Origin of the sequence: Caballeronia sp. GAWG1-5s-s, from assembly GCF_023631445.1 — a bacterium.
In the GTDB taxonomy this organism is placed as follows: Bacteria; Pseudomonadota; Gammaproteobacteria; order Burkholderiales; family Burkholderiaceae; genus Caballeronia.
The window spans coordinates 1-57,671 of sequence record NZ_JALQDC010000020.1 but is presented as its reverse complement, the minus strand read 5'-3'; the positions used below and the strand labels follow the sequence as shown (position 1 = coordinate 57,671).

The window sequence follows — 57,671 nt, the reverse complement described above, 5'->3', positions numbered from 1 at the left end:
GGCTCATCTGCGGACTCGCCGCGGCGTGTCTGCTCGCGGGTTACGGCATCTTTCACATGGCGCAGCTGGAGGCGGGCGAACTGTTCGACTACGAACTCCGCACCGTCGCGGTCTCGCTACCGGGCAACATCGCTGCGTCGGACGTCGCGGAGGGACGCAGCCACGACCTCGTAGGCATCGCCGACGACCGGCTCGTCATCGACATCTGGGACAAAACCGGGCGGCTCATCTATCACTCGCCGCATGAACCCCCGCTGCCGCGTTTCGGCGACGGCTTCCGGTCCGCCGAGCGCGAAGGCTACCGCTGGCGCGCGTTCGGCATGACCTTGCCGGATCGCTTCGTGCAGGTGGCGCAGCCGTATTTCGTGCGCGAGGACATGGCCATTTCGCTCGCGCTGCGGACCATCTGGCCGCTCGCGCTGTTGATACCGGTCATCGTGGTGATCGTGCTCGTGGTCGTGGCGCGCGGTCTTGCGCCGGTGCGCTGGCTCTCGCGATCGCTCGCCGCGCGGTCGCCGGAATCGGTCGCGCCCGTGTCGCTTGCCGCGAGCACGCCCGTCGAATTGCGTCCGCTCGTCGATGCGCTGAACGGCCTGCTCACGCGTCTTAACGAGGCGTCGGAGGCGCAACGCACGTTTATCGCGGATGCCGCCCACGAACTGCGCACGCCGCTCACCGCGCTCAAATTGCAGATACAAGGCGCCATCAGCGACGGCTCGCTGAAAGTGGACGACGCGACGGTCGGCAAGATCGACGGACGGTTGAACCGGCTGATTCATCTTGCGCAGCAGTTGCTCAGCATGGCGCGCGAGGACGCGGCACGCGAGGCGGCCATCGCGCCGATGAGCCTGCGCACGCTATGCGAGACGCGCGTGTCGGACTTCTCGCTGATCGCGGAGGCGAAGTCGATCGACCTCGGCCTCGAACTGGAAGATGCACGCAGCGAGGACGACGCGTTCGCAATTCTCGGCGACACGCATGCGCTCGCTGTGCTGCTCAACAATCTGCTCGATAACGCAATCCGCCACACGCCGTCCGGCGGACGCGTCGATGTGACGTTGCGTCGCGAGTCGAACGGCATCGCGCTGACGGTCCTCGACACGGGCCCCGGCATTCCGCCCGGCGAGATCGAGCGCGCGTGCGACCGGTTCTATCGCGGCGCCGGGACGCACGGGCAGGGCAGCGGGCTAGGGCTTGCCATTGCGTCGCGCGTGGCGCAGCGGAATCAGGCGGCCTTGACCGTCGAGAACCGCGCGGGCGCGGGCGGGCTCGCGGTGTCCGTGCGTGGCTTGCGCGGCGTCGAAATGAAAGAGCAAACAACGGAGTGCGCTGCGGTGGCGGTGCGGTGAGGCTCTGAGCTTTCACGAGGCTCGACCATGATGAACCGCTGGGTTCGTATTGCTTTGCTGCTTATCGGCATCGCATCGGCGCACACTTCGCATGCCGACGATGCCGCCAGCGCGTCCGCCGCCTCCGAGCCCAAGACGCTGAAAGAACGGCTCGGCGACAAAGCCAGCGACGAGCAACGCGTCGACAATTGCAAGGTGCCGCCCGAGCGTCGCGGCGCGAAAGCGCGTCCGGATGCCTGCGCGCGCTGACCCCGCCGCGCGCGATCAGCGCGACTTCGATGAACGCCGCGCACCGCAATCACCCGCCTTCATCCGCCCCGGTCAACGCGATCACCATGTCGAGAAACGCCCGCGTCTTGGCCGGCGGATGATGCCGCGACGGATGAAACGCATAGAGCGGAAAGCGCTCGTCGGGCCAGTCCGGAAACAGGTCGATCAGCGCGCCCTCCGCCAGCAGATGCGCGTGACCGAGTTCGAGTATCTGCGCGATGCCGTATCCCGACAGGCACGCGCTCAGCATCGTGCCGGGATCGTTCAGCGTCAGATGCCCGCGCGTTTCGACCGTGAGCCGCTTCTTCTTCCGGTGAAACTCCCACGGAAACGGCCGCCCGGTTTCCGGATCGCGGAATTCGATGCACGTGTGCGCGCCGCTCGCGAGCGCCTGTGGCGTCGCCGGCCGCCCGCAGCGCGCTATATACGACGGCGCAGCCACCGTGCGCACCGGCGTATCGAGCAACTTGCGCGCGACGAGACTCGAATTGCGCGGCTCGCCGAAGCGCACGGCGAGATCGAACCCATCGGCGATCATGTCGCCCAGCCGGTCGCGCGTGAGCAATTCGAGTTCGAGCTCGGGATGCGCTTCCATGAACGCTTCGAGCTTCGGTCCGAGCACGAGCCGCGAGAAGATCGGGTCGACGTTCACGCGCAGCCGCCCGCGCACCGCCGTCGCGCTACCCGATGCAGTGGACGCCGCTTCCTCCAGGCCGATCAGATGCGGCATGACCTGTTCGAAGAAGCGGCGGCCGTCGTCGGTGAGCGAGACCGTGCGCGTCGTGCGGTCGAACAGGCGTATCTTCAGGCGCGCTTCCAGACGCGCGATGGCGCGGCTCACGCCTGGCTGCGACATGCCGAGCTTCTCGCCGGCTGCGGCAAACGTGCCCGCATCGACGATCGCCGCAAACACGCTGATGCCGTTCAGGATGCGCTCGTTGAACCCCGCCATTCATGCCTCCGCGTCATGCAAGAAGTGGCTCGCATGTTATCGCGAAGCAACAAAAAAGGCCCCGAAGGGCCCGGCAGAACACAAGCGAACGACGCTTACGCGTGAGCCTTGGCCACTTTCTCGACGGCCATCGAATCTGCGCGCATGCGTTCGTATTCCTGCTCGCTCATCGGCACGGCGTCCTTCTTGCCGAGGTCGTCCAGACGCACGCGATACGTCTCGCGCGCCGACCACGCCGCAATCGACGCGATGATCGTCACGCCGAACGCGAGCGCGCCGACCGTGAGCGGAATGTTGGCCGATCCCGGCGGCGCGACCGCCGCGAACAGCGCGGGCAGCAGCGCGGTAATCGTCGTGCCGATGTTTTGCGCGATCGCCATCGCCGACACCCGCGAACGCGTCGGGAACAGTTCGGGGAAGAAGCTCGGGAAGATCGCGTTGTAGCCCTGATACACGATGCCCCACATCAATAGCGACATGACGATGGCGAGCGGCACGTTGCGGATGCTGATGGCATACAGATACGCGAACGACAAGAGACCCGCGAGCAGCGAACCGACGATCATCGGCATGCGGCGGCCGATCTTGTCGGACAGGTTGCCGACGAATGGAATCACCAGCACCGCGAGAATGTTGCCGACGACCGGAATCCACAGATACACGCTCTTCTGGAAGCCGATGCCGTACGAAGCCTGCACCGCATAGGCCGCGCCGAAGATGGTCGCGACGACCGGGATCACGTTCATGAGCGCCATGCAGACGACGCGGATCATGTCGGGCGTGCTGTTCGCGAACGCTTCCTTGATCGGCGACTTCGGCAGCTCGCCGTGCGCGCCTTCTGCCGAGAACGCAGGCGTTTCGTGCACTTCGCGCCGAATGATGTAGCCCGCGACGAGCACCAGCGCCGACAGCAGGAACGGCACGCGCCAGCCCCACGAATTGAACATGGACTCGGGCATGAACGCGGCGAGCGGCAGGAATACGGCAGCCGCGAGGATCTGGCCGGCCTGCACGCCCTGAAGCGTGAAGCTCGCGTAGTAGCCGCGTCGGCCGAACGGTGCGTGCTCCAGAATCATCGAGCTTGCGCCGGAAATCTCGCCGGCCACCGCGAAGCCTTGAATCAGCCGCAGCACGACGAGCAGCGTGGGCGCCAGCATGCCGACACTGTGATACGTCGGCAAGAGACCGACCGCCATCGTCGAGAAGCCCATCAGGAACATGCAGATGAGCAGCACGTTCTTGCGGCCGTGCGTGTCGCCCAGATGACCGAGCACGAACGCGCCGATCGGCCGCGCCACATAACCCACGCCGTACGTCGCGAGCGATGCGACGATCGCCACTTTCGGATTGCCCGACGGGAAGAACAACTGCGGAAAGATGAGCGCCGCCGCCTGCGCGTAGATGAAGAAATCGTAGTACTCGAGCGCCGAGCCGATCCAGCCGCTCGCCGTTGCTTTTTTCGCCTGGCGGCCGCCGTGCGCCTCTTCCTTAGGGCTAGCCATAGAAGTGTCTCCGAATGTTGGTTTAACGAGTGGTTACGCTACCGCCTGTGCCTTTCTTCTTACCTGCGTTTTCTGCCGATTCGCGCCGCCGCGTGGTCGGGCGGCGAGGCAATCGAGCCAGGCTCGCGAACATGTCCCTTACGAGTGAAACGAGCATAAGAGCGCAACCCCGAGCGGGCAACGATTTGTGATAAATTGTGCGCGATTATCGCACGCACGCGTTCGATAATCGGCCGCTTTGGGGGTTAGCACTAGCAGAGGCGCGTACCGCATATGACGAAACCGGCACTGGACAAGCGAGACTGGATCGCCGGGCTTGAGAAGGGTTTGGCAATCCTCGAAGCGTTCGACGACCAGCATGCGCGCATGACGCCGACGCAAGCGGCCGTGCGCACCGGCATCACGCGCACGGCGGCGCGGCGGTATCTGCTCACGCTGGCGCATCTCGGTTATGTGCAGACCGACGGCAAGCTCTTCAATCTGACGCCGCGCGTGCTGCGCGTGGGCTGGTCGTACTTCGACTCGGCGCGGCTGCCGCGCATCGTTCAGCCGTATTTGCAGCACCTGAGCGCGTTGATCCATGAGAACGTGTATGTCAGCGTGCTTGACGAATGGGATCTCGTCATCATCGCGCGCAACGGCGCCTCGCGCGTGATGACCACCGGCTTCGTGCTCGGCGCGCGCGTGCCGGCTGCGTTGATGTCGGCCGGACTCGTGATGCTCGCCTACAAGACGGACGAGGACGCGGTGCGCGCATGGCTCGACGCAACGGAGTTCAGGCCGTTCACGCCGCTCACCATCACCGACAAAGACGCGCTCTACGACAAGATCCGGCAGGCGCGCGCGGACGGCTACGTGGTCTTCGAACAGCAGTTGCAAGTGGGCGTGCGCGGCGTCGCGGTGCCGATCAAGAACCGGCACGGACAAGTGGTCGCGGCGCTGTCCGTGAACATGCCGATCGGGAAAGAGACGAGCGAGGCCGCGCTCGCCCGCGTATTGCCGCCGTTGCAGGAAACGGCGCTCGCGATGCTCAATGTGATCTAGCGGCGCGCCGTTTTATCGCGTAGACCAGAAGACCCGTTGCACGCGCAAGACTTCTTCCTCGACTTCGGCGATCGGGCCGATCAGCTCCACCTGCTTCTGGCAATGGTCGAAGACATAGCGCGACGAGACGCTCATCGTCGGATTCTCCGCGTGATTGCCGGTGGCTTCGAGCAGGCGCGCTTCGGTCAGCCCGTAGACCACGCGTCCGATGTTGGCCCAGTAGGCCGTTCCCGCGCACATGCAGCACGGCTCGACCGATGTGTACAGCGTGCAGCCCCACAGATACTCGGGCGTGAAGTTGAGCGCCGCGACGCGCGCCAATACCGATTCCGCGTGGTTGACGGTGTCGACATTGCCTTGCTCCATCAACACGCTTTCCTGATCCGGGCCGACGAGAATCGCGCCGAACGGATGATGCCCGAGCAAGGTCGCGCGCTCGGCGACGGCGCTCGCGTGCCGCAGATGCCGGATGATTTGCTCGCGCGTCGGCGTGAGGCCCTGCGGCGGTAGATTGTCGGGATGCGAGGCGGGGGCGGTCAGGCTCATGGTGGCGGGTTCGGCAAAGGTGAGGAGTTACGGGATCGGATTGTGGTGAGGACTTTCGGGAGCGCTGGCGCTCGGTCTGCGCGCGTCGTCGCCGGACTTGTGAGCAACGGTAAAGCGTCCTCGATTCCGACGCAACCGCCATGATGGAATGAGTAACGTCACGCCGGCTGCGATCGCCATGCACTTCTGCTGGCGCGCGCGGCGTGGCGTTTGCGAAGGCCAAGCGATGATATCGTTAGATATCCGAATCAAACCGGCTCGAAGTGCGAGCGTCTTGCGTCCGCACGTCGAGAACATCGTGCGTCGTTCGGCGCGGCCGTCCTAACGCGCCGTAGGAACTCACACGACGGTGTACACGGTCGCTTGCCAACACCGTTGCTGCCGTTCACCCGATAGATCGCCGCGTTCAGCGCTGCAGCCGGCGACAGCGCGTTAAGCGTCGGCACTCGCGGATTGGAGATACACGGCTGCGCGCCGTCGAGCATGCCCGCTCGGAGCCGTCGATACCCGCTTTCACGCGACCATGCATGAATAAGAGAACGGACCGGCGCAAGCAGCGGCCGGTCCGGTCGCGCGTTGCAGTGGCAGGCAGCAAGGCGCGACGCGCTCGTTATGCAGCGAGCGTGCCAATCCCCGCGCGACGGCTTGCAGCAAGGCGAGCGCGAGCGCCGAGCATCGCACATGTCGCATCAGCGCCAACAGACCTAGGCCAAGCGTGTCGGCCCGCAGCACTCAGTCGAGCATCTCACTTGCCCGCGATCTTGACTGCCAGCTCGGCCACGTGCTTGCCCTGATAACGCGCGATGTCGAGTTCGTTCTGCGTCGGATGACGCTTGCCGTCCGCACCGACGATGGTGGTCGCGCCGTACGGCGTGCCGCCCGAGATCTCCGACATGCTGGTGAGCGCGGCGCACGCGTACGGCACGCCGGCGACGATCATGCCGTGATGCAAAAGCGTCGTGTGAAACGACGTGATCGTGGTTTCCTGCCCGCCGTGTTGCGAAGCCGTGGACGTGAACACGCTGCCGATCTTGCCGACCAGCGCGCCTTTCACCCACAGGCCGCCCGTCTGGTCGAGGAACGTGCGCATCTGCCCGGCCATGTTGCCGAAGCGCGTGGGCGTGCCGAAGATGATGGCGTCGTAGTTCGCGAGTTCGTCGATGGTGGCCACGGGTGCCTGCTGATCGAGCTTCACGCCGATGACGGCCGCCTGGTCCGCCGGAATCGTTTCCGGCACGCGCTTCACCGTGACTTCGACGCCCGGCACGCCGCCCGCGCCTTCCGCGACGGCGCGCGCCATCGTTTCGACGTGACCGTACATCGAGTAATAGAGAACCAGTACTTTCGCCATGAGATGTCCTTCGTAGTGTCGCCGGTTGAACGGATTGTCGGGGCCGCGCACTCAACCTTAGCATCGGCGTCCCGAAGCTGCCGGATGCGCTCGCGATGCATTGCGCTCGTGCCGATCCGCGTCTACGCTCAGACAAGAACCCGCCACCGCCGACGATGCCGAACGATCATTCCACGATTCACAACTCTTCCGCCACGGCCGCCGCGTCGCGCGGGGCATTCGCCGCCTTCGACACGCTCGCGGATCTCGTGCGCGAGGCATTCGTGTCGCTCGGGCGCGAACTCGCCGCCATCCGGCCGACGCCCGCCCGCGCGTTCTTCGCGACGCAGGCGATGGCATCGGTCGCGCTCGCGGTCGCGCTTGCGTATGCCTTTCGGCTCGAACACATCTGGTGGGCGGCGATCAGCGGCTTCGCGGTCATGCAGTCGAAGTTCTCGGCCTGCGCACAGCGGGGCGTGCATCGCGTGCTCGGCACCATCGCGGGCGCGTTGCTCGGCGCGACGGCGGGACCGCTGATCGGCGATACGCCGTGGCTCTTCGTGCCGTTGCTGGCGTTGATCGCGGGCGTGTCGGTGTATCGCGCGCTCGCGTCGGATGCCGGCTATGCGTGGGTGCTCGGCGCGGTGACCTCGCTGATGGTCACGTTCGAAGCGCATCGGCTGACGTCGGCTTCGGCGACGGCTTCGTTCGCGTTGTCGCGCGTGGCCGAAGTCGTCGTCGGGACGCTCGCGTGCGTCGCCGTTTCCGCGCTCTTTCACGCGGCGGCGCAGCAGTATCGGAAGTCGCGGGGCGCGGCGCCGGTTTCGAGCGCGAGGGCGTCGTCGACGGCCGATCGCGTCGATGGATCGAGCCACGAGACGGCAGCCGTCTCCGTCATTCCCTCGGACGCGACCACGAGCCTGCAAGCACTTAGCGCGAAGCAAGCGATGCAGTCCGCCCGCGTCATGCGCAAGCGCCTCGCGTGGCATGCGGCGTGGTCGGTGGCGATACTGGCGTCGGTGGCGTATGCGTGGGACTTGCCCGGCTTCGCGCAGGCGATGGTCACGGCCATCGCCGTGTTGATCCTTCCGGCATCGGCGCTCGGCAAGCCGACGCGGCGGCCGATCGGGTCGCGCATGGTGCAGCGCGTGCTCGGCTGCCTGATCGCGGGCGCGGCGAGTCTCGCGCTGTTGCCGCTGATCGGCGATAGCGAGCCCGCGTGCATGCTCGCGCTATGCGCGGGCGTGTGGATCGGCTGTCATGTGCAGACGGGCGCGCAGGGCGCGAGCTATGTCGGGCGGCAGTTCACCATCGCGTTCATCATGGTGTTCGTACAGGATCACCACTGGTCGTCTGATCCGATGCCCGCGGCGCTTCGGCTCGCGGGCATTCTGTGCGGAATCGGCGTGCTCGCGGCGGTGATGGCCGCGGCAAAGGCGCTCGCATCGCGACGCGCGGCGCGCCCCGCGATGCGCTGAATCAACCTTCTTCCGCCCACGCGAGATTCTCGCGTGCCATCAACGCGGAAGACGCCGCCGGTCCGAACGTGCCCGCCGTGTAGCCGCGCGGCCGGTCGCCGAGTTCCTTCCAGCCGTTGAGAATCGGCTCGACCCACGCCCACGCCGCTTCGAGTTCGTCGCGGCGCATGAAGTGCGTGAGCCGGCCGCGAATCACGTCGATCAGCAAGCGTTCGTAGGCTTCCGCGCGGCGCTGCGTCATGGCCTGCTGGAGATCGAGATTGAGGTTCACGGGCAGCATCTGCATGCCGCTGCCGGGTTCCTTCGCGAGCATCTGCAATTGGATCGACTCTTCCGGCTGCAACGTGATGATGAGACGGTTGCCATAGTTGCGCGGCCCGCTCGGGATGATGGAAAACGGCAGGTCCGCGAAGTCGATGACGATTTCCGAGCGCCGCGTCTGCATGCGCTTGCCCGTGCGCAGGAAGAACGGCACGTTGGCCCAGCGCCAGTTGTTGATATGCGCGCGCAATGCGACGAACGTCTCCGCGCGGCTGTCGGGCGGCACGTTGTCTTCCTGCAGATAGCCCTTGACCGGCTCGCCGCCCACCGCGCCCGCCGCGTACTGGCCGCGCACGGTGTCGCGGGCGGTGTCGGAAACGGTCATCGGGCGCAGCGATTTCAGCACCTTCAGCTTCTCGTCGCGCACGGCGTCCGGATCGAGCGAAACGGGCGGCTCCATTGCGACGATGCACAGCAGTTGCAGCAAGTGGTTCTGCACCATGTCGCGCAGCGCGCCGGTGTGATCGTAGAAGCCCGCGCGGCTGCCGACGCCCACCGTTTCCGCCACCGTGATCTGCACGCTCTTGATGTACGGCGCCTGCCACAGCGGCCCGAAAATCGGATTGCCGAAGCGCAGCACCATCAGGTTCTGCACCGTTTCCTTGCCGAGATAATGGTCGATGCGGTAGATCTGGTCTTCCTTGAAATGCCGGCCGACCGCGTCGTTGATGGCGCGCGCGGAGGCGAGATCATGGCCGAGCGGCTTTTCGAGCACGACGCGCGCTTGATCGTCGACGATGCCGGCCGCCGAGAGGTTGTCGCAAATCGTCGTGAACAGTTCGGGCGAAGTCGAGAGATAGAACACGCGCTGCACGTTCGGGCGCGTGGCTTCGGCGAGGCGGCGGAAGTCGTCGGGATTCTCGACATCGACGCGCACGTAGTCGAAGAGCGCGAGGAATTTGTCCCAGGACTGCGCATCGAAAGCCTTCTCGTCGATGAACGGACGCGACTGCTTCTCCATGAAGTTCTTCAAATAATCTTCGCGCGTCCAGTCCTTGCGGCCGATCGCGAGAATGCGCGTCTCGGCGGGCAGGTTGCAGTGCGTGTGCGCCATGTACAGCGCGGGCAGCAGCTTGCGCGCCGCCAGGTCTCCGCCGCCGCCGAAGATGATCATGTCGAGCGGGCGTTCATTGGTGGGAGAGGTCGGGTTCGTCATGGTGCGTGAGCCGTTGAGGTTCGGAAGAGCCGGTTCGTCGAGCCGGAACGCGGCTGGAAGCGCAAATACGCCGAAGAGAGCTATGTTGCATGGTTTGCCGACATTTTGCACGGCTCGCGCGCTAACGGGCGTTCGATTCCTCAAAGATTCACGAAGCCGCCATGCGCTTCGTTTAGCGCGTTTAGCGCAACGATGCATCCGCGCGCAACGTCACCACGGCCAAATCGAGGAACGCGCGCACCTTCTGCGTGACATGGCGTCCTTCGCGATGCACGAGGTGAATAGGCAGCGGCGGCGGCTCGAATTCGGCGAGCACAATCACGAGCCGGCCTTCGCTCACATGCTGCGCCACCTGATACGACAGGAGCCGCGCGATGCCGAAGTCCGCGAGCGCCGCATCGATGGCCGAATCGTTCGTCGTCGTGATGAAGCGCGCTCGCGTGCGGACGATCACGGTGCGATCGCCATCGTGAAGACGCCATTCCGGCGGCGAAGACGATCCCGTAGACGCGATGATCGTGTGCGCGTCGAGGTCTTCCGGGCGCGACGGCGTGCCGTGCTTCGCGAGATAGGCGGGCGAAGCGCACAGCACGCGCCGCACGCGTCCGACGGGAATCGCCTGAAGCGACGAATCCGGCAGTTGCGCGATGCGCACGGCCACGTCGATGCCCTCGTCGACGAGATTCACCACGCGGTCGACGAACCAGCAGTTTGCATCGGCCTCGGGATAGCGCGAAAGATAGTCGAGCACGATGGGCGTCACATGCAGTCGGCCGAACAAGACGGGCGCGGTCAGCGAGAGCACGCCGCGCGGCGATGCGTGCGTGCCTCGCGCGGCGAGTTCGGCGGTGTCCACTTCGCCGAGAATGCGCCGGCAGTCTTCGAAGAAGCCGTTGCCGGCGTCGGTCAGGCGCACGACGCGCGTGGTGCGCGTGAGCAGTCGCACGCCGAGCCGCTCTTCGAGTTCGGTCACGACACGGCTCACGACCGAAGGCGAGACATCGAGCTTGCGCGCGGCCGACGCGAAGCCGCCTGTTTCGACCACCGTGACGAAGGTCGACATTGCCTGAAAACGGTCCATGTCGGATGCGGGAAGCGGGCGAGAAAGTTGCCGTGCATTCTCGGGCATGCCGAAGCGTCCCGCAATCACGCATCGCTTTATAGATCGAGTTGCAGCGGGGCGTCGGCGTCCGCCGCCGGGCGCGCGCAGCAGATCAGCGCTTCGTCGTCATCGACAGGAAACGCCGGCTCGCTCGGATACGACACCGCGCCGCTTAGGATGCGCGTTCTGCACGTCCCGCACGTTCCGCCGCGACAGTTCGATTCCGTCTCCACGCCAGATGCCTCGGCCAGTTCGAGCAGCGTGCCGCTCGCGGGCTGCCATTGCACGTCGCGTTGCGACTTCATGAAGCGCACGGGCACGGCTTCGGTGGCGGGCGAGCGCATGGGCTTCATCTCGACGCCGCGATCCGGCGTGCGCACGAGCGATGCAGGACCGAACGCTTCCGCATGAATGCGCGTATCGGCAACGTTCAGTGCGCGCAGGCCGTCGTAGAGCGATTGCATGAACGCGCCCGGTCCGCACAGATAGAAGTCGTAGTCGTTGAACGGCAGGACGCTCGTCAGTAGATCGATGTCGATGCGGCCCGACACGTCGTAATCGCGCTTGAGTTGCGCGCCTTGCGTGTCGCTCAGCACGCGAATCACGTTGACCGCGCCGCCCGCGCCTTCCGCGCTTCGGGCCAGCGCGTCGATCTCGGCGGCGAACGCGCGGTTCGCGAGCGTGCGCGCCGACGCGATCAGCCAGATCGGACGCACGCGCCGCTTGCGCAGTCCTTCGTAGACGACATGGCGCAGCATCGCGAGCATCGGCGTGATGCCGACGCCCGCCGCCAGCAGCACGGCGGGGCGTGCTTCGAACGGATCGATCGTGAAGCTGCCCGCCGGCTGCCGCGCTTCGATGATGTCGCCCACGTTCAGCGCGTCGTGCAGATACGCCGACGCCCGGCCTTCGCGCTTCACGCTGATGCGATACACGCCGTCAGCCGGCCCGACCGACAGCGTGTACGTGCGCACGAGCGGCTTCGTTTCGCCCGGCAACGTGAGCCGCACCGGCAAATGCTGGCCCGCCGCGTGTGGCACGATGCCCGCGCCATCCGCCGGTTCGAGCCAGAACGAGCGAATCACGTCGCTTTCATCGATGATCCGGCTCACGCGATACGGCCGCCACGCATTCGCGAGCGCCGCAGCCTTCATGCGCTGCGCGGCTTCGTTCCAGTCGCCCGTCATCAGCGAGTTCGGCGACCAGCCTTCGCGGCGAAACGTCCAGCGCAGCGGCAGCGCGTCTTCGCGCAGCAGAACGCGGCGCGGCACGAAGCGCCACAGGCGCTCGGCGCCCTGAAAAGCGGCGGTCTCGGGCGAGTCGAGCAGCACTTGCGCATCGCCCGTGAGTTGCAGGACGTCGCCGGTTTCGAAGTCGGCGAACACGAGTCCCGCCCGGCCGTTGACCGCAACATTGCCGAGCGTGTTGAAGAACAGATTGCCCGCGAAGTCGGGAATGGTGAGCGCGCCGTCGTCGGACACGCGCACGAAGCCCGCCTTGCCGCCGCGATGCGACACGTCCACCTGACGATGCCCGTCCTCGCGATCGAAGTAGGACGCGACGAAGAACGTATCGGCGCGCTCGATCATCGCCCGCATGCGCGGTGACTGCGCATCGAGCGAAACGGGACGGGACGGCGAGGGCGCCGACGCGTCGCGCACGAACGCGAAGTCGCGCAACTGAATGTACTGCGGACAATTGCCGAAGCTCTGCTCGACGGCCACCTCGAATGCTTGCCCGTGAGTCGCGTCGTCGCGATGAATCACGCCGTTCACGCGATTGCGCCGCCGAGTGTGCATCTCGATGCCGAGCAAGCCGACCGACGCGCCGTCCGCAAGACCCGCGTCGGCGGGATCGAGCGGATCGCGAATGTGCCCGACGGAAAGCGTGGTCGCATCCGGCGTGCTCATAAAGCCGGGGCGGCCGGTGAGGAACGTGGCCCAGGCGTCGCCGTCGGCATCGACCGTACCGGCGACGATGAACGGCAACTGCGCGAAGAATTGCCGATGCTGTTCCGGCATGAACGGGCGCACGACGCGCTGTCCGACGTCGTGCATGCGCGCCGCGACGCCAGCGGCGGTTTGCATCTCGACTTCGCCGCGATGCCAGGGCGAAGGCGCGGTAATCGAAGCGGTGGCAGGCATGATCGTCGTCTCCGGCAAGGGGTCAGGCGCGCAGGCCCGCAGCGGTCTGCTGGAACGGCACGAAACCGGGCAACGCCTCGATGCGCGCGAGCCACGCCAGCACGTTGCGATAGCCCGACAGATCGACATTGCCTTCCGGCGCGGCCGCGATGTAGCTGTAAAGCGCGATGTCCGCGATGGTCGGATGCGCGCTGCCGATATCCGCGATCCAGTCGCGGGCTTGCAATTCGTCGTCGATCACCTTGAGCACCGCATGCGCGCGGGCGATGACTTCATCGACGTCGAACTTGCTGCCGAACACCGTGACGAGACGCGCGGCGGCCGGACCGAACGCGATCTGCCCTGCCGCGACCGAAAGCCAGCGCTGCACGGCGGCGGCTTCGGCGGGCGTTTCGGGGAGCCATTGCGTCGCGCCCGCCTTCTTGGCGATGTAGACGAGGATCGCGTTCGAGTCCTGGACGACGTGCTCGCCGTCGACCAGCACGGGCACCTGGCCGAAGCGGTTCAGACGCAGAAACTCGGGCGATTTGTGCGCGCGGGCGGCGAGATCGACTTCCTCTTCGTCGTGCTCGATGTTCAGGAGATGCAGAAAGAGACGAGCGCGGTGCGCATGGCCGGAAAGCGGGTGGTGGTAGAGCTTCATGGCAACTCCTCTCGTGTGGACCGGGGAAATCCCGATCGCTTGAGAAGCAGTATGGGTTCGTGCGTCGTGAAGCAGAATACGAGCGGAAATCAAATCACCGTTCTCGTTTCCAGATCAATCAGCGCGCGTCATCCCGTATCCGCTCACCTTCTGGGGAAGCGCTCCCGAAAACTCTCACCGGCACGCGCCTTGCTTCTTTCGGAAAGTATTTCCTACGAGCCGACTCCATGCCCCCACTTCCCGGCCCGCGCCGGCCTCCTGCGAAGATCCTGCCGCCCGACGCGCCGGGCCTGCGCGCGCTGGCGTCGCTCGTGGCGGTCGTCGTCGTGATTTGCGCCTTGTACTTCGGGCGCGCGGTCATGATCCCGATCATCCTCGCGATCCTGCTCAGTTTCCTGCTCGCGCCGTTCGTCGATTTCCTGCGGCGGCTGCGCTTCGGTCAGGTGCCGTCGGTGATCGTGGCGGTTGTCATCGCTCTGTCGGTGCTCACGGCCGTCGGCGCGCTGATCGGCGCGCAGGTCGCGCAACTCGCGAGCGATCTGCCGAAGTATCAGGTGGCCGTCGAGCGCAAGGTCGACAGCGTGCAGCGCATGACGGTCGGCCGCGCGGACGCGTTTCTCGGGCGCGCGTCGCGTGCGCTGAAGCGTCTATCGCCGGCGCGCGAGCAGGAACCGCACGCGAACGAGGACAATCCGGCGGCTTCGCCCATCGATCAGCCGATGCCCGTCGAAGTTCACGAGCCGGCGCCGTCGCCGCTGGAGCTGGCGCAGCGGTTTCTCTCGCCCGTCATCAGTCCGCTGGAAACGACCGGCATCGTGCTCGTCGTCGCGGTGTTCATCCTGTTGCAGCGGGAAGACCTGCGCGACCGGCTGATACGGCTTTTCGGTTCGCGCGACCTGCACCGCGCCACCACCGCGATGGACGAGGCCGCGCGCCGCCTCTCGCGTTATTTTCTGGCGCAGCTGGGCATCAACGTGGGCGTGGGTATCGTCATTTGCATCGGGCTCGCGGTGATCGGCGTGCCCGGCGCGCTGCTTTTCGGCGTGATGACGGCGCTCCTGCGCTTCGTGCCGTATGTCGGGACGTGGATTGCCGGGTTGCTCGCGGTGATCTTCGCGGCGGCGGTCGGGCCGGGCTGGACTATGCTGATCTGGACCATCGTGCTGTACGGCGCCACCGACATCATCGCCGGGCAGGTCGTCGAGCCGCTTCTGTACGGACACAGCACGGGGCTTTCGCCGTTCGCGGTAATCGTCGCAGCGATTTTCTGGAGCTGGATCTGGGGGCCGATCGGCCTCGTCCTTTCGACGCCGCTCACGCTTTGCCTCGTCATTCTCGGGCGACATGTGGACCGCCTCGAATTCCTCGATGTGCTTTTCGGCGACAGGCCCGCGCTGACACCAGCGGAAAACTTTTATCAGCGCCTGCTCGCCAACGATCCCGATGAGGCGCTCGTGCAGGCGGAATCGCTGCTGAAGGACCGCTCGCTGGTCGCGTATTACGACGAGGTCGCGCTTGAAGGCTTGCGCCTCGCGCATAACGACGTGCTGCGCGGCGTCGTGACGGCGGACCAGTTGAAGCGCATCAACGAATCGGCGCTCGACATCATCGAAGGGCTGGAGGACGCCGAGGACGTGACGCCGGTGGTTCAGCGCAAGGAAGAGCCGCTCGTGAATCTCGCCACCGACGACACGACGGCAATCGCATCCGAATCGCCGCCCGAATACTTCGACGCGGGCGCGGAAGGGCACACGGCGTCGGTGCTGTGCATCGCGGGGAGAAGCCCGCTCGACGATCTCGCCGCGACCATCGCCGTGCAGCTTTTCCGCAAGCACGGGCTGGGCGCGGATCTGACCGGCTACGAGCGGTTCTCGCGCGGGCGCTTCGGCGAAGTGGACTTGTCGGGCGTGACGATCATCTGCGTCGTCTCGTTTGACGCCGCCGAATCGCCGCCGTATCTGCGCAATCTGCTGCGCCGGCTGCATCAGCGCGCGCCTGCGGCGGAGCTGATCGTCGGGCTCGTGGTCGCGGAAAGTCCGTTGCAAGGCGAAGTGCTCGTGCGGACAAGTTCGGCGGCGGTGTCGTTCAAGGAGCTGGTCGATGCCTGCGTGGCGGCCGCGCGCCGCCAGTCCACCGATGGCGTGTCGTGGTCCGGACTCGACTCGCAGGCGTCCGCGCCCACGGTGGACAACCGCAGCCGCGCCGCGCAAGACGACGTGCCCGCCTTGCGCAACGTACTGGGCGACGCCTAGCGGTTGCCGTCGAAGAGATCGTTGAGCATGGTGTCGAAGGACGCCTGCGCGTCTTCGAGCTCCTGCAGCGCGGCGTCGAACGTCTGGAGCGCCATCTGCGAGGGCCGGCCGTCGCCTTCGGGCGGAAACTGCTTCTGCAGCGCGACGAACGCGGACTGCACCTGCCGCGTGGCATTGACGATACGTTCCATCGCGCGCGCTTCTTCCGCGCGATTGTTCTCAGCGGTCATCGGAGACACTCCTCGTTGGCAATGTCCCGATAGTACCAAGCGCGGCGCGCTTGCAGGCTGCGCCGTCGCGCGGCTTCGTGCGCCTGGTCAGCGCTGCTCCGCGTTGCTTCCTTCGACGCGCGACGCTTTTACTGCGCGCTCCATCCACCGTCGATCTGCAACGCCGATCCACGCATCTCGCTCGCTGCATTCGAGCAGAGGAACACGGCCATGTCGCCGATCTGCTGCGGCGTGACGAACTGCGCGGACGGCTGCTTTTCGCCGAGCAGTTTCGCGCGGGCGGCGTCGGGCGAGAGCGATTCGCGGGCGGCGAGATCGTCGATCTGCTTTTGCACGAGCGGCGTCAGCACGAAGCCGGGGCAAATGGCGTTGACGGTCACGCCCGTGCGCGCGTTTTCGAGCGCCGCCACTTTCGTGAGTCCGAGAATGCCGTGCTTGGCCGCGACATACGCCGACTTGCCCGCCGAGCCGACGAGCCCATGCACCGACGCGATGTTGATGACACGGCCCCAGCCGCGCTCGCGCATGCCGGGCAGCGCGACGCGCATGGTATGGAACGCGGAGCTCAGGTTGATCGCGATGATCGCGTCCCAGCGATCGACCGGGAATTCGTCGATGGTTGCTACGTGCTGAATACCCGCGTTGTTCACGAGGATGTCGAGCGCGCCGAAGCGTTCCGCCGCGAACGCGATCATGGCTTCGATCTCGGCGGGCTTGGTCATGTCGGCCGCATGATGCACGGCCTTCGCGCCGGTCGCCTCGATCTGCGCGAGCGCGCCGCTCACGTCGCCGAAGCCGTTCAGCACGAGATTCGCCCCCGCTTGCGCGAGCGCCGTGGCAATGCCGAGGCCGATACCGCTCGTCGAGCCGGTGACGAGCGCGGTCTTGCCGGCCAGGTTGTTCGATGCGGATTGAGTCATGAGCGGTTTCCTTTTTCTGTAGCGCTGCGAGTACGACTATCTTCGATATTGCTTCGACAAAAACAACTAATCGCTTTCAGGCGTCGCCGGCGCCGATTTTCCCACGACGCGATTCACGACGCGCATGGCGCGTTCCCGCGTCTGTTTGACGAATTGCTTCGTCACATAACCGGTTTGTCCCCACGGCGTCGCGAGCACCATGAATGAAGACATCGGATACGACTTGCCGCCGCTCCACGACGTTTTATAGCGTTGCTCGCCGGGACCGAAGTCGAAGTCCAGATGATGTTCGGAAGCCCATTTCACGCATTCATCGACGAGAATGGTGCCGGGCGAGAATTTCTTCAGATTCAAATCGTAAGTAATCGCGATGAGATAGAAGGTGGTGCTATTCATCGAAACGATATTCGCCGCGACCGGCTCGCCATCGAACGTCATGACGAAGAGCCGAAAGATTCCGGACGCCGCAGCCGGGCCGGAAAGAAGCGCTTTCCAGAACTTCAGGCTGGCATCGGAGAATGTCCATTGGCTCTCGCCGACTTTCTCGGTCGCCCACTTTCGCTTTTGAACCACGAACCATTCGATGAACGATTCGAGACGCGGATCGGAAGCGTCGATTAATTCGATCTTGAACTGTCCTTCTTTCGCGAGCCGCCGTTTGAGGTACTCCGGCTTGGTCTTCTCGCGTCCGGACCGCGAGCGGCTGAAAGCGTCCCAGTCTTGAACACCGCGTAACGCCGCGTAAGGCGTGAGGTCATCTTCTTCGCGGCGAATTACCGCATGGCGCTTGACGCACGCATAAAGCGGCGAAGTCTTGCGGACGCGCCATAACTCGAAAACGTCGGCGCGCGTGGCTCGCACGGTCTCTTTGTACAGCGCTTCGACGATTTGCTGCGCGTCCTTTTCCGGTGCAACGAGAATATCGCTCGGCGAACGGTTTTGCGGTGTCAGCGGTTCAGCGAATTTCCAGCAAGTGCGATAAGACACGAGCAACGGCCACACGGCCACCATTTTTCCGTTGCGCCTCGCGACGACGCAATGCGGTTTGCGCCGCGTGCCGAGGTGTTCGCACATCAGGCTGTTATAGCAATACTCGAATGACTGAAAATATTCGCCGTCGACATGGCGATATAATGCGCCCCATTCCGCTTCGAGAGCGCGAATGCTTTCAGGATCGCGGCAGTGCTCGAATGTCAGAGACCGATCGGCGGACGTCGGAATATCAGCGCGAGAGACATTTTCTTTTTCAGGAGTCAGATTCACTTAAAAGCCCGCGATTGAGATGTTCCAGATTAAGCGTGAGCACATGCTTACGCTGGATGACACTGTCGTCTCGTCATTTTATCAGGCATCAGTTAATCGAGCACAAAACCGGCGCATTAGATACTAAATGACCGACTATCGGGCGGTAATGAGGGTAAACCTGCTCGTTTTAATCGGACAAACAATAGCGAATGGCCGCCGCCTTAAAGCGTGCGGCCACTCGAATCCATTACACGATGCCCGTCGCGTAGTACACGCCGATGACGAAGAACACCGCGAGCGTCTTGATGACCGTGACGGCGAAAATGTCGCGATAGGATTCGCGGTGCGTAAGCCCGGTGACCGCGAGCAACGTGATGACCGCGCCGTTGTGCGGCAGGGTGTCCATGCCGCCGCTCGCCATCGCGACCACGCGGTGCAGGACTTCCAGCGGAATATGCGCGGCTTCCGCGCCCTTGATGAAGAGGTCCGACATGGCGGCGAGCGCGATGCTCATGCCGCCCGACGCGGACCCTGTGATGCCCGCGAGCGAACTCACGGAAATCGCGGCGTTGACGAGCGGATTCGGGATGCTCTTCAGCGCGTCCGAGACGACCAGAAAGCCCGGCAGCGCCGCGATGACGCCGCCGAAGCCGTATTCCGACGCCGTGTTCATCGCGGCGAGCAGCGCGCCCGCGACGGCGGCGCGCGTGCCCGGCGCGAAACGTTCCTTCACGCGAGAGAACGCCGTCAGCAGAACGAGCAGAATGCCGAGCAGCAACGCGCCTTCGACCGCCCAGATCGCGATGACCGGCTTGATGGCGGTGGTCACCGGCGTGTGCACGCCCGGCAGCGCATTCGGCGCGACGGTATAACTCGCGCCGTACCACGTCGGAATCCAGCGGGTGAGCGCGAAGTTCGCGACACCGACGAGCACGAGCGGCGCGACCGCGAGCAGCGGATTCGGCATGTTGGTGGACTCGACGCGTTCCGGCTCGTTCACGAGCGAGGTGCCATAGCCTTCGCCCTTGGCCATGGCCGAACGCCGGCGCCACTCCAGAAACGAAAGCCCCACGACGATGATAAACACCGAGCCGATCACGCCCAGCCACGGCGCGGCCCAGCCGGTCGTCTTGAAGAAAGTCGTCGGGATGATGTTCTGAATCTGCGGCGTGCCGGGCAGCGAATCCATCGTGAAAGAGAACGCGCCGAGCGCGATGGCGCCGGGCATCAGCCGTTTCGGGATATTGCTCTGCCGGTACATTTCCGCCGCGAACGGATACACGGCGAACACGACCACGAACAGCGACACGCCGCCATAGGTGAGCAGCGCGCACACGGCCACGATCACCGCATTGACCCGCGACTTGCCGATATAGCGGATCGCGGCGGCGACGATCGACTCGGAAAATCCGGACAGCTCGATCACCTTGCCGAATACCGCGCCCAGCAGGAACACGGGGAAATAGAGCTTCACGAAGCCGACCATCTTCTCCATGAAGATGCCCGAGAACACCGGCGCGACGGCGGCGGGATCGGTGAGCAGGACGGCCGCGAGCGCGGCGATCGGCGCGAACAGGATGACGCTGTAGCCGCGATAGGCGGCCAGCATCAGGAACGCCAGGGCGGCGAGCACGATGAGGAACGACATTGAGTCTCCGTTAATGGTTGTTCTTTGAACTTCGTCCACGGCTTGTTACGGCAGGCCGTCGGCGGCGCGCAATCATGCAGCTTCCGTGCCAACGGTCGCGAAAGCACACTGGCGCGCGCGCAAAGGCGGCGAGACCTGTGAGAAGCCGCCGGATTGTCTCCAAAAAGAGACGGCCAAGCTATCTAGCGTTGCGGGTCTCAAGCCCATCAAGGCTGTCGACTGTCTCCGATATGAGATACGCTGTCGCCAACTAGAGAAAACCACGGAGACAAGCGCCCATGCGCAACGACTGGATCAACGTACCCGCCGACTACAGCGACGTCATGCGGCGCGCCATGGAGTCGCTCTTCAAGACGTTCGAGAACCTGAGCGAAGGCACGTTCATCGTCGATGCCGACGCCCGCGTCGTCTGGATCAACAAGCGTTATGCGGCGCGCTTCGGCTTCTCCGATCCGACCGACGCCATCGGTCTCGACTGCGAAGCGGTAATCCCGAACAGCCTGATGCGCGAAGTGGTCGCGACGGGCAAGCCGATTCTGCTCGACGTGCTCGAGACGGACCGCGAGCCGCTGGTCGTCACTCGCCTGCCGCTGAAGGACGATCAGGGCGCGACCGTCGGCGCAATCGGCTTCGCGCTCTTCGACGAGATGAAGGCGCTCACGCCGCTCTTCGCGCACTACTCCCGCGTGCAGCAGGAATTGATCGCAACGCGGCAGTCGCTCGCGCAGGCGCGGCGGGCCAAGTACACGTTCGCGAGCTTCGTCGGCACGAGTCCGGCCAGTCTCGAAGTGAAGCGGCAGGCGCGGCGTGCCGCGCTCGTCGATTCGCCCGTGCTGCTGCTCGGCGAAACCGGCACCGGCAAGGAACTGCTCGCGCACGCGATCCACGGCGCGTCGACGCGGGCGGCCAAGCCGCTCGTCACCGTCAACGTCGCGGCGATTCCGGACACGCTGCTCGAAGTGGAGTTCTTCGGCGCGGCGCCGGGCGCGTACACGGGCGCGGAACGCAAAGGGCGCGTCGGCAAGTTCGAACTGGCGGACGGCGGCACGCTGTTTCTGGACGAAATCGGCGACATGCCGCTGCCGTTGCAGGGCAAGCTCTTGCGCGTCTTGCAGGACAAGGAGTTCGAGCCGCTCGGGTCGAACCGCATCGTGCGCGCGGACGTGCGCATCATCGCGGCGACGTCGGCGGATCTGCCCGCGCTCGTTGCAGCGGGGCGCTTCCGTGCCGACCTGTTTTATCGGCTGAACGTGCTGACGATCCACGCGCCGCCTCTGCGCGCGCGGCTCGGCGATATCGAGGCACTCGCGTACGCGATTCTCGAAGACCTGTCGGGCGAAGCGCGCACGGGGCGCATTCGCCAGTTCGTGCTTCACGACGACGCGCTGCGTCTTCTGACCGCGTGCGCGTGGCCCGGCAACGTGCGCGAGCTGCGCAACACGCTCGAACGGGCGCTGATGCTTTCTGACAGCGAACATATCGATGCGCGCGCGCTCGCTCCGTTCATCGATTCGAAGCCCGCCGCGCTGCTCGCGCCCGCTGAAAAGGCGCAAGCGGAAGCGGCGGTGCCCTACGCGCAGGCGATGAACGACTTCGAGCGCCGCTTTCTCTCCGACGCATTGCGCGCGAGCGGCGGGCGCGTGGCGGAAGCAGCGCAACGCATCGGCATCGGGCGGGCGACGATGTACAAGAAGATCGCGGCACTCGGCATCGAGGTGTGAATCGCGTCGCGCGTGATAAATCGACGCGAAAGCTCCGCGTGGCATACTCGCGAGACGACGCAATCAAGAATAACGACCTGAAAACAAGGGGTGCGGGATGAAGCTCGGCAAGGCAATCGGCCATATCGTCATGCTCGCTGCGAGCGCGTGGGCGCTCGGCGGATGCAGCAGCGCGCCGCCGCTTTTTTCCGCCGACGGCCGGCCGACGCAACTCGTCACCTGTCCGGCCTATGGCGGCTGGCGTCTGTGTACCGATAACGCGAAGGTCGCGTGTCCCGCCGGCTACGACGTGCTCGATCAGTCGAGCGACAACAGCCAGAATTCGCTGCTGCTCGCGTGCAAGGCGAGCTGAGCCGCAACACGCTCAGTCGTGCTGCGTCTCGCGCAGCATCGTGGTGTCGTAGCCGAGCGCGGCGGCGCGTACGAGCAGCGTGCGGCGCAGTTCGGCCGATGGGCGGGCTTCGCGCGTGAGAATCCACAGATAGCGCCCCGTCGGCTCGCCGACGATCGACCACGAATAGTCGTCGGCGTGATCGAGAATCCAGTAGTCGCCGACATAGAACGGGCCGAAAAACGAGACTTTGAGCTTCGTTCCGTTCGATCCGGGCACGACCTTCGCGCGTCCTTCCGCCGACCGGTATCGCCCGGTCAGGCTGCCTTCCCGGCACGCGTTGATGACTGAAATGAGCCCGTCCTCGCGCCGCGCGTAGTTGGCGGTGACGGCCTCGCAATTGCGTTCGAAGCGATTTTCGTAGCGGGCGAATTCGAACCAGTGGCCGAGATAGCGGTCGAGGTCCACGGCCTTCGACGGCTCCGGCACCTGCTCGTTGCCGCTGCGCTTCGCGCCTTTCAGCCCATAGGCCGCGAGCGCGCCGATGCCTCCTATCGCTATCAGCGCCGCGGCGCCGTACGCCCAAGGTCGTCGTGATTTCATTGGCTTCAGATTCGGTTAGAGATCGATTCGATAGCAATGACCGTTCCGACGCGAGCGGTCCCGGAAAGTCTCACCTTTCGACGTTGCAGCGCGGTGCTGAGCGCGACCGGCTTACTCCCAAGTTGTTGCCGTTTCTAGGCTTTTTTTCATAAGCCGATCGCGCGTTCGGCCGCGCCCGCCGCCTCCCGAAACGTCTCACCTCACAGCGCAGCGACCCAACGACAGGGAAACGTCGAGCGAGTGCGTCCGCAACGCGCAAAATCGGCGAAACCCGCGTTCTGTCTGCAATCAACGAGTTGCGTGGGTTAGTGAAAGCTTTGTCACGCGTTCGCCGGATCGAAAAGTGAGACCCCTCGGCGCAGCACTCCTCACCGTCCCGCAGCTCCCGAAACATCTCACCTATCGGTCTGCGGGTATGCTTTCGGCACTTTCGATTTGGCTCGCGCTCCGTTCTTCATGTCATCGCCGGTTTCTTCGCCCGTTGCGTTTCTCTCGTCGCTGCTCGGTCCGCTCGTCACCATCATCTTGCCCGTCTTCGGCCTGATCGCCGCGGGCTATGCGTGCCGCAAGCTCAACAAGCTCGGGCCCACGGCGGCGTCCGAACTGAACCGCTTCGTCGTCTATCTCGCGCTCCCGGCGCTGCTCTTCGACATCATGGCGAAGACGCCGTTGAAGACGCTCGATCAGCCAGCGTTCATCGCGGTATTCGGCATCGGATCGGCGGTCGTGTTCGTGCTGACGCTCGGCGTGCGGTTGATGCAAGCGCGTCCGCTCGCCGATGCCAGCATCGACGGGCTGAACGCCGCCTACCCGAACACAGGCTTCGTGGGCTTGCCGCTCTGCCTGCTCGCGTTCGGCAAGCCGAGCCTCGCGCCCGCCGTCATCGCGACGATCATGACCGTGTGCGTGCTTTTCGGCATTGCGATCGTGCTGATCGAACTCGGCTTGCAAGCGGGAAGCGGTATCGGCGCGACGCTGTGGCGCGTGGCGAAGTCGCTCGGCAAGAATCCGCTTCTGATCGCGCCGGTCGCGGGCGCGTTGATGAGCGGCAGCGGCGTGGCGGTGCCCGAAGGCGCGGAAGCACTCATCAAGCTGCTCGGCGGCGCGGCGAGTCCGTGCGCGCTCGTTGCGCTCGGCCTGTTTCTCGGCGCGAAGGGCGAAGCGCGCAACCTGCGGACGACGAGCGCACTGGTCGCGCTCAAGCTCCTGGCGCAGCCGCTTCTGACGTGGTGGCTCGCGGTTCATGTGTTCGCGCTGCCGCCGCTGTGGGCTAAAACCGCCGTGATTCTCAGCGCGCTGCCGACCGGCACCGGCCCGTTCATGCTCGCCGAGTTCTACCGGCGCGAGGCCAGCGTGACGTCGAGCACGATCCTTTTTTCGACCGTGCTGTCGCTCGTCACGGTCACGCTCTGTCTCGCGCTGATGTTGTGACGTTGCCGCGAGCGGGCCACGATTATTGCAATCGCGGCAAAAATCACTTCGGCCGAAGCCGCTTTTTCCGCTGTCGCCGGCCCGATAAAGTTCGCCTCAACCGGTCCGACCGGTCGGTCAACGAACTCTGTGGAGGCATATCATGAAGCGCATTCTTTCCATTCTCGCCGCATCCGTCGCTCTTTTCGCAGCTGCCGGCGGTGCGCACGCGGCAGATTCGCAGCCGTCGACCTGTCAGGGCTCGGCCGCGCAATGCAACGTCTTCTTCGGTCAATGAGAGGCGTTCACATCGCACGCAAACCGGCTCGCCGCTGCGTTTTGTTTCGTTCGTGAATCGAAAATCGACGCGCGCCGACCGTTACCCGGACTTATCCACAGTTTCTGTGGATAAACGTGGGGATAGCTGGCCGCGAAGCGAGTGTTCATGCGGCGCGAGCTGGACTGCGCGATTGATTACAAAAACGAAGCCGGTCGCCTGGCGCAGCATCCCGGTGACGATCGCCTGACGATGGGCCTATGATTGCTCTGGCGTCGGTTACAGATGACGTATCGGTGGTTCAATCTCATCCTTTCGACGGGGGAAATATCATGGCGTACAAGATCGCGGTGGTCGTGGGAAGCCTGCGCAAGGATTCGTTCAACCGGCAGCTCGCCCACGCGCTGGAATCGCTCGCGCCGAGCGATTTCACTTTCGAGCATCTGGACATCGGCAGCTTGCCGCTCTATAGCCAGGAATACGACAGCGACTTCCCCGAAGCCGCGCGCACGCTCAAGCAGAAGATTTCGGAAGCCGACGGGCTGCTGTTCGTCACGCCCGAATACAACCGCTCGATTCCCGGCGTGCTGAAAAACGCGCTCGACTGGGGCTCGCGGCCGTGGGGGCAAAGCGCGTGGGGCGGCAAGCCGGGCGCCGTCATCGGCACGTCGGTCGGCGCCATTGGCACGGCGCTCGCGCAAGCGCATTTGCGCAGCGTGTGCGCGTACCTCGACGTCGCGCTGATGGGTCAGCCGGAGATGTACATCAAGCACGACGAAAACCGCATCGACGCGAACGGGAATATCGTCAGCGAAGACACGCGCAAGTTCTTGCAGACCTTCATGGACCGATACGTCGCGTGGGTGCGCGATTTCGCCGCCTGAGGCGTTCCGCAAACGACAACGGCCCGCGCGAGCGGGCCGTCGTCATTGAAGCGGGGATCGCCGGTTACGCGTGATGTTGCCCCGTCACGCGATCCCAGCCGTGGCGGATCGCCGCCTTGAAGCGGTCCCACGTATCGCCTTCGGGATGGCGGCTCTCCCAGTCCCGCCGCATTTCATACTCCATCTGGTCGTCCCACGCGCGGTTGCGGAAACGCTCGTCGTTGCCGAGCGTCGCGCCGTAGCGATACGCGCTTTCATAGTCCTCGTACGGCTCGCCGGTCGTCGCGTACTTCGTGGCGTAGTCGGCGCGGAAGTCTTCTTCGTACTCCATGTACTCGTTCGGCACCGTGCGCGGACCGAGCGGAACCGCGGCCTGCGACGCCGCCGACGTGCCGATCGGATCGCCCGCCGCGCCCATCGCGGGCATCGACTGCGATTGCACCTGATTCTGCATGTTCAATTGCTGCGGCTTGGCGGGCTCGTCCAGCGTGCTTAGCGGCTCGATCGTGTCGATGGAGCGCCAGTCCGTGTTCGGATCGACGTGCACGCCGGTCAGCGGATCGGTCTGCGTCTGCGCTTGCGCCTGTCCTTGCGGGGTGCTCGCCGGCTTCGTTTCGACCTGTTCGTATTGTGTCGTCGACGGCTCCGGCGTGCCGCGCTGCGGGCGCGTCGCCGGCATCAGCGGATCGTCGGCGGGGTCGGTCACGTAGTCGCGCGAGGTCAGCGTCGCGGGATCGGTGCGCGTGAAAGCTTCCGCGCCGGTCTCGCTGCCGATTCCGCCGCCCGCCGGCGTGCGCGGCTCGCCGATCGGATCGAGCAGCGGATCGCCGAGCGGACCGGCGAGCGGGTCGACGATCGGCGGCGCGACCGGATCGGCAACCGGCGCGTCCGAGCGCGGATAAGCGCGGGCGCGCGGCACATCCGCACGCGGCGGATTCACAGGATCGCGGCCCGGAACGCCGCTGCCGCGACCGAGGCCGAGTTCGTCGAGAATGGAGTGATCGCGGTCATCGGCGGTCGTGGGCGGCGTGGCGGTCGCGCCCTGCGAAAGCGTCGACCAGCTCGCCGCGCGTTCGTCGATGTCGATCGCGCCGCAGTCGGTCAACGTCGTGCGCGCGATATCGGCTTGCGCCTCGCTCGGCGTATCGACGGCGACGAGCACCGCGCCCCGGCGCACCGCTTCCGAATAATGCGCGACTTCGGGCGGCTGATCGCGTCCGCCGAAAAGCATGCTGAAGAACCGCTCGATGTTGGCGAGCACGCCGGGTTGCGCGTGCGTCTCGGCGTCGCTCAAGCTCGACGGCTGCGCGGCATCGTCCCGCTTCGGGTTCGCCTGGAGCTCGATATCGCCGCGCGCGAAGCCCGCGGTAACGAGCGCCGAGCGCGCATCCTCGGCCTGGGCGTAGGTATCGAATACTCCGATGACGGTGTGTCGCATGGTCGTCTCCTCTCGTTGAGCGGATTCCGCGGATCGGCAACGCCGGGTTGCCGCACATGCGTTTGCTCACGCAACAGTCGTGCCGGAGGCGGTTAGCGGTCGACGGAACGCACGGCGTGTTCCTCGCGAATGCCGCGCAGCAGCGTATCCAGCAGCGCGATGTCGAAGGGCTTGGCGAGCACACGCGCATCCACTTGGCGGGCGCGGTCGAGTTCTTCGGCATAGCCGGTGACGAGGATGACGGGAATGCGCGGCTCGAACCGCTGCATGCGTTCGGCGAGATCGATGCCGTTGAGCTGCCCCGGCATGTGGATGTCCGACAGCACGACATCGAACGGAAAGCCCGACACCGCCATGTTCTCCCGAGCCGCTTCGAGCAGCGTCATCGCGGTGTCGGCGTTGAAAACGTACGTCACGCGATGACCCATCATCGTGAGCAGCGCCTCCGTGCCGGCGGCGACTTCCTCGTTGTCTTCGACGAGCAGCACGCGCAGGCCGTCCGCCTCCTGCGGCGTCGAAGCGGCCTGCTCCGGTTCCGCGTGAGGCGCGTCCGTCGCCGCGGCCTGCGGCAGATAGAGACGCACCGAGGTGCCCGCGCCGATGGCGCTGTCGATGGTCGCGAGCCCGCCCGCGCGCTCGCAGAACGCGAAGACCTGCGGCAGACCGAGCCCGGTGCCCATGCCTTTCGGCTTCGTCGTGAAAAGCGGCTCGAACGCGCGGGCGAGCACGTCAGCGCTCATGCCGACGCCCGTGTCCTCCAGCGAAATCTGCACGAATTCGCCGATGAGCGGAAAGCCGTCCTCGTGGCGAAAGCGCACGTTGTCGGCGCGCACGGTGAACGTGCCGCCGTTCGGCATCGCGTCGCGCGCGTTCACGGCCACGTTGATGAGCGCGAGTTCCAGTTCGGCCGGATCGACGCGAATCGTCCACACGTCGGCCGCGACCTCCGAGTGCAGTGCGACCTTCGCGCCGAGCGACGCGCGCAGCAGTTCGCGCTCCGCCGTCACCCATTTGCCGATGGCGATGACCTCGCTGCGCAATGGCTGCTTGCGCGCGACGCCGAGCAACTGCCGCGTGAGCGACTGGCCGTTCTTCAACGCGCGCTCCATCGCCGTCAGTTCGCGATCGAGCCCGATGGGGCCGCGCCGCCGCGCGATCTGCACGTTCGTGGAGACGATCATCAGCAGGTTGTTGAAGTCGTGCGCGACGCTGCCGACGAGATTGCCGAGCGCCTCCATCTTGCGCGCCTGCCGGTACGCGGATTCGATCGAGCGACGCATCGACGCCTCGGCCTGCCAGCGTTCCCACGCTTCTTCCTCTTTGGCGAGCCGCCGCAATGACTGCCCGATCACGCCCCACAGCACGACGCACGGCGCGAGGATCGACAGCGCCAGCACGCTCAGATGGCGGTACCACTGCGTCCAGATGGTCTCGACGGGGAAGCCGCTCGATACATAGAGCGGATAATCGCCGACCCGGCGAAACGCGACGATCTTCAACTCGTTGTCGAGCCCCGAGACCATTTTCATGACGCCGTCGTGCGTGCCGGCGCGATACGCCTCGCGCAACGGCGAACTCGCGGCGAGCGCCATGCGGTCGGGCGGCCGCTCGGGATACCACGCGAGCACTTCGCCGTCGGCGCGGGTCAGACCGATCGACACAGTCGGGCTGTCGCCGAGCAGTTCGCGATAGAAGTCATTGAAGTACGACGGGCGCAGCGCGATCGACACCATGCCGGCAAACTGACCGTCGGGCGTCTTGCGTGCGACGGCCGTATTGAACACGCGCTCGCCGGCCACTTTGCCCAGCATCACGCGTGAAATCTGCGCGAGCCGGCTGTCGGCGCGCAGGCTGGCGAAGTCCTCGCGGGTGCCCACCGTGACATCGGGCGTCGGCCATGCGCGGCTCGTGGCGAGCAACCGGCCGTCCGGACCGAACACCGACGCCGCCGACACCTGCCGGTAGTGGCCGATCATCTGGCTCAGGCGCGCGTGGACGACGGCGTCTTCGCGGCGAATCGCGTCCGCGTCGAGGTCGTCGAGCAGATCGACGATGCGTTCGTTCAGCGTGACGTTCAGATCGAAGACTTTGAGCGCCTGCTCCTCCGCGATTCTCGCGTTGCGCGCGACGGCGTCGGACGCGCTCGCGACGCGCGCGCGGTAGTCGGAGATCGCGGTGATGGCGACGTACACGCACGGAAGCACGACGGCCGCGACGAGCAGCGCGTAGAGCGTCATGCGCTGCGCGGCGAAGTTGCGCTCGGGGACGACCGGAAAAGGCGGTTCTTCCTGCCGCGTTACGGCGGAAGGCTCGGCGTCGTGCTCCTCACGTTGCAGCGTCATTTTGGCAGCGAAGTGGAAAACTTTACTCGACCCTTGGCGCGATCAACCGTTCGATTAACGGCGCGCGGGGCGCGCGCGGGGTAATCGTCTGGAGCATGCAGGAAATGTGCCATTGGCGCAGACCGCAGCGCATTGACGCGCTGGTTTCGCACGCGCGTGCAGTGCGTAGTTAGCGAAAAAATCCGTAGCGCAAACGTACAGCGAAGCAGCAGACAATTCGCGCAGCCTCAGCCGGGAAAGGATTTTCTTGTGTCGACCGAAAGACGAGTATAACAATCCCCGAACCGCGCGCCGGCGAGTTGCTTTTGCGCGCATCGAAGCCGACAATGCATTCTTCCGATTAATCTGCCGCCAGAGCGGATGTCGGAGACAAATAGCTCGCTTTCGCGCGCCGCGCGAGCGGGCGACAGAACAAAAGGCCAAGGTCCGGCGCCGCTCGCCGCCCGGACGACGCACGGGGCAAGGCAACATGACGCCGAACCAGACGCTCGGGTGCGCGCTCGCCGCGTACCGTTTGATCGCGCCGCAAAGCCGCGCCGCTTGGGCGCTTTTGCATTCGCTTTCGCCCGCCATCGGCGGCTGGCGACGAACGCGCCGCCTGTCTCCCTAAAGAACTCCGCAGTCGCGCCGTAAACGCCTACGAGAGCATGCCGTGTAGGCCGTGCTTCCCGTCCGCCACGAACGCCCACCGATTCGACCGACCATGCCTTTGCCGATTGTCATTGCCGATGATTCCCTGCTCGCGCGCAAGGTGTTGACGCGCGCATTGCCCGCGGACTGGGACGTCGATATCTCCTACGCGACCAATGGACGCGAGGCGCTCGAGTTGTATCGCGCGGGCCGCGCATCCGTCATGTTTCTCGATCTGACGATGCCGGACATGACCGGCTATCAGGTTCTCGACGCGCTTCAGCACGAAGACCTGAACACGTTCGTGATCGTCGTTTCCGCCGACGTGCAACCGCTCGCGCAGGAACGCGTGCGCGCGCTCGGCGCCATTGCGTTCCTGCCGAAGCCCGTGACGCCCGAAGCGCTGCGTCCCGTTTTGAAGGAGTACGGTCTCCATGGTTGAACCCGCCCTCAACGAAGACCAGCGCGACGCGCTGCAGGAAGTCGCCAACATGGCGATGGGCCAGGCCGCCACGCGCCTGTCGAAGCTGCTCGGCACCTTCATCGAACTGTCGGTGCCGCGCGTGCGCGTGGTCAACGTGTCCGAAGCGTCCGCCGCGCTGCGCGAGATGACCGGCATCACCGACGCCGTAACCGCCGTGCGCCAGGGCTTTCGCTCGGACATCAAGGGCGAGGCGATCGTGCTGTGCAAGAGCGGCAGCGTCGATGACCTCTGCGCGCTCGTCGACGATCCCTATACCAAGTCCACCTACGAAGCGACCACGCGCACGGAACTCGTCTTTGACGTGGCGACGGTGCTGATCGGCGCGTGCGTGTCGTGCATTCTGGACCGGCTCGGCCGCGCGCCGATCTTCTCGCCGCCCGGCATGCTCGGCGCGGAACTCGCATTGGAAGAAGTCTTCCAGCCCGCGATGCTCGCGTGGAAGACCGCGCTCCTGCTCGAAGTCAACTTCGCGCTGGAGGATCACAGCTTTCGCGCGCATCTGGTGATGCTGATGGCGGAAGACGCCATTGCGCATCTGAACGAGGCGCTCGACGCGCTGCTTTCCAGCTTCTGACGCCGCGCCGATATGGAAGAACTGCGGCATGTGCTGAGCGAACTGGTGATCGAGCGCGTCGGCTTCGGCATTTTCGTGCTGGACCGCGATCTGAACGTGCTCATGTGGAACCGCTTCATGGCGGACCACAGCGGCAAGACGGCCGCGCAGGTGACGGGCAAGTCGATCTTCGCGAGCTTTCCGGAACTGCCGCGCGTGTGGCTCACGCGCAAGGTCGAGAGCGTGTTTCAGCTCGGCAGCTTCGCGTTCAGTTCCTGGGAGCAGCGGCCGTATCTCTTCAAGTTCGATCACGACCGGCCGATCACCGGCGGCGTCGACTTCATGCAGCAGGACTGCACGTTCATGCCGCTCACCCACGAGCGCGAAGTGCGCGCCGTCTGCGTGACCATTGCCGATGCCACCCACGCGAGCATGATGCAGCGCGCTCGCGACGAAGCCGTGGCCAAGCTGCAGGAATTCGCCGACCGCGACGGCCTGACCGGCATCGCGAACCGGCGTTATTTCGAGCTGCGCATTCGCGACGAATTCTCGCGCTGGCAACGCTACGGCGGCGATCTGTCGATGCTGCTGTTCGATCTGGACCACTTCAAGCGCATCAACGACGAACTCGGCCATCTGGTCGGCGACACGGTGCTGCGCGTGATGGCCGAGCGCGTTGCGGCGACCGTGCGCGTGCAGGACGTGTTCGGGCGCTTCGGCGGCGAGGAATTCGCGCTGCTTCTGCCGTGCACGAACTACGACGACGCGATGATCGTCGCGGAGAAAGTGCGCCATTCGATCTGCGAAACGCCTATCGACGTGCAGGGCGCGCGCGTGCCGGTGACGGCGAGCGTCGGCGTGGCGTGCGCGCGGCGCGAGGTGACGTCGTCTTACGAGGCGCTCATCAACGAAGCCGACGCCGCGCTGTACGTGGCGAAGCGCGAGGGGCGCAACCGTTCGGTCGGCTTCGCCTGATCGCGGCCACGCGCGCCGCCGCAAGGCGCAATCGGGCCGAATCATTGGTATACTCCTAGCCGCTTCCGGCGCAGTTCGCAGCCGGCGCGCGCCGGCCGTCTCCTTCGGTCATTCCCTCTTCAGCGCCACGTCGTTCCGCGCGCTCGACGGGATCGTCGGAACCGGCGCCCGATCTCTTAATTTGCCCTTGGGGGCGCCACAGCGGAGTCCGTCTTGGCCGTTTCCAATTTCATCGCCGACGAATCCACCACCGAGGCCGCGAAGGCATCGTCGGGCAGTTCGTTCTATCTCGCCATGCGCATCCTTCCGGCTGCGCAGCGGGACGCGATGTACCAGATCTACGCCTTTTGCCGCGCGGTGGACGATATCGCCGACGAAGGCGCGTTGCCGCGCCGCGAACGCGCGCTCGCGCTGGAAGGCTGGCGCGAGGACATCGACGCCTGCTATCGCGGCGCGCCGAAGCGCTCCCTCGAGGCGCTGACCCGCCATATCCACGCTTTCCATCTTTCCCGCGACGACTTTCACGCCGTGATCGACGGCATGGCGATGGACGCCGCCGGCGACATCGTTGCGCCCGACGAAGCCACGCTCGACCTGTATTGCGACCGCGTCGCGAGCGCGGTCGGGCGGCTGTCGGTGAGAATCTTCGGGATGCAGGAGGACGCGGGCCGGCGGCTCGCGCATCACCTCGGGCGCGCGCTGCAACTCACCAACATCCTGCGCGATATCGACGAAGATGCCGCCATCGGCCGCGTTTATCTGCCGCGCGAACTGCTCGCGCGCGAAGGCATCGCGACGAGCAACGCGGCGGCGATCGTCGGCGATGCGCGGCTCCCGCGCGTGTGCGCCGTGCTGGCCGAGCGCGCGAAGGGCCACTACGCGCAGTCCGACGCGATCATGGCGGCATCGCCGCGCCACGAAGTGCGCGCGCCGCGCATCATGTCGGCGGCGTATCGCGCCGTGCTCGAGGCGAACCTGAAACGCGGCTTCGACCTGCCGCGCCCGCGCGTGCGCACGCCGCGTGCGCGCCTGCTCTGGATCGTCGCGCGCAATCTTCTCTGATGTCCGGGACCGTACACGTCGTCGGGGCCGGGCTCGCCGGTCTCGCCGCCGCGGTGCAGGCGCAGCGGCGCGGAGCGCGCGTCGTGCTCCACGAATCGGCGTCTCGCGCAGGCGGCCGCAGCCGCTCGTACTTCGACGCGAAGCTCGGCATGACGGTCGATAACGGCTGTCATCTGCTGCTCTCGGGCGATCACGCCACGCTCGGCTTTCTGCGCGCGATCAGTTCCGCGGATGGCATCGGCGGCCCGACCCAGCCCGACTATCCTTTTTTCGATGCCGCGAGCGGGCAGGCGTGGACCATCCGCATGACGCCGGGACGCCTGCCGCGCTGGATCTTCGACGCCGAGGCGCGTCTGCCCGGCACGCAGCCCGCCGATTATCTGCCCATGCTGCCGCTCTTTTTCGGCAAGCCGGGGCGCACCGTCGAGGAGTCGATGCGCGCGCGCGGCCGCGTGTGGGAGCGGCTCGCGCGGCCGCTGTTGCGCACGCTGCTGAACGCCGACCCGGCGGAAGCGAGCGCGACGGTCGCGTCGCATCTGCTGCGCGAAACGCTGGCGGCGGGCGGCCAGGCGTGCCGGCCGCTCATCGCGAAGAACGGCGTGGCGCATGCGTTCGTCGAGCCCGCGCTGCGGCTTTTGCAGTACGGCGGCGCGGACATCCGGCTCGGCGCGCGGGCGACGAACATCGGTTTTTCGGGCACGGATTCGAAGGAACGGGTAAGCTCGCTCGCTTTCGAGGGCGCGGGCGAGTCTGTCGCGCTCGGACCGGGCGATGGCGTCGTGCTCGCGGTGCCGCCCGACGCGGCGCGCGCGCTGGTGCCGGAAATCGTCGCGCCGGACGAATTCCGCGCGATCGTCACCGTGCACTTCGCGGTGGATGCGCCGATCGGTTCGATCGGTTCGATCGGCTCGGAGCGGCTGACGTTCTTCGTGAACGGCGCGGCGGACTGGCTCTGCGCAGGCGATGGCCGGCTCACGGCGACCATCGTCAGCGCGGATCGGCTGCTATCGACGCCGCACGAGGACATCGCGGCGGCTGCCTGGCGCGACGTGGCGAAAGCCGTGCGCCTGCCGCCCGTGCCGATGCCGCCGTGGCAGGTCATTGCGGAAGAACGCGCGACCTTCGCGGCGGTGCCCTCGCAGGAAGGCTTGCGGGCCGCGACGCGCACGCGCTGGCCCAATCTCACGCTCGCGGGCGACTGGACGGCAACGGACCTCCCCGCGACGATCGAAGGCGCGATCCGCTCCGGCCAGAAGGCCGCGGATGCGCTGTTGAACCCATCGATGGAACGCTGATGAACGATTTATCCCTGTCGGCCGTGGGCGCGCCGGCGTCGAATGCCGCGCTGGACCACGCCGTCACCCACGCCACCGACGCGCTGCTCGCGGCGCAGTTTCCCGAAGGCTATTGGCTCTACGAACTGGAAGCCGACGCAACGATTCCGGCTGAATACGTGCTGCTCGTGCATTACCTCGGCGAGACGGCTGACGACAAGCTGGAAGCGAAGATCGGCCGCTATCTGCGCCGCATTCAGCGCGCAGACGGCGGCTGGCCGCTTTTCACGGACGGCGCGATGGACGTCTCCGCGACCGTGAAGGCGTACTTCGCGCTGAAGATGATCGGCGATTCGCCCGATGCGGAGCACATGCAGCGCGCGCGCCGCGCCATTCTCGCGGCGGGCGGCGCGGAAAAGGTCAACGTCTTCACGCGCATTCTGCTGGCGCTCTTCGGCGTGGTCTCGTGGCGCGCGGTGCCGATGATGCCCGTCGAAATCATGCGGCTGCCGATGTGGTTTCCGTTCCACCTGTCGAAGGTGTCGTACTGGGCGCGCACGGTGATCGTGCCGCTGCTCGTGCTGAACGCGAAGCGGCCGGTGGCGCGCAATCCGCGCGGCGTGCGCATCGACGAGGTGTTCACCGACGCGCCCGTGAACACCGGCATGCCGGAGCGCGCGGGGCATCAAAGCCGCGGCTGGTTCACTTTTTTCCGCATGGTCGATACGGTGCTGCGCGCAACCGATAGCGCATTCCCGAAAGCCGGCCGCGAGCGCGCGATCGCGGAGGCGGTGCGCTTCGTCGACGAGCGGCTGAACGGCGAAGACGGCCTCGGCGCCATCTTCCCGGCCATGGCCAACGCCGTGATGATGTACGACGTGCTCGGCTATCCGCCCGAGCATCCGAACCGCGCGATCGCGCGTAAGTCGGTCGACAAGCTGCTCGTCATCGACGAAGCGGACGATGGCGAGGCGTACTGTCAGCCGTGTCTGTCGCCCGTTTGGGACACGTCGCTCGCGGCGCACGCGTTGCTCGAAACCGGCATGCCGAAGGCGCGCGCCGCCGTCGCGCGCGGCCTCGAATGGCTGCGTCCGTTGCAGATTCTCGACGTGCGCGGCGACTGGATTTCGCGCCGTCCGAACGTGCGGCCGGGCGGCTGGGCGTTCCAGTTCGCGAACCCGCACTATCCGGATGTCGACGACACCGCCGTCGTCGCGATGGCGATGGAGCGCGCCGGCCGCGAGAACGGCACGCCCATGTTCGACGAGGCGATTTCCCGCGCGCGCGAATGGGTCGTCGGCATGCAGAGCAGCGACGGCGGCTGGGGCGCGTTCGAACCGGAAAACACGCAGTATTACCTGAACAACATCCCGTTCTCGGACCACGGCGCGCTGCTCGATCCGCCGACCGTCGACGTCTCCGCGCGCTGTCTTTCGATGCTCGCGCAACTCGGCGAAACGCCCGCGAACAGCGAGCCGGCGCGCCGCGCGTTCGACTACATCGTGAAGAATCAGGAGCGCGACGGAAGCTGGTACGGGCGTTGGGGCATGAACTACGTGTACGGCACGTGGTCGGCGCTGTGCGCGCTGAACGCGGCGGGCGTCGCGCCAACGGATTCGCGCATGAAGCGCGGCGCGGAATGGCTCATCGGCATTCAGAATGCGGACGGCGGCTGGGGCGAGGACGGCGAGAGCTACAAGCTCGACTATCGGGGCTACGAACAGGCGCCGAGCACCGCGTCGCAGACGGCGTGGGCGCTGCTCGGCCTGATGGCGGCCGGGCTCGTCGAACATCCGGCGGTCGCGCGGGGCATCGAGTATCTGATCCGGACGCAGCAGGCGCACGGCCTCTGGGACGAAACGCGCTTCACCGCGACGGGTTTTCCGCGCGTGTTCTATCTGCGCTATCACGGCTATCGCAAGTTCTTCCCGTTGTGGGCGCTCGCGCGATACCGCAACCTGACGCGCGAAGGCGAAACGCGCGTGACGGCGGGCATGTGAACGCGCGCGACGCACGCACGGCCGCGCTTTCGCCTGCCTCGGGCGCTGCCGCGAACGCGCCGGTCGTCGCGGTGACAGGCATGGCGTTCGAGGCGAAGATCGCGCGCGGGCGCGGCGTCGATGCCGTGTTCGCCGCGCGCGCCGACTGGCTCGAACGCGCGTTGTCCGATGCCGTGGCGCGGGGCTGCGCGGGCATTATCAGCTTCGGCACGGCGGGCGGGCTCGCGCCGGATCTGGAGCCGGGAACGCTGATCGTCGCAGAGAGCGTGTCGGGCCCGTTCGGCACCTTGCCGACCGATGCCGCGTGGTCCGAGCGCATCGTCGAGGCTTTCGGCGGCTCGCCGCTCGCTCGCATCACGCGCTGCGGCCCGATGGCTGCCGTCGCCGCACCCGTCACGAGCGAGTCCGACAAGCGGTCGCTGCATTCGTCGACGGGCGCGCTCGCGGTCGACATGGAGTCGCATATCGCGGGCGCCATCGCGACGGCGCGCGGCTTGCCGTTCGCGGTGTGTCGCGCGGTCGTCGATCCGGCGTGGCGCACGCTCCCGCCCGCCGCGACAGCTGGCTTGCGCGATGACGGCACCACCGCTATCGGTCCGATCCTGCGTGAACTCGCGCGCCAGCCGTCGCAAATCGGCGCGCTTCTGCGGCTCGCAGGCGATGCGCGCGCCGCCCGCGCGACGCTCGTCCACGCCCGTCATGCGATGGAGAAGGCGCGGGCGCTTTCCTTCGACTAGTCTCGTTCGCGCGGTCTTGCTTTCTGCGGGTTAACCCTCAGCTTGGTTATAATCAGGGAAAACCCTAGGCTGGCTGCGTGAAGTACGCGGTCATCGCAGGAACGTAAGAGGAAGCGCACCATGAATTTTCACACTCGCAAATGGGTCAAGCCCGAAGACCTCAACCCTAACGGCACGTTGTTCGGCGGCAGCCTGCTGCGCTGGATCGACGAAGAAGCCGCCATCTACGCCATCTCGCAACTGGGCAACCAGCGCGTCGTGACCAAGTTCATGTCCGAGATCAACTTCGTCAGCTCGGCGCGGCAGGGCGACATCATCGAGCTGGGCATCGCCGCGACGCATTTCGGACGCACGTCGATCACGCTGCGCGCCGAAGTGCGCAACAAGATCACGCGCAAGAGCATTCTGACCGTCGAGAAGATGGTGTTCGTCAACCTGAACGGACAGGGCGAACCGGCGCCGCACGGCCGCACGCAGATTCGCTATGCGGACGAGTTGTTCGAAGCGTACCGGCGCGACCAACGCGCGGTGGAAGCGCCGAAAGCATCGACCGATGACATCGGCCGCGAAGAAACCGCCGAAGCGGCGCATTGAGACGAAAACGGGCGCATGAGCGCCCGTTTCTCTTTGCAGCACTGCCGGCTGCGGCTTATTTGCTTTCCGCCGGATCCTGATACTGAGGCAGGCCCTGCGATTTGCTGGAACTCGGCGACGGCGCGGTGTTCGACTCGCCCGCGCCCGGCGCCGGCGATTTCGGCCCCACGCCGCCCGCAGGCGATGCCGCCGCGCCCGGATCGACGTAATTCGGCAGTCCTTGCTCCTGGCTGCTGCTGCCCGGCGCGCTTGCTCCTTCGGGCGCGCTCGCGCCTTCGTCGCCGTAATCGGGCAGCGACGCCGACGAGCCGCCGGTCAGCAAATACTGGCGGCGCTGCGTGTAGGCGTCGCGCACGAACGCGTATTTGTCGAGCGCGGCTTGCGAGAGCAGATCGGTCGCGCCGAGCAGGTCCGCGCGCGCGCTCACGAAGTTCACGCCATACAGCGGCCAGCGAATCTCCGAGTCCGCATAGCTCACCGGATTCACCCGCCAGTCGACGAGCCATGTCGTCGAATCGCGCACCGAGCTCGGGCCGAGCAGCGGCAGCACGACGTACGGCCCCGACGGCACGCCGTAATGGCCGAGCGTCAGGCCGAAGTCCTGATGATGCTTCGGCAAGCCCGCAGGCGATGCAATGTCGATCAGCCCGCCGATGCCGAACACCGAATTCATCGCGATGCGCATCAAATCCTGCGTGGCGTCCGTGATCTTCAGTTGCAGCAGGTTGTTCGCGAAGTTGCTGAAATCGCCCAGATTCGAGAAGAAGTTGCTGACCGCCGTGCGGAACGGACTCGGCGTCCAGTTCACGTAGAACTGCGCGACGGGACGCGCCACGTAGTTATCGACCGTGTCGTTGAACTTGAAGATGGTCCGGTTCATCGGTTCGAGCGGATCGTGCGGATTGCGGTCCGGACCCGTCGCGCACCCAGCCATCAAAAGCGCGCCCGCGACGGCGAAACTCGTCGCCAGCTTGCGAAGCGCGGCAGCGGCAGGCGCCGCTGGAGCCATTCTCATTCTTCAATTCCTCTTAGATTGTCATGCCGCTGGCTCGCGCGCAGCCTCGCGCGGTCCGCCGCGCGCACCTTGCGCGGTTTGCCCATCAGCACGGGCTGAAACACGACGGCGCCGATCAGCGTGCACAGAAGCGACAGCGCCAGAAGCCGCCCCATGCTCGACGTGCCCGGATGATGCGAGAACCAGAGACTGCCGAAAGCCGTCGCGGTGGTGGCCGCGCTGAACATCACGGCGTGCGTGAGGCTCGACTGGAGAAGGCGCGTCTGTCCTTGCCGCCACGCCATCACGAAATAGATCTTGAACGCGACACCGACACCCAGCATCAGCGGCAACGCGATGATATTCGCGAAGTTGAGCGGCATGCGGAAGACGACGCACAACTCCAGCGTCACGATCGCCGAAACGAGCAACGGTACCAAAGTTCGCAAAACGTCGCCGAAACGACGCAGCGCGAGCCACAGCAGCACCGTGATGGCGATGAGCGAATACAGCGCGGCATGCTCGAACGCGGTGATGATGACCTCGGCCGAATGGCGCACGGAAATCGGTCCGCCGATGGCGTTCGGCTCGACGCGCTGCACGGCATCGGCGAAATGCGCGAGCAGCGTGTCGTCGTTCGGATCGACGCCCGGCGGCGCTTTCGGCGACACGTTCACGAGCGCCTGACCGCCCGGCGTCACCCACGACTCGACCATCGCGGGCGGCAGCGTCGCGCGGGTGATCTCCGTCGGCTGCAGAAGCGCGCGAAGCTGCGCGAGCGCGAGGCGCAGCGGCTCGGCCATCGCGTGCTCGGCGCGGTCGCGCGTGGCGGCGTCGGCTTGCGCGAGCTTCGCGAGCGTCGCCGACAGATGCTTCGCTTCGGGCGCCCCTTGGCCGGGATGCTCGTCGGCGGCGAGCGAAAGCTGGTTCGACACGCGCTTGAGCGTCGCGACCCGCACCGCGTCCGTCACCGGCGACGCCACGGGCTGATTCAGCGCGGGCAGCAGTTGATCGGCGGCGGCCTGGATCAGCTTGAGCTTCGCCGGCTGATCGGCGGGAATGAGCGACGACAGCGTGGTCGCGCGTTCCACTTCGGGCAGCTTGTCGAGCTTCGCCGCGATGCGGTCCGCGTCCGCGAGCGACGGCGCGAGCACGGCGACGTCATTCACCGCGGCTTCGGGCGAGTCCTTGAGCGAGATGAGCGTCGCCATCGACTCGGTGTGCGGGTCTTTCAGATGCAGCGGATTGAAGTCGAAGCGCAAGTGCGTGAGCAGCGGCAGCGCGCCGATCACGACGACGAGCGTGCCGATCAGCACCGGCTTGCGATTCCGGTCGAGGAATTCGTCGACGGGCGCGAGCATCGGGAAACCGGGCGCTTTCGCCTCGCCCGGCGGCGCGAACACCTTGATAAGCGCGGGCAAGAGCGTCATGTTGGTCACGTACGCGACGAACATGCCGACGCCCGCGATCAGCCCCAACTCCGACACGCCTCGATAGGCGGTCGGCAAGAACGAGAAGAAGCTCGCGGCGGTGGCCGTCGCGGCGAGCGTGAGCGGCACGGCGACGTGCCGGGCGGTTTCCGCGAGCGAGACGTCGAGCCGCTTGTGCCGATGTCGCTCCTCGCGATACTTCACGCCGAACTGAATGCCGAAGTCCACGCCGAGCCCGACGAACAGCACCATGAACGCCACCGAGATCATGTTGAGCGCGTGGACCATCATGAGGCCGAGCGCCGCCGTCACCGAGAGCCCGACGAAGAGCGTGATGAACACCGCGAGGATCATGCGCTTCGAGCGCAGCGCGACCCAGAGAATCATCAGCACGACGAGGAAAGTGAGCGCGCCGTTGAGCGCCGCGCCGTCCTGCACGGAGGCGAATTCCTCGTCGGCGAGCGGTTGCGCGCCGGTCAGATGCAGCGTCGCGCCGTACTTCTTGTCGAGGCCGAGCTTCGCGGCCACCGCGCGGATTTCGTTGGATGTGCCGGCGGCCGCTTTCAGCGCACTGAAATTGAGTTGCGGCAACACGGTGATAAAGGCGCGGCCGGGCCCGTCGCCGCCCGGACTGGCGACATCGCGCCATGAGAATGCGCCGGGCTTGTTCGCGAGCACGCGGTCCAGCACCGTGGCGCTGCGGCCGAGCAGATTGGCCATTTGGCCGAGATTGACCTGACCGAGCATCAACGGCACATTGAGTGTCGTGTTCAGCGTCTGCGCGAGGCCCGTGAGCGTGGGGTCGTGCGCCAGCGTGTTGATGAGCGGGCGCGCCTGAACCAGCTGCTTCGTGACCTGATCGACCTTGTCGGTCGGCAAATAGAGCAGGCCGTTGTGCGCGAAAAATTCGCCGCCTTCCGGCTGCGAGATCGACTTGAAGCGGTCCGGCTCTTTGGCGAGCGCGGCGGCGAGTTCGTTCGCGGCGGCATCGGCGAATTCGACGGCGGGCGCTTCGACGACGATCAGCAGCGTGGCGCCGCGCTGCGGAAAGGCTTTCTCGATGGCGTCGCCGCGTGCCGCCCATTCCGGCTCGTTTTCGATCAGCTGGCTGACGTCGGTGCTGATCTTGAAGTGGTGAACGACATAAATCGTGGAGAGGATGCCGAGCAGAATCGAAGCGGCGATAATCCACGCCGGCCGGCGAATGGCGAGCGTGACGAAGCGGGTAATGTTGGACGTCAGCATGAAGACGCTACCTGGTGTGACCTGTTATTTTCGCGGACCGCATATTGCGAGCCGCGTAGTGACGCTGCCGCGTTCGCGCGCCGGCTTTCGCTTCGGCGGCCGAACCGCGAGTCCAACGACGGCGGTTGATGCCGCGCAAGTATACCGGTGGAGACGGCGCGGTCGAGCGGCAGTGAACTGTCGGCCCGCTGGTCTGTCGATATACTGGCTCGACGGCCTGACGAGTCCGCGCCGAACAATTGGATCATTAGAGAACGGTTGCCATGAAACGCTATCTGTCTGTCTGCTTCGCTTTTCTCCTCGCCACGCTGTCGTTTTCCGGCGCGGCGGTCGCCCAAACGAGCCCGGAGGCCGTCGTCAAAAGTGCAGTCGAAGGCACCGTCAACGCGATGAAGGCCGACCCGCAAGCGCGCGGCGGCGACATGGCGAAGATCACGCAACTCGTGCAAGCGCGCTTCTTGCCCGCTACCGACTTTCAGCGCACCACGCGCATTGCATTGGGCAAGGCGTGGGCCAGCGCCACGCCCGAGCAGCAAAAGCAGCTTTACGACCAGTTCCAGACGCTGCTCGTGCATACGTATGCGGCTTCGCTCGCGCAACTGCGGGACCAGGACGTGACGTTCCGCTTCGACCCGCCGAACGTCGACGCGAGCGCGAAAGACGCGGTGGTTGAATCGCACGTCGTCTCGACGGGCGGCGACAACCCGGTGCGCTATCGCCTCGGCAAGACGGCGCAGGGCTGGAAAATCTACGACATCGACATGATGGGTGCGTGGCTCATCCAGGTCTATCAGCAGCAGTTCGCCGGTCAGCTTCAGAAGGGCGGCGTGGACGGGCTGATCAAATATCTGGCCGAGCATAACGCGCGTTCGGCCGGCTGACCTAGCTGCGCCGGTTTTCCACGGCGAACTTGATGAGTTCCGCCTGTCCGTCGATGGCGAGCTTGCGCTTCAGATTCAGCCGGTGCGTTTCCACCGTGCGCACCGACAAGCCATGCTGCGTTGCAATCTGCTTGCTCGACAAGCCTTGCGCGAGCGCGTCGAGAATGTCGCGCTCGCGCGGCGTCAGGCGTTCCAGCGGCGTTTGCATGGCCTGCGCCTGAATCATGCGGGCCGCGAGCCCCGCGCTGAAGAAGGTCTTGCCGGCGAGCACGGCGTCGATCGCCTGAATGATCTCGGCAGCGGGCGAATCCTTGAGCACGTAGCCGCTCGCGCCCGCGCGGACGGCTTGCGTCACGTACTCAATGTTGTCGTGCATTGAAAGCATCAGCACGCGGATAGCCGGGAATCGTTCGTGGAACCGCGCGGCCAGTTCGATGCCGCTCATGCCCGCCATGCCGACGTCCATCAGCACGAGGTCGGGGCGGGTGGCTTCGTCGGCGGCGAGCGCGAGTGCGTCGTGGCCGTTGCCCGCTTCGCCGGTGACAGACAGACGCGGGACGGCTTCGAGCCGCGCGCGTAGGCCGTCGCGCACGAGCGGATGATCGTCGACAAGCAATAGGCGGGCGGGTTCAGGCGTCATCGGAAAGTCCTTGCAGGTTCGGGGCGGCGAGCGGCAACGGCACGTGTGCCGTGATCGACGTGCGGCCCAGTTGCGACTGGATGGAAAGCGTGCCGCCGAGCGTGTCCAGCCGCTCGCGCATGTTGCGCAGGCCGAGGCCGCTGGCCGGATCGGCCAGCGCGGATTGCGCATCGAAACCGCGGCCGTTGTCGCTGACGACGAGCCGCACGCCGTTCGGCGCGATATCGAGCGCGAGCGTCGCCCGGCTCGCGTGCGCGTGCCGCGCGATGTTGTTCAGCGCTTCCTGCGCGATGCGAAACAGCACCGTATTCACCGGATCGGGCAAAGCGGACGGTTTGCCGTCCGCCGTCCGTTCGAAGCGCACTTCGATGCCGTCCTGCCCGTCCATCTCGCGGGCAAGCTGCTCCAGCGCGGCCGCGAGGCCGAGGTCGTCGAGCATCGTGGGGCGCAGTGCGTGCGAGATGCGGCGCACTTCGCGCAAGGTCGCGGCGAGACGCCCGAGACCGGTGGCCAGCGCAGCCTCGGCGGCGGCTTCGCGCGAGGGCGACCGTTCGAAGCGCGCGAGCGCCGATTCCAGCAGCAGCTTGACCGACACCAGCATCTGGCTGATGCCGTCGTGCAGTTCGCGCGAGAGCCGCGCCCGTTCGTGCTCCTGAGACTCCACCACCTGCCGCGCGAGGCGCTTGAGCTTGGCATCCGCGCTGCGATGCTCGCTGATATTGAGCACCGCGCCGCACAACGCGATCACGCCGAGCGCCGCCAGCGCGATTCCGCCGATCCACATCACCGTTCTGTCGATGTTCGCGGCGGCCTGGCCGTCGATGCGCGTGAGCGCCGTCTCCACGTCCTCCAGATAGATGCCGGTGCCGATCATCCAGCCCCAGCGTTCGAGCGGCACCACGTAGCCGAGCTTCGGCGCGAGTTGGCCGGTGGACGGCCGCTGCCACACATAGCGCACGTAGCCGCCGCCCTTCGACGCTTCCCGGATTAACTGCTGAATGGTGAGTTCGCCCGCGGGATCGCGCATGGTCCACAAGTCTCGTCCGACGAGATCCGGCTGGCGCGGATGCATCAGCGACTTGCCGCGCATCGTGTAGACGAAAAAGTAGCCGTCGGGCCCGAAGTCCAGACGATGCAGCGTATCCAGCGCAAGCTGGCGGCGTTCGTCGTCGCTGCGCGGATCGCCGGGCGGCGTGTCGTAATACGGCGCGATGGCGCTCTGCGCCAGTTCGACATAATGCCGCAACTCGACTTCCTTGCTGGACATGTACGCCGTTTGCAGCGTCGCGTGCTGGGCGCGGGCGAGCGAGGTCGCCTGATGGCGCACGCCATATTCGATACCGCCGATGGCGAGCGCGAACGGCACGATCGCCAGCAAAACAATCTTGGCTTTCAGGTTCATAACGCTGGAACGTTCGATGCTCTACGTAGTTTTGCGTAGCGAGCGTACGTAGTTGTCCGGTTGTGAGGTCCGGGACGAAGGCGAATACTACACGCCCGAGGCGCTCCACGGCGCGAGCCGCGCGGGCGGACATCCAAGACTTACCAAAATAGGAGACACCATGAATCGGGCTTCCGGATTCCTGGTCTGGATCGCGCTCGCGCTCCTGGGCGCGTTCGCTTTCGGCACCATCGCGCTCGCGCACGGCGAGCGGGTCAGCGCACTATGGATCGTCATCGCGGCGGTCTGCGTCTATCTCATCGCGTATCGATTCTATTCGCGCTTCATCGCCGGCACGGTGTTGAAGCTCGACGGCTTGCGCATGACGCCGGCCGTGCGTCACAACGACGGCCTCGATTACGTGCCGACCAACAAATACGTGCTGTTCGGCCACCATTTCGCGGCGATTGCGGGCGCGGGTCCGCTCGTCGGTCCGGTGCTGGCCGCGCAGATGGGCTACACGCCCGGCATGCTGTGGATTCTGGCGGGCGTCGTATTCGCGGGCGCGGTGCAGGATTTCGTCGTGCTTTTCATCTCGACGCGCCGCGACGGCCGCTCGCTCGGCGATCTCATCAAGATGGAACTGGGCACCGTGCCCGGCGTGATCGCGCTCTTCGGCGCGTTCCTCATCATGGTGATCATTCTCGCGGTGCTCGCGCTGATCGTCGTGAAAGCGCTGACGAATTCGCCGTGGGGCACGTTCACCGTCGCCGCGACCATTCCGATCGCGCTTTTCATGGGCGTCTATACGCGCTTCATTCGTCCGGGGCGCATCGGCGAAGTGTCGATCATCGGCTTCGTGCTGCTGATGCTCGCGATCACCTACGGCGGGCAGGTCGCGCAATCGCCGACGCTCGCGCCGCTCTTCACGTTCACGGGCGTTCAACTGACGTGGATTCTGATCGGCTACGGCTTTGTTGCGTCGGTGCTGCCGGTGTGGCTCCTGCTCGCGCCGCGCGATTATCTGTCGACGTTCCTCAAGATCGGCACGATTCTCGGCCTCGCGATCGGCATCCTGATCGTCGCGCCCGAACTGAAGATGCCCGCTTTCACGAAGTTCGTCGACGGCTCGGGTCCCGTCTGGGCGGGCAACCTGTTCCCGTTCCTGTTCATCACGATCGCGTGCGGCGCGGTGTCAGGCTTCCACGCGCTGATCTCGTCGGGCACCACGCCCAAGATGGTCGACAACGAAGTGAACATGCGCTTCATCGGCTACGGCGCGATGCTGATGGAGTCGTTCGTCGCGATCATGGCGCTCGTCGCCGCCTGCGTGATCGAGCCGGGCGTCTACTTCGCGATGAACAGCCCGGCCGCGCTGCTCGGCACGACGCCGGACGCGGTCGCGCAGACGGTCACGTCGTGGGGCTTCACGCTGACGCCGGACATGCTCACCTCGACGGCGAAGGCCGTTGGCGAAACCACCATCGTCGCGCGGGCGGGCGGCGCGCCGACGCTGGCAGTCGGCATGGCGGAGATTCTGCATCGCGTGATCGGCGGCCCGGCGATGATGGCGTTCTGGTATCACTTCGCGATTCTCTTCGAGGCGCTCTTCATTCTGACCGCAGTCGACGCCGGCACGCGCGCCGGACGCTTCATGCTGCAAGACCTGCTCGGCACGTTCCACCCGGCGCTGCGCCGCACGGAATCGCTGGTGGCCAATCTCGTCGCGACCGGCTTGTGCGTCGCGGCGTGGGGTTACTTCCTGTATCAGGGCGTGGTCGATCCGTTCGGCGGCATCAATACGCTGTGGCCGCTCTTCGGCATCTCGAACCAGATGCTCGCGGGGATCGCGCTGACGCTCGGCACCGTCGTGCTGTTCAAGATGAAGCGCGAGCGTTTCGCGTGGGTGACGATCGTGCCGACGGTGTGGCTGCTCATCTGCACGCTGACTGCCGGCTGGCAAAAGATCTTCGACGCGAACCCGAAAGTCGGCTTCCTCGCGCATGCCGGCAAGCTGCGCGACGCGTTCGAGGCAGGCAAGGTGATGGCGCCGGCGAAGTCGCTGCCGGAGATGCAGCGCATCATCTTCAACGATTACATCGATGCCGCGCTGTCCGGGCTCTTCATGTTCGTCGTGGTGAGCATCGCGGTGTATGCCGTGCTGGTCGTGCTGCGCGCGCGCCGCGAGGCGCGGCCGACGGTGCGCGAAACGCCGTTCGAGCCGATGCCCACGGGCGGCGGCGCGGCAGTGCGCTCGGGTCATTGAGCACGAGAACCCAGGAGTCGGCCATGTTCAGCGATCTTCGGCAAGCAGGGCGGTATCTCGGCCAGGCGATGCGCCTGATGGTCGGCATGCCTGATTACGATGCGTACGTCACGCACATGCAGACGACGCATCCCGACAAACCCGTGATGACGTACGCGGAGTTTTTCCGCGAGCGGCAGGAGGCGCGGTACGGATCGGGCGCGGGGAAGTGTTGTTGATGCGTGACTGATTGCGGAGAGCGGTGACTTACAACGCGACGGCGCGAGCCGTCGCGTTTTCATTTGGACTTCGAAAAATGTCCGTTTTGCCTATTCCATTCGGACGAGGCTAAAATGACTACCGTCACGTGACCAGGGTCGATATCATGTCTCACAAGCGAGTTTCGAAATCGGAGTTCAAGGCGAAGGCGCTCGAATACTTCCGGCTCGTGGAATCGACAGGAGAAAGCATGATCGTGACAGACCATGGAAAGCCCGTGCTCGAGGTGCGGCGGTATGACAACTCGGCGCTCACGCCGCTGCAGGAATTGCGGGGCAGCGTGCTGTTCTGCGAAGACCCGTTCGAACCCATCGGCGAGGACGATTGGGAGGCGTATCGGTGATCGTGCTGGACACGCATACGCTGCTCTGGTGGGTAAGCGGAGGCGCGCTCAGCAAGCAGGCGCGCGCGGCAATCGAGAAGGAATCGGGCGAACGCGGCGAGATCGTCGTCTCCACCATCTCGGCGTGGGAGATCGCGCTGCTCGTGCGGCGCGGCAAGATAGGACTGTCGATGGACGTCGGCGACTGGATCGACAAAGTGAATCGGATCGACGCGGTGCGGTTCGTGCCTGTGGATAGCAGCATCGCCATCAAGTCGATCGACTTGCCGGGCGAGTTTCACAACGACCCGGCGGATCGCCTGATCGTCGCGACGGCCCGTGCGCTCTCGGCGCCTATCGTGACGCGGGATCGGCTGATCCGCGAGTACGAGCACGTCAAGACGATCTGGTAGCCGCAAAGAAAAAGGGCGAATGGCCCGCAAGCCATCCGCCCTTCGCACATTTCAACCTTCGACTAAAACTCAGTGCGCCGCCGCCGCCGTCTTCGACGACTTGTTCTTCTGCGCGCGCCCGATCTCTTCCAGCTTGATCTCGACGTGCTTCGAGAACACGTATTCGGCCGGACGCTGCTTGTCGATCGGGAGTTCCTTCGCGTAAGCGCCTTCCGTGCGCGGCCCGCGCATCGACACGCCCAGCGCCTTCAGCGGATGCGCGACCGTGTCCATCACGGCGGTCGCCTCGAAGCCGCTGTGGACCATGCAGTCCGCGCACTTCTCGTAGTTGCCCGTGCCGTACTTCTCCCACTCGGTGGTTTCCATCAGTTCCTTGAAGGTCTTCGCGTAACCTTCGCCGAGCAGATAGCACGGACGCTGCCAGCCGAACACCGTGCGCGCCGGGTTGCCCCACGGCGTGCACTGGTACGTTTGGTTGCCCGCGAGGAAGTCGAGGAACATCGCCGACTGGCTGAACGACCAGTTCTTGCCGTTGTTGCCGCGCTTGAAAATCTCGCGGAAGAGCGTCTTGGTCTTGTCGCGATTCAGGAAGTGCTGCTGGTCCGGCGCGCGCTCGTAAGCGTAGCCGGGCGACACCGTGATGCCGTCCACGCCCATCGGTCCGAGCGTGTCGAAGAACTTCGCGACGCGCTCCGGATCGGCATCGTTGAACAGCGTGCAGTTGATGTTCACGCGGAAGCCGCGGCGCTTGGCTTCGCGGATCGCTTTGGTGGCCTTCTCGTAGACGCCGTCCTGCGACACCGAATGGTCGTGCATGGCCTGATCGCCGTCGAGGTGGACGGACCAGACGAAGTACGGGCTCGGCTGGTAATCGTCCATCTTCTTTTCCATCAGCAGCGCGTTCGTGCAGAGATACACGAACTTCTTGCGCGCGATGATGCCCTTCACGATCTGCGGCATTTCCTTATGCAGAAGCGGCTCGCCGCCCGCAATGGAGACGACCGGCGCGCCGCACTCGTCGACGGCGCCGAGGCATTCTTCCAGCGACAGGCGCTGGTTCAGGATCGGATCCGGATAGTCGATCTTGCCGCAGCCGTTACACGCCAGATTGCAGCGGAACAGCGGTTCCAGCATGAGCGCGAGCGGATAACGCTTGTTGCGCGAAAAATGCTGGCGGGCGATGTACGCGCCAACGCGGACCTTCTGGAGCATCGGAATAGACAATTTGCGTCCTCTCCTTATTCTTCGCGAATGGCCGTTGCCGCCGTGGCCGACAGCGCGGCGAGCGGTTGCAGCAACTTCGCGGGGAGTTTGAATTCGACCTTTTCCTCGCGGCCGTTCATCGTCGTGACTTCGACGTGTCCGAAGGCGCGCAGGGCATCGATCACATGTTCGACCATTTCTTCGGGTGCCGAAGCGCCCGCCGTGATGCCGACCGTCTGCGCATGCGCAAACCATTCGGGCTTGATCTCGGAACCGTCCGCGACGAGATAGCTCGGCACGCCGCTCTCGGTGCCGATCTCGCGCAGACGGTTCGAATTGGAACTGTTGGTCGCGCCGACCACGAGCAGAACATCGACTTGCGTCGACAACTCGCGCACCGCGGCCTGCCGGTTCTGCGTCGCGTAGCAGATGTCGCGCGTGTCCGGCCCGACGATATCGCTGAAGCGGCGCTGCAATGCGTCGATGATGCCGCGCGTGTCGTCCACCGAAAGCGTCGTCTGCGTGACGTAAGCGACGGGCGTGTCGGGCGGCAGCGACATGGTGTCGACTTCGGCTTCGCTCTGCACGAGGACGACCTTGCCGGGAATCTGGCCGATGGTGCCTTCCACTTCCGGATGCCCGGCGTGGCCGATCAGAATCAGCGTGCGCCCTTGCGATACATACTGCCGGCCCTGCACGTGAACCTTGGTCACGAGCGGGCAGGTGGCGTCGAGCACATCGAGACCGCGCGCCTCGGCGTCGCGCTCGACGCTGTGCGCCACGCCGTGCGCGCTGAAAATGGCAACCGCGCCTTGCGGCACTTCGTCGAGTTCTTCCACGAAACGCGCGCCCTTGCCACGCAGGTTGTCGACAACGTGCCGGTTATGAACGATCTCATGGCGAACGTAGACCGGGGCGCCATGCCGTTCGAGCGCGCGATCGACGATTTCGATCGCGCGGACCACGCCCGCACAAAAACCGCGGGGTTGAGCAAGGATGATACGCATGTTCGAGCGAACTCCGACTAGCGCGGGTTTCGGGTAATAGACGCGCAACTCACGCCTTCGATCGATCGACGTTGCATTCGCAATGCCTGCAACGTCCTGAAAGCACACCGGCAGAAGGACCCGGTAAGTTTGTCTGCGCGCCGAGATTGACCGCGTATTCTAACGCGTTCCCTTTTTGAGCGCTCGCCGCGCGGCGCGGGCAAACGCGTGCGGCGCGACGTCGATACGCCCGCGCGCCAAAGCCATTAAACTGTCGGTCGCCCGGGACGGCGTGAAGGCGTGCCGCATCGCGTTTCCCGCGCCGTGTACATCCTCGGCGGCTGGTTTCGGCAGGCCGCCGCCATCCTGATTCGTGTGTCCTCCGTGCAACGCGTGCTTCGCCGTCAAGCGCGGTCGATGTTCGCGCGCGCATGGGTGCGCTGCCCGCCCCGCGGGTTCAAGCTAATCGTCAAATTCATGTTACTCATCGCCTGGCTGTCATTGCTGATCTGGATCGTGCTGCTCGTTGCGCGAGGTGGCTTCTGGCGCGCGCAGCCCGCGCCCGCGCTTTCGGATGCCGCGGTGCACGCCGTCGGCCGAGCGGAGATCGCGCGACGCGGCGCGTGGCCCGCGCTCGTCGCGGTCGTCCCCGCGCGCAATGAAGCCGACGTGATCGGCCGCGCGGTCGGCTCCTTGCTGAAGCAGGACTATGCGGGCGCGTTCCACGTCGTGGTCGTCGACGATCACAGCACCGATGGCACGGCCGCCGTCGCGCTCGCCGCGGCCCGCGATCTCGGCCTCGAAGACCGCCTGACCGTGCTGACGGGCAAGCCGCTGCCGCCGGGATGGTCGGGCAAGGTATGGGCGCAGTCGCAGGGCATCAATGCGATCGACACGCTCGGTCTTCCCGCCGAATTCCTGCTGCTCACCGACGCCGACATCTACCATCCGGCCGATGCCGCGACGCAACTGGTCGCGCGTACCATTCTGGAAGATCGCGATCTCGTTTCGCTGATGGTGCGCCTGCGCTGCGATTCGCCGTGGGAGAAGGCGCTGATTCCGGCGTTCGTGTTCTTTTTCGCGAAGCTGTACCCGTTCGCCTGGGTCAACGACAGACGCAAGATGACCGCGGGCGCGGCGGGCGGCTGCATGCTCGTGCGCCGTTCGGCGCTGGCGGAGGCGGGCGGCATCGAATCGATTCGCGGCGAACTGATCGACGATTGCAGTCTCGCGCTGCGCATCAAGCATCGCGCGGGCAAGGCGGACGCGCGGCCCATTCGCCTCGATCTCGCGGATCGCAGCGAGTCGCTGCGCCCGTACGACGACTGGCGCGAAATCTGGAACATGATCGCCCGCACCGCGTTCACGCAGTTGCGCTATTCGCCGCTGCTGCTGGCCGGCACGGTGCTCGGCATGGCGCTGATCTATCTGGTGCCGCCGGTCTTCGCGCTGACGTGGGGCGCGCGCGCATGGCCCGCCTGCGCGGCCTGGGCGATGATGTGCATCGCCTATGGCCCGATGCTGCGTTACTACCGGCGGTCGTTGTTGTGGGCGCCGCTGTTGCCGCTCGTCGCGCTGTTCTATGTTTCGGCGACGATCGGTTCAGCCGTGCGCTACTGGAGCGGCAAGGGCGGTCAGTGGAAGGCGCGCGTTCAGGCGCCGACGCAGGAAGGGTCTTGATCGGGCGGCGGCGCGGACTTAGCGCCGCGTCAGCATTGCGTACAGTTCGACGACCATGTCCGGCGAAAAGGTGAACGGCACCCAGCCGTGACCCGTATGCCGCATGATCAGCAGGCGGTCGCCGTTCGCGTGCTTCTGCACCGCCATCACCGGGTTCTTCGTCGCCGCGAAGCGCCAGCCGGGCGCAACGCCCATCGGCTGTTCCACCGACATCGACGCCCGCACGTTCGACAACTCCTCGATCAACTCCGACACGCCCTGCGGATTCAGCAGCACGGACTTGCCCGCGATGGTCATCTGAATGGTGTCGCGGTCCGGGCGCGAAACGGTCAGCGCGGGCGGCGCGTCGGACTCGGGCTCGGACTCGGACTCGGCGGGCGCTTGCTTCTGAGCGTCGGCGGCTGCGAGCGCGGTGTCCTCGAACTCGTCCGCGCGAGGCGGCAGCGGCGCGGGCGGCTCGGCGATATCGTCGGTGGCGGATGCAGCGACGGACGCAGCGGCAGATGCAGCGACAGACTGAGCGGCAGCGCCGGTAACAGGAGGAACGGTGGCGGCCCGGAGGAGCGCATCGAGGCTCGACTCCAGCGCGCCGAGCTGGTCATGTAGATTCATGCGAAGTTGGATGTCTTGCGAAGCTGGCAGCGAGGGCAAGAATTTTACCTGCTCCCCTTCCTGCGAGCCGGCACACGTTGTAACCAAATGCGTTGAAACGGCGCGGGGCTGTATGCCGCTGGGACTGAACGCCGCGAAAAGGCGCTCAAAAAGAAATCGCGTTGGCGCCGAACGCCAACGCGATGGTGAGCGCGGGCATGCCGCCCGCGCTCGTTGCTGCGTTACTTCGTTTGCGCCTGTGCGAGCGCGGCGTTGAGCGTCTGGCTCGGACGCATCACGGCGGCGAGCTTCGCGTCTTCCGGCTTGTAGTAGCCGCCGATATCCGCTTCGCTGCCCTGCACGACCGTCAGTTCCTCGACGATCTTCTGCTCGTTCTCGGCCAGGCTCTTTGCGAGCGGCGCGAAGAACTCGGCCAGTTCGCGATCTTCCGTCTGGTTCGCCAGTTCCTGCGCCCAGTACATGGCGAGGTAGAACTGGCTGCCGCGGTTGTCGAGCTGGCCGGTCTTCGGCGACGGGCCCTTGTTGTTGTCGAGCAGCTTGCCGGTGGCGGCGTCCAGCGCCTTCGCGACGAGCTTCGCCTTCGCGTTGTTGCTCTTGATGCCGAGCTCTTCCAGCGACACCGCCAGCGCGAGGAACTCGCCGAGCGAATCCCAGCGCAGGTGGTTCTCCTGCACCAGTTGCTGCACGTGCTTCGGCGCCGAGCCGCCCGCGCCGGTTTCATACAGGCCGCCGCCCGCCATCAGCGGAACGATGGACAGCATCTTCGCGCTTGTGCCGAGTTCCATGATCGGGAACAGGTCGGTCAGGTAGTCGCGCAAGATGTTGCCGGTCACCGAAATGGTGTCGAGGCCGCGGATCACGCGTTCGAGCGTGTAACGCATGGCGCGCACTTGCGACATGATCTGAATGTCGAGCCCTTCGGTATCGTGATCCTTCAGGTACTTCTCGACCTTCTTGATGAGCTCGTTTTCGTGCGGACGATACGGGTCGAGCCAGAACACGGCCGGCATGCCCGAGTTGCGCACGCGCGTGACGGCGAGCTTCACCCAGTCGCGGATCGGCGCGTCCTTCACGAGGCACATGCGCCAGATGTCGCCTTGCTCGACTTGCTGCGTGAGCGATTCGATGACCTCGTTCGTCGCGTTATCGACGATACGCGCCGTGCCGTCTTCCGGAATCTCGAAGGTCTTGTCGTGCGAGCCGTACTCTTCGGCCTTCTGCGCCATCAGGCCGACGTTCGGCACCGTGCCCATCGTGCGCGGATCGAATGCGCCGTTCGTCTTGCAGAAGTTGATGATTTCCTGATAGATGCGCGCGAACGTGCTTTCCGGAATCAGACACTTGGTGTCTTGCGGACGGCCATCGGCGCCCCACATCTTGCCGCCGGCGCGAATCATCGCGGGCATCGACGCGTCCACGATCACGTCGTTCGGCGCGTGCAGGTTCGAGATGCCCTTCGCCGAATCCACCATCGCCAGTGCCGGACGGTGCTCGTGGCACGCGTGCATGTCGCGGATGACTTCATCGCGCTGCGATTCCGGCAGCGCCTCGATCTTCGAGTACAGATCCACGAGACCGTTGTTGACGTTCACGCCCAGTTCTTCGAAGAGCTTCGCGTGCTTGGCGAACGCGTCCTTGTAGAACACCTTCACCGCGTGGCCGAAGACGATCGGGTGCGACACCTTCATCATGGTCGCCTTCACGTGCAGCGAGAGCATGACGCCGGTCTTGCGCGCGTCTTCCATTTGGTCTTCGTAGAACGCGATGAGCGCCTTCTTGCTCATGAACATGCTGTCGACGATCTCGCCTTCCTGCAGCTTGACCTTCGGCTTGAGCACGATGGTTTCGCCGCGCTTCGTGACGAGTTCCATGCGGACTTCGCGCGCCTTGTCATTCGTGATGGACTTTTCGCCGTGATAGAAGTCGCCGTGCTTCATGTGCGCGACGTGCGTGCGCGACGCCATGCTCCATTCGCCCATGCTGTGCGGATGCTTCTTCGCGTAGTTCTTGACGGCGAGCGGCGCGCGGCGGTCCGAATTGCCTTCGCGCAGAACCGGGTTCACCGCGCTGCCGAGACACTTCGAGTAACGCTGGGCGATGGCCTTTTCTTCGTCGTTCTTCGGCTCTTCCGGATAGTTGGGCACCTTGTAGCCCTTGCCCTGAAGTTCCTTGATCGCGGCGACGAGCTGCGGCACCGAAGCGCTGATGTTCGGCAGCTTGATGATGTTGGTGTCCGGAAGCTGCGTGAGGCGGCCGAGTTCGGCGAGGTTGTCCGGAACGCGCTGCTCTTCGGTCAGGAATTCGGGGAATTCGCCGAGAATGCGTCCGGCGAGCGAAATGTCGCTGGTTTCCACGTTCACGCCGGCCGGCGCGGTGAACGTGCGGATGATCGGCAGAAAGGCGCTGGTCGCGAGCAGCGGAGCTTCGTCGGTCAGGGTGTAGATGATGGTGGGTTGCTGATTACTCATCGCTTGTCTCGACATCCAGAAACGGGTTGAAAAAGGACCGCCGGCTGCTGTGGACCTGCGCGGGCGCTTTCGCGCGCTGCGGCCGCACGCAACATGGTTGCTCGCGCCTTCCGGCATCAGTCCGCTATTTTGCCTGATTTTGCGGGCGTCGCGTGCGTGAAATCGCTCGCCGAAGCATCAGAAAACGGGCCTTTCTCCGTCATTTCAATGACTTAGAATTTTTGGGTCTTATACAAGAGTGCGTTGCAGGCGATCGACGGACTGCGCCCGCGCTTCTTACGCGTCGAGATAGCCGTTCGCCCGGAACCAGTCGAGCGCGTCGCGCAAGCCTTCGCGATACGGCCGCGCCTGATAGCCCAGTTCCGCTTCCGCCTTCGCCGACGTGAAGTACATCTTGTTCTTCGACATCCGCAGGCCGTCGACGGTCACGAACGGCTCCTTGCCGCTCATCTTCGCGAACATCTCCGCGCCGATGGCGAGCGGATACAGCAGCCCGCGCGGCAGCTTGATCGTCGGCGGCTTGCGGCCGACGAGTCCGGCGATATCGGCGAGCATCTGCTGCAACGGCAGGTTCTCGCCGCCGAGAATGTAGCGCTCGCCGATCTTGCCGCGTTCCAGCGCCAGGAAGTGGCCGTTCGCGACGTCATCGACATGCACGAGGTTCAGCCCCGTATCGACGAACGCGGGAATCTTGCCGGTCGCCGCCTCGACGATGATGCGCCCCGTCGGCGTCGGACGCACGTCGCGCGGGCCAATGGGCGTCGACGGATTGACGATGACGGCGGGCAGCGCGTCGTTCGCGACCATCCGTTCCACCGCGCGCTCGGCCAGCACCTTGCTGCGCTTGTACGCGCCGATGGTGCTCGCCGCATCCGACGGCTTCGTTTCGTCGACGATCGCGCCCGAACTCGTCACCTTCAACGTCGCGACGCTGCTCGTGTACACGATGCGCTCGACGCCTTCCGCCAGCGCCGCGCGCATGGTGGCCTCGGTGCCTTGCAGATTCGCGCGCTCGATCTCGCTCGGGTCCGGCGCCCAGATGCGATAGTCCGCCGCGACGTGAAAGAGATAGCGCACGCCCTTGAGCGCCGCGCGCATCGACGCTTCGTCGCGCATGTCGCCGACGACGATTTCCGCGTCGAGCGACTCCACGTTCTTGCGCGGACTCGTCGCGCGCACGAGCAGCCGCACGTCGAAACCGCGCTCGATGGCGAGCCGCGCGAGCGCCGACCCGACGAAGCCCGAAGCGCCGGTGATGAGCACGCGAGAGCCGGATTTATCTGTCATTCTTACCTCGTGAGATGCGCTCTTCGCGCGATCGTTCGTAACAAGTGCCGCGCCGAAATGGCTGCGCGAATCGCCGCCGGAGCCGATGTGACAAGGCGTTGCGGCTCGTGCTATGGTCCGTGCCTGCTGCGGGGCGCGCGGCCTTCGCGAAACGGACACACTACTGGTCAACGATGCCTCAGGACAACCGCAACCACTCCTTGTGGATCTACTTCGCCATCGCGATTTCTCTTGCGCTGGTGTTCGCCGTCGATGTGCTGACGCCCATGCGCGTCGCGATCTGGGTGTTCTACGTGTTGCCGGTCGTGCTGTGCATGTGGATTAACCGCCCGGCCGTGCCGATGATGACCGCCGGCGCGGCGTCGGTGCTGATGATTCTCGGCTACGCGCTTTCCACGGGAGACTCCGTCGCCAGCCGCGAAGTGCTGCAGTTGAACCGCGCGATGGGCATATTCGTGCTGCTCGTGCTTTCGATCGTGGCGCACCTGTATATCAAATCGCGGCTCGCGGTACAACGCACCGCCTGGTTGCAGGAAGGCGTCGCGCAAATGAGCCTGCAATTGCGCGGCGAGCAGTCTCCGGCGTCCATCGGCGTCAGCATTTTGCGTTCTCTCATTCCGTATGTGAACGCGAAGGTCGGCGTAGTCTACGCTCTCGAAGGCGAGACGCTCGAACGCATCGCCGCCTGGGCGCTGCCGGACGAGAACGGCGCGCCGCGCCGCATTGCGCGCGGCGAGGGGCTCGTCGGACAAGCTATTGTCGACAAGCGCGTGCTTCAACTTCGCGATGCCTCCGCGCATTATCTGAAAGCGGGATCGGCGCTCGGCGCGGCGGCGGCATCGCGCGTGATCGTGTCGCCGCTTTACGCGGATGGCGATGTGGCGGGCGCAATCGAAGTCGGGTTCGTCGGCGACGAGGGCCGCTTCGACGACGCCCGCGTGCTGCTCGAAATGGCCGGCGAAGCGATGGGCATGGCGATGCGCTCGGCGCGGTATCGCATGCGGCTCGTGGAATTGCTGGAAGAAACGCAGCGCCAGAGCGAAGAGTTGCAGGTGCAGCAGGAAGAGTTGCGCGTGTCGAACGAAGAACTGGAAGAACGCGGCCGCGCGCTCCAGGACTCGCAGGCGCGTCTCGAACAGCAACAGGCCGAGCTCGAACAGACCAACGTGCAGCTCGAAGAACACGCGCAGCATCTTGAGCGGCAGAAGACCGAACTGCTTCAGGCGCAGCAGGAACTGACCGCCAACGCGCTGGAAATGGAGCGCGCGAGCCAGTACAAGTCCGAGTTCCTCGCGAACATGTCGCATGAGTTGCGCACGCCGCTCAATAGCTCGCTGATTCTCGCGAAGCTGCTTCAGGACAACAAGCAAGGCAATCTGACGGACGAGCAGGTGCGCTACGCCGCGACGATTCACTCGTCGAATAGCGATCTGCTTTCGCTCATCAACGACATTCTCGATCTGTCGAAAGTCGAAGCCGGCCAGATGGACGTGCAGTTCGCGCCGACGGCCGTGGAATCGCTGATGCAGGCGCTGCGGCAATCGTTCACGCCGGTCGCCGAAACCAAGGGGCTTTCGTTCATCACCGAAATCGGCGCGGATGTGCCGCAGTACTTCGTCACCGACAGTCAGCGGCTTTTGCAAGTGCTGCGCAATCTGCTGTCCAACGCGTTCAAGTTCACCGAGCGCGGCAGCGTGACCGTCGCCGTGCAGCGCGCGGGCGACGACGCGGTGCGCTTCGAAGTGCGCGATACGGGCATCGGCATTCCGCGCGACAAGCAAGACCTCATCTTCCAGGCGTTCCAGCAGGCGGACGGCACGACGAGCCGCAAGTACGGCGGCAGCGGTTTGGGCCTTTCGATTTCGCGCGAATTCTCGCGGCTCTTGGGCGGCTCGGTCGGCGTATCGAGCGAAGTGGGCCGGGGCAGCGTGTTCTCGGTGACGCTGCCGATTGCCGCCCGCGAAGGCACCGTGACCGCGAAGCTCGACACCATCGGCCACATGAAGGAGCCGGAACCGGCTGCGATCGAGCCGCCACGCGCCGTGGGGGGGGGGGGGGGGGGGGGGGGGGGGGGGCGGGGGGGGGGGGGGGGGGGGGGGGGGGGGGGGGCGGGGGGGGGGGGGGGGGCGGGGGGGCCGCGGGGGGGGGGGGGGGGGGG

At 65.5% G+C, this 57,671-nt stretch carries 48 protein-coding genes (1 of these 48 running past the window's edge); 24 read left to right on the top strand and 24 right to left on the bottom strand.

The window, feature by feature from the left end; translation table 11 throughout:
* Together NCR34_RS13720 and NCR34_RS13715 are read left to right on the top strand one after the other, a co-directional pair.
* Positions 1-1,349, top strand: the 3' portion of a protein-coding gene (locus NCR34_RS13720) for an ATP-binding protein (protein WP_250500095.1). Its footprint begins 31 nt before the window's first position; 1,349 of the gene's 1,380 nt are visible here — the last part of the coding sequence; the start codon falls outside the window, past its left edge; its stop codon occupies positions 1,347-1,349.
* Positions 1,350-1,376: 27 nt separating this feature from the next.
* Complete coding sequence (locus tag NCR34_RS13715; RefSeq protein WP_250500094.1) at positions 1,377-1,598, top strand: hypothetical protein; 222 nt, start codon at positions 1,377-1,379, stop codon at positions 1,596-1,598.
* A 49-nt stretch (positions 1,599-1,647) separates the two neighbouring features.
* Here the strand turns inward: NCR34_RS13715 and NCR34_RS13710 are convergent, their stop codons facing one another.
* Complete coding sequence (locus NCR34_RS13710; protein ID WP_250500093.1) at positions 1,648-2,571, bottom strand: LysR family transcriptional regulator; 924 nt, start codon at positions 2,569-2,571, stop codon at positions 1,648-1,650.
* 95 nt (positions 2,572-2,666) lie between these two features.
* On the bottom strand, positions 2,667-4,073 hold the full coding sequence (locus NCR34_RS13705) for an MFS transporter (RefSeq protein ID WP_250500092.1): 1,407 nt from the start codon (positions 4,071-4,073) through the stop codon (positions 2,667-2,669).
* Between the two features lie 273 nt (positions 4,074-4,346).
* Between NCR34_RS13705 and NCR34_RS13700 the strand changes: the two genes are divergently transcribed.
* Entirely contained in the window at positions 4,347-5,117 is a 771-nt protein-coding gene (locus tag NCR34_RS13700; protein WP_248322838.1) for an IclR family transcriptional regulator domain-containing protein, read from the top strand.
* 12 nt (positions 5,118-5,129) lie between these two features.
* Here the strand turns inward: NCR34_RS13700 and NCR34_RS13695 are convergent, their stop codons facing one another.
* Positions 5,130-5,663, bottom strand: a complete 534-nt coding sequence (locus NCR34_RS13695) for a nucleoside deaminase (protein WP_250500091.1) — start codon at positions 5,661-5,663, stop codon at positions 5,130-5,132.
* Between the two features lie 745 nt (positions 5,664-6,408).
* Positions 6,409-7,014: an NAD(P)H:quinone oxidoreductase gene (gene wrbA, locus NCR34_RS13690; RefSeq protein ID WP_250474369.1), complete on the bottom strand. Its 606-nt coding sequence runs from the start codon at positions 7,012-7,014 to the stop codon at positions 6,409-6,411.
* A gap of 155 nt (positions 7,015-7,169) precedes the next feature.
* Between wrbA and NCR34_RS13685 the strand changes: the two genes are divergently transcribed.
* Positions 7,170-8,471 carry an FUSC family protein gene (locus NCR34_RS13685; protein WP_250500090.1) on the top strand — a complete coding sequence of 434 codons (1,302 nt, stop codon included), beginning with the start codon at positions 7,170-7,172 and terminating at the stop codon, positions 8,469-8,471.
* 1 nt (position 8,472) lies between these two features.
* Here the strand turns inward: NCR34_RS13685 and zwf are convergent, their stop codons facing one another.
* The 4 genes from zwf to NCR34_RS13665 all read right to left on the bottom strand — a co-directional run bounded on the left by zwf (position 8,473) and on the right by NCR34_RS13665 (position 13,837).
* The gene (zwf, locus tag NCR34_RS13680; RefSeq protein ID WP_248322834.1) at positions 8,473-9,948 is read right to left on the bottom strand and encodes a glucose-6-phosphate dehydrogenase; all 1,476 of its coding nucleotides are present in this window, start codon (positions 9,946-9,948) and stop codon (positions 8,473-8,475) included.
* A gap of 181 nt (positions 9,949-10,129) precedes the next feature.
* The gene (locus tag NCR34_RS13675) at positions 10,130-11,029 is read right to left on the bottom strand and encodes a LysR family transcriptional regulator (protein WP_250500089.1); all 900 of its coding nucleotides are present in this window, start codon (positions 11,027-11,029) and stop codon (positions 10,130-10,132) included.
* A gap of 77 nt (positions 11,030-11,106) precedes the next feature.
* The gene (locus NCR34_RS13670) at positions 11,107-13,194 is read right to left on the bottom strand and encodes a 2Fe-2S iron-sulfur cluster-binding protein (RefSeq protein ID WP_250500088.1); all 2,088 of its coding nucleotides are present in this window, start codon (positions 13,192-13,194) and stop codon (positions 11,107-11,109) included.
* 22 nt (positions 13,195-13,216) lie between these two features.
* Positions 13,217-13,837, bottom strand: coding sequence for a glutathione S-transferase family protein (locus tag NCR34_RS13665; RefSeq protein WP_250500087.1), 621 nt, complete (start codon positions 13,835-13,837; stop codon positions 13,217-13,219).
* 227 nt (positions 13,838-14,064) lie between these two features.
* Here NCR34_RS13665 and NCR34_RS13660 point away from each other — a divergent pair, with 227 nt between their 5' ends.
* The gene (locus tag NCR34_RS13660) at positions 14,065-16,089 is read left to right on the top strand and encodes an AI-2E family transporter (protein WP_250500086.1); all 2,025 of its coding nucleotides are present in this window, start codon (positions 14,065-14,067) and stop codon (positions 16,087-16,089) included.
* On the opposite strand, the gene NCR34_RS13655 is transcribed toward NCR34_RS13660, so the two are convergent.
* The 4 genes from NCR34_RS13655 to NCR34_RS13640 all read right to left on the bottom strand — a co-directional run bounded on the left by NCR34_RS13655 (position 16,086) and on the right by NCR34_RS13640 (position 20,132).
* Complete coding sequence (locus NCR34_RS13655) at positions 16,086-16,319, bottom strand: hypothetical protein (RefSeq protein ID WP_159839271.1); 234 nt, start codon at positions 16,317-16,319, stop codon at positions 16,086-16,088. The two genes, NCR34_RS13660 and NCR34_RS13655, sit on opposite strands and share 4 nt — an antisense overlap.
* A gap of 128 nt (positions 16,320-16,447) precedes the next feature.
* Entirely contained in the window at positions 16,448-17,239 is a 792-nt protein-coding gene (locus NCR34_RS13650) for a 3-hydroxybutyrate dehydrogenase (RefSeq protein WP_250500085.1), read from the bottom strand.
* A gap of 66 nt (positions 17,240-17,305) precedes the next feature.
* A complete protein-coding gene (locus NCR34_RS13645; RefSeq protein WP_250500084.1) occupies positions 17,306-18,226 on the bottom strand; it encodes a GNAT family N-acetyltransferase in 921 nt (306 codons plus the stop codon).
* Positions 18,227-18,731: 505 nt separating this feature from the next.
* Entirely contained in the window at positions 18,732-20,132 is a 1,401-nt protein-coding gene (locus tag NCR34_RS13640; protein ID WP_244849652.1) for a GntP family permease, read from the bottom strand.
* A gap of 278 nt (positions 20,133-20,410) precedes the next feature.
* On the opposite strand from NCR34_RS13640, the gene NCR34_RS13635 reads away from it, so the two are divergent.
* Together NCR34_RS13635 and NCR34_RS13630 are read left to right on the top strand one after the other, a co-directional pair.
* A complete protein-coding gene (locus NCR34_RS13635; protein WP_250500083.1) occupies positions 20,411-21,853 on the top strand; it encodes a sigma-54 interaction domain-containing protein in 1,443 nt (480 codons plus the stop codon).
* A gap of 97 nt (positions 21,854-21,950) precedes the next feature.
* Positions 21,951-22,205, top strand: coding sequence for a hypothetical protein (locus NCR34_RS13630; RefSeq protein WP_250500082.1), 255 nt, complete (start codon positions 21,951-21,953; stop codon positions 22,203-22,205).
* Positions 22,206-22,217: 12 nt separating this feature from the next.
* Here NCR34_RS13630 and NCR34_RS13625 read toward each other — a convergent pair whose 3' ends face one another.
* Positions 22,218-22,787 carry a lipocalin family protein gene (locus tag NCR34_RS13625; RefSeq protein WP_250500081.1) on the bottom strand — a complete coding sequence of 190 codons (570 nt, stop codon included), beginning with the start codon at positions 22,785-22,787 and terminating at the stop codon, positions 22,218-22,220.
* 456 nt (positions 22,788-23,243) lie between these two features.
* On the opposite strand from NCR34_RS13625, the gene NCR34_RS13620 reads away from it, so the two are divergent.
* Both NCR34_RS13620 and NCR34_RS13615 read left to right on the top strand, forming a co-directional pair.
* A complete protein-coding gene (locus tag NCR34_RS13620) occupies positions 23,244-24,218 on the top strand; it encodes an AEC family transporter (protein ID WP_250500080.1) in 975 nt (324 codons plus the stop codon).
* Between the two features lie 588 nt (positions 24,219-24,806).
* On the top strand, positions 24,807-25,358 hold the full coding sequence (locus NCR34_RS13615; RefSeq protein WP_250500079.1) for an NADPH-dependent FMN reductase: 552 nt from the start codon (positions 24,807-24,809) through the stop codon (positions 25,356-25,358).
* A 64-nt stretch (positions 25,359-25,422) separates the two neighbouring features.
* Here the strand turns inward: NCR34_RS13615 and NCR34_RS13610 are convergent, their stop codons facing one another.
* A complete protein-coding gene (locus NCR34_RS13610; RefSeq protein WP_250500078.1) occupies positions 25,423-26,796 on the bottom strand; it encodes a hypothetical protein in 1,374 nt (457 codons plus the stop codon).
* A gap of 92 nt (positions 26,797-26,888) precedes the next feature.
* Entirely contained in the window at positions 26,889-29,138 is a 2,250-nt protein-coding gene (locus tag NCR34_RS13605; protein ID WP_250500077.1) for a hybrid sensor histidine kinase/response regulator family protein, read from the bottom strand.
* 703 nt (positions 29,139-29,841) lie between these two features.
* Between NCR34_RS13605 and NCR34_RS13600 the strand changes: the two genes are divergently transcribed.
* From NCR34_RS13600 to NCR34_RS13565, 8 genes are all read left to right on the top strand, one after another.
* Positions 29,842-30,210 (top strand): response regulator, encoded by a 369-nt coding sequence (locus NCR34_RS13600; protein WP_175940775.1) that lies wholly within the window; start codon positions 29,842-29,844, stop codon positions 30,208-30,210.
* Positions 30,203-30,826 carry a chemotaxis protein CheC gene (locus tag NCR34_RS13595; RefSeq protein ID WP_175940774.1) on the top strand — a complete coding sequence of 208 codons (624 nt, stop codon included), beginning with the start codon at positions 30,203-30,205 and terminating at the stop codon, positions 30,824-30,826. Before NCR34_RS13600 ends, NCR34_RS13595 begins: the two co-directional genes overlap by 8 nt.
* 12 nt (positions 30,827-30,838) lie before the next feature.
* Positions 30,839-31,780 carry a GGDEF domain-containing protein gene (locus NCR34_RS13590; RefSeq protein WP_250500076.1) on the top strand — a complete coding sequence of 314 codons (942 nt, stop codon included), beginning with the start codon at positions 30,839-30,841 and terminating at the stop codon, positions 31,778-31,780.
* Positions 31,781-31,993: 213 nt separating this feature from the next.
* A complete protein-coding gene (gene hpnD / locus NCR34_RS13585; RefSeq protein WP_250500075.1) occupies positions 31,994-32,842 on the top strand; it encodes a presqualene diphosphate synthase HpnD in 849 nt (282 codons plus the stop codon).
* Positions 32,842-34,137, top strand: a complete 1,296-nt coding sequence (hpnE, locus tag NCR34_RS13580) for a hydroxysqualene dehydroxylase HpnE (RefSeq protein WP_250500074.1) — start codon at positions 32,842-32,844, stop codon at positions 34,135-34,137. Before hpnD ends, hpnE begins: the two co-directional genes overlap by 1 nt.
* Positions 34,137-36,116 (top strand): squalene--hopene cyclase, encoded by a 1,980-nt coding sequence (gene shc / locus NCR34_RS13575; RefSeq protein ID WP_250500073.1) that lies wholly within the window; start codon positions 34,137-34,139, stop codon positions 36,114-36,116. Before hpnE ends, shc begins: the two co-directional genes overlap by 1 nt.
* A gap of 80 nt (positions 36,117-36,196) precedes the next feature.
* Complete coding sequence (locus NCR34_RS13570; RefSeq protein WP_250500164.1) at positions 36,197-36,853, top strand: phosphorylase; 657 nt, start codon at positions 36,197-36,199, stop codon at positions 36,851-36,853.
* A 120-nt stretch (positions 36,854-36,973) separates the two neighbouring features.
* A complete protein-coding gene (locus NCR34_RS13565; RefSeq protein WP_250500072.1) occupies positions 36,974-37,447 on the top strand; it encodes an acyl-CoA thioesterase in 474 nt (157 codons plus the stop codon).
* Between the two features lie 55 nt (positions 37,448-37,502).
* Here NCR34_RS13565 and NCR34_RS13560 read toward each other — a convergent pair whose 3' ends face one another.
* Positions 37,503-38,462, bottom strand: coding sequence for an MlaA family lipoprotein (locus NCR34_RS13560; RefSeq protein ID WP_502800074.1), 960 nt, complete (start codon positions 38,460-38,462; stop codon positions 37,503-37,505).
* Complete coding sequence (gene hpnN, locus NCR34_RS13555; RefSeq protein WP_250500071.1) at positions 38,459-41,116, bottom strand: hopanoid transporter HpnN; 2,658 nt, start codon at positions 41,114-41,116, stop codon at positions 38,459-38,461. The genes NCR34_RS13560 and hpnN overlap by 4 nt, the downstream gene beginning before the upstream one ends.
* A 263-nt stretch (positions 41,117-41,379) precedes the next feature.
* Here hpnN and NCR34_RS13550 point away from each other — a divergent pair, with 263 nt between their 5' ends.
* Positions 41,380-41,997 carry an MlaC/ttg2D family ABC transporter substrate-binding protein gene (locus NCR34_RS13550; protein WP_244849638.1) on the top strand — a complete coding sequence of 206 codons (618 nt, stop codon included), beginning with the start codon at positions 41,380-41,382 and terminating at the stop codon, positions 41,995-41,997.
* Position 41,998: 1 nt separating this feature from the next.
* Here the strand turns inward: NCR34_RS13550 and NCR34_RS13545 are convergent, their stop codons facing one another.
* Both NCR34_RS13545 and NCR34_RS13540 read right to left on the bottom strand, forming a co-directional pair.
* Complete coding sequence (locus NCR34_RS13545) at positions 41,999-42,637, bottom strand: response regulator (RefSeq protein WP_250500070.1); 639 nt, start codon at positions 42,635-42,637, stop codon at positions 41,999-42,001.
* Positions 42,627-44,039 (bottom strand): cache domain-containing protein, encoded by a 1,413-nt coding sequence (locus NCR34_RS13540; protein WP_250500069.1) that lies wholly within the window; start codon positions 44,037-44,039, stop codon positions 42,627-42,629. The genes NCR34_RS13545 and NCR34_RS13540 overlap by 11 nt, the downstream gene beginning before the upstream one ends.
* A 160-nt stretch (positions 44,040-44,199) precedes the next feature.
* Here NCR34_RS13540 and NCR34_RS13535 point away from each other — a divergent pair, with 160 nt between their 5' ends.
* From NCR34_RS13535 to NCR34_RS13520, 4 genes are all read left to right on the top strand, one after another.
* Positions 44,200-46,284, top strand: a complete 2,085-nt coding sequence (locus NCR34_RS13535) for a carbon starvation CstA family protein (protein ID WP_250500068.1) — start codon at positions 44,200-44,202, stop codon at positions 46,282-46,284.
* Between the two features lie 23 nt (positions 46,285-46,307).
* A complete protein-coding gene (locus NCR34_RS13530; RefSeq protein ID WP_086967065.1) occupies positions 46,308-46,502 on the top strand; it encodes a YbdD/YjiX family protein in 195 nt (64 codons plus the stop codon).
* Positions 46,503-46,645: 143 nt separating this feature from the next.
* Positions 46,646-46,885: a type II toxin-antitoxin system Phd/YefM family antitoxin gene (locus NCR34_RS13525; protein WP_250500162.1), complete on the top strand. Its 240-nt coding sequence runs from the start codon at positions 46,646-46,648 to the stop codon at positions 46,883-46,885.
* Complete coding sequence (locus NCR34_RS13520; RefSeq protein WP_250500161.1) at positions 46,882-47,277, top strand: type II toxin-antitoxin system VapC family toxin; 396 nt, start codon at positions 46,882-46,884, stop codon at positions 47,275-47,277. Before NCR34_RS13525 ends, NCR34_RS13520 begins: the two co-directional genes overlap by 4 nt.
* A 69-nt stretch (positions 47,278-47,346) precedes the next feature.
* Here the strand turns inward: NCR34_RS13520 and hpnH are convergent, their stop codons facing one another.
* Both hpnH and ispH read right to left on the bottom strand, forming a co-directional pair.
* The gene (gene hpnH, locus NCR34_RS13515) at positions 47,347-48,501 is read right to left on the bottom strand and encodes an adenosyl-hopene transferase HpnH (RefSeq protein ID WP_175940761.1); all 1,155 of its coding nucleotides are present in this window, start codon (positions 48,499-48,501) and stop codon (positions 47,347-47,349) included.
* A 14-nt stretch (positions 48,502-48,515) separates the two neighbouring features.
* Positions 48,516-49,487: a 4-hydroxy-3-methylbut-2-enyl diphosphate reductase gene (gene ispH, locus NCR34_RS13510; protein ID WP_250500067.1), complete on the bottom strand. Its 972-nt coding sequence runs from the start codon at positions 49,485-49,487 to the stop codon at positions 48,516-48,518.
* Between the two features lie 456 nt (positions 49,488-49,943).
* On the opposite strand from ispH, the gene NCR34_RS13505 reads away from it, so the two are divergent.
* A complete protein-coding gene (locus NCR34_RS13505) occupies positions 49,944-51,146 on the top strand; it encodes a glycosyltransferase (RefSeq protein ID WP_250500066.1) in 1,203 nt (400 codons plus the stop codon).
* Between the two features lie 18 nt (positions 51,147-51,164).
* Here the strand turns inward: NCR34_RS13505 and NCR34_RS13500 are convergent, their stop codons facing one another.
* The 3 genes from NCR34_RS13500 to hpnA form a co-directional block, all read right to left on the bottom strand.
* Positions 51,165-51,758: a hypothetical protein gene (locus NCR34_RS13500; RefSeq protein WP_250500065.1), complete on the bottom strand. Its 594-nt coding sequence runs from the start codon at positions 51,756-51,758 to the stop codon at positions 51,165-51,167.
* 221 nt (positions 51,759-51,979) lie between these two features.
* Positions 51,980-54,226, bottom strand: coding sequence for an NADP-dependent isocitrate dehydrogenase (locus NCR34_RS13495; RefSeq protein WP_250500064.1), 2,247 nt, complete (start codon positions 54,224-54,226; stop codon positions 51,980-51,982).
* Positions 54,227-54,502: 276 nt separating this feature from the next.
* Entirely contained in the window at positions 54,503-55,513 is a 1,011-nt protein-coding gene (gene hpnA / locus NCR34_RS13490) for a hopanoid-associated sugar epimerase (RefSeq protein WP_250500063.1), read from the bottom strand.
* A 173-nt stretch (positions 55,514-55,686) separates the two neighbouring features.
* On the opposite strand from hpnA, the gene NCR34_RS13485 reads away from it, so the two are divergent.
* A partial coding sequence (locus NCR34_RS13485; protein WP_250500062.1) for a sensor histidine kinase occupies positions 55,687-57,671 on the top strand: 1,985 nt, incomplete at its 3' end.

Bases quoted from the DNA above. Each gene is read 5' to 3' on its own strand.
- NCR34_RS13600 (WP_175940775.1), top strand. From the start codon at position 29,842: ATGCCTTTGCCGATTGTCATTGCCGATGATTCCCTGCTCGCGCGCAAG.
- NCR34_RS13625 (WP_250500081.1), bottom strand. From the start codon at position 22,787: ATGAAATCACGACGACCTTGGGCGTACGGCGCCGCGGCGCTGATAGCG.
- NCR34_RS13550 (WP_244849638.1), top strand. From the start codon at position 41,380: ATGAAACGCTATCTGTCTGTCTGCTTCGCTTTTCTCCTCGCCACGCTG.
- NCR34_RS13530 (WP_086967065.1), top strand. From the start codon at position 46,308: ATGTTCAGCGATCTTCGGCAAGCAGGGCGGTATCTCGGCCAGGCGATG.
- NCR34_RS13715 (WP_250500094.1), top strand. From the start codon at position 1,377: ATGATGAACCGCTGGGTTCGTATTGCTTTGCTGCTTATCGGCATCGCA.
- NCR34_RS13695 (WP_250500091.1), bottom strand. From the start codon at position 5,663: ATGAGCCTGACCGCCCCCGCCTCGCATCCCGACAATCTACCGCCGCAG.
- NCR34_RS13565 (WP_250500072.1), top strand. From the start codon at position 36,974: ATGAATTTTCACACTCGCAAATGGGTCAAGCCCGAAGACCTCAACCCT.
- NCR34_RS13610 (WP_250500078.1), bottom strand. From the start codon at position 26,796: ATGCGACACACCGTCATCGGAGTATTCGATACCTACGCCCAGGCCGAG.
- NCR34_RS13605 (WP_250500077.1), bottom strand. From the start codon at position 29,138: ATGACGCTGCAACGTGAGGAGCACGACGCCGAGCCTTCCGCCGTAACG.
- NCR34_RS13710 (WP_250500093.1), bottom strand. From the start codon at position 2,571: ATGGCGGGGTTCAACGAGCGCATCCTGAACGGCATCAGCGTGTTTGCG.
- zwf (WP_248322834.1), bottom strand. From the start codon at position 9,948: ATGACGAACCCGACCTCTCCCACCAATGAACGCCCGCTCGACATGATC.
- NCR34_RS13630 (WP_250500082.1), top strand. From the start codon at position 21,951: ATGAAGCTCGGCAAGGCAATCGGCCATATCGTCATGCTCGCTGCGAGC.
- shc (WP_250500073.1), top strand. From the start codon at position 34,137: ATGAACGATTTATCCCTGTCGGCCGTGGGCGCGCCGGCGTCGAATGCC.
- NCR34_RS13590 (WP_250500076.1), top strand. From the start codon at position 30,839: ATGGAAGAACTGCGGCATGTGCTGAGCGAACTGGTGATCGAGCGCGTC.
- NCR34_RS13615 (WP_250500079.1), top strand. From the start codon at position 24,807: ATGGCGTACAAGATCGCGGTGGTCGTGGGAAGCCTGCGCAAGGATTCG.
- NCR34_RS13540 (WP_250500069.1), bottom strand. From the start codon at position 44,039: ATGAACCTGAAAGCCAAGATTGTTTTGCTGGCGATCGTGCCGTTCGCG.
- NCR34_RS13495 (WP_250500064.1), bottom strand. From the start codon at position 54,226: ATGAGTAATCAGCAACCCACCATCATCTACACCCTGACCGACGAAGCT.
- wrbA (WP_250474369.1), bottom strand. From the start codon at position 7,014: ATGGCGAAAGTACTGGTTCTCTATTACTCGATGTACGGTCACGTCGAA.
- NCR34_RS13665 (WP_250500087.1), bottom strand. From the start codon at position 13,837: ATGAAGCTCTACCACCACCCGCTTTCCGGCCATGCGCACCGCGCTCGT.
- hpnE (WP_250500074.1), top strand. From the start codon at position 32,842: ATGTCCGGGACCGTACACGTCGTCGGGGCCGGGCTCGCCGGTCTCGCC.
- ispH (WP_250500067.1), bottom strand. From the start codon at position 49,487: ATGCGTATCATCCTTGCTCAACCCCGCGGTTTTTGTGCGGGCGTGGTC.
- hpnN (WP_250500071.1), bottom strand. From the start codon at position 41,116: ATGCTGACGTCCAACATTACCCGCTTCGTCACGCTCGCCATTCGCCGG.
- NCR34_RS13655 (WP_159839271.1), bottom strand. From the start codon at position 16,319: ATGACCGCTGAGAACAATCGCGCGGAAGAAGCGCGCGCGATGGAACGT.
- NCR34_RS13670 (WP_250500088.1), bottom strand. From the start codon at position 13,194: ATGCCTGCCACCGCTTCGATTACCGCGCCTTCGCCCTGGCATCGCGGC.
- NCR34_RS13595 (WP_175940774.1), top strand. From the start codon at position 30,203: ATGGTTGAACCCGCCCTCAACGAAGACCAGCGCGACGCGCTGCAGGAA.
- NCR34_RS13545 (WP_250500070.1), bottom strand. From the start codon at position 42,637: ATGACGCCTGAACCCGCCCGCCTATTGCTTGTCGACGATCATCCGCTC.
- NCR34_RS13660 (WP_250500086.1), top strand. From the start codon at position 14,065: ATGCCCCCACTTCCCGGCCCGCGCCGGCCTCCTGCGAAGATCCTGCCG.
- NCR34_RS13535 (WP_250500068.1), top strand. From the start codon at position 44,200: ATGAATCGGGCTTCCGGATTCCTGGTCTGGATCGCGCTCGCGCTCCTG.
- NCR34_RS13620 (WP_250500080.1), top strand. From the start codon at position 23,244: ATGTCATCGCCGGTTTCTTCGCCCGTTGCGTTTCTCTCGTCGCTGCTC.
- hpnA (WP_250500063.1), bottom strand. From the start codon at position 55,513: ATGACAGATAAATCCGGCTCTCGCGTGCTCATCACCGGCGCTTCGGGC.
- NCR34_RS13650 (WP_250500085.1), bottom strand. From the start codon at position 17,239: ATGACTCAATCCGCATCGAACAACCTGGCCGGCAAGACCGCGCTCGTC.
- NCR34_RS13635 (WP_250500083.1), top strand. From the start codon at position 20,411: ATGCGCAACGACTGGATCAACGTACCCGCCGACTACAGCGACGTCATG.
- NCR34_RS13705 (WP_250500092.1), bottom strand. From the start codon at position 4,073: ATGGCTAGCCCTAAGGAAGAGGCGCACGGCGGCCGCCAGGCGAAAAAA.
- NCR34_RS13500 (WP_250500065.1), bottom strand. From the start codon at position 51,758: ATGAATCTACATGACCAGCTCGGCGCGCTGGAGTCGAGCCTCGATGCG.
- NCR34_RS13675 (WP_250500089.1), bottom strand. From the start codon at position 11,029: ATGGACCGTTTTCAGGCAATGTCGACCTTCGTCACGGTGGTCGAAACA.
- NCR34_RS13640 (WP_244849652.1), bottom strand. From the start codon at position 20,132: ATGTCGTTCCTCATCGTGCTCGCCGCCCTGGCGTTCCTGATGCTGGCC.
- NCR34_RS13685 (WP_250500090.1), top strand. From the start codon at position 7,170: ATGCCGAACGATCATTCCACGATTCACAACTCTTCCGCCACGGCCGCC.
- NCR34_RS13505 (WP_250500066.1), top strand. From the start codon at position 49,944: ATGTTACTCATCGCCTGGCTGTCATTGCTGATCTGGATCGTGCTGCTC.
- NCR34_RS13700 (WP_248322838.1), top strand. From the start codon at position 4,347: ATGACGAAACCGGCACTGGACAAGCGAGACTGGATCGCCGGGCTTGAG.
- NCR34_RS13560 (WP_502800074.1), bottom strand. From the start codon at position 38,462: ATGAGAATGGCTCCAGCGGCGCCTGCCGCTGCCGCGCTTCGCAAGCTG.
- NCR34_RS13570 (WP_250500164.1), top strand. From the start codon at position 36,197: ATGGCGTTCGAGGCGAAGATCGCGCGCGGGCGCGGCGTCGATGCCGTG.